Source organism: Kosakonia sp. YIM B13588, assembly GCF_042788165.1.
In the GTDB taxonomy this organism is placed as follows: Bacteria; Pseudomonadota; Gammaproteobacteria; order Enterobacterales; family Enterobacteriaceae; genus Kosakonia; species Kosakonia sacchari.
In genome coordinates this window covers 1-57,076 of record NZ_JBHZPO010000012.1, presented here as the reverse complement: position 1 = coordinate 57,076, position 57,076 = coordinate 1, and the positions used below count along the sequence as shown (strand labels likewise).

The 57,076-nt window shown below is 54.6% G+C and carries 54 protein-coding genes and 1 pseudogene (1 of these 55 cut by a window edge); 16 read left to right on the top strand and 39 right to left on the bottom strand.

The window, feature by feature from the left end:
* The 11 genes from sseB to trmJ form a co-directional block, all read right to left on the bottom strand.
* On the bottom strand, positions 1-61 hold the 5' end (the start) of the coding sequence (gene sseB, locus ACFX4U_RS18660) for an enhanced serine sensitivity protein SseB (protein WP_305735313.1). The gene continues 716 nt to the left of window position 1, outside the view; the window shows 61 of its 777 coding nt (coding positions 1-61); its start codon is at positions 59-61; its stop codon lies beyond the left edge, outside the window.
* Positions 62-107: 46 nt separating this feature from the next.
* Positions 108-1,394 (bottom strand): aminopeptidase PepB, encoded by a 1,287-nt coding sequence (pepB, locus tag ACFX4U_RS18655; RefSeq protein WP_313507625.1) that lies wholly within the window; start codon positions 1,392-1,394, stop codon positions 108-110.
* Positions 1,395-1,454: 60 nt separating this feature from the next.
* The gene (iscX, locus tag ACFX4U_RS18650) at positions 1,455-1,655 is read right to left on the bottom strand and encodes a Fe-S cluster assembly protein IscX (RefSeq protein ID WP_007370809.1); all 201 of its coding nucleotides are present in this window, start codon (positions 1,653-1,655) and stop codon (positions 1,455-1,457) included.
* 1 nt (position 1,656) lies between these two features.
* On the bottom strand, positions 1,657-1,992 hold the full coding sequence (gene fdx / locus ACFX4U_RS18645) for an ISC system 2Fe-2S type ferredoxin (protein WP_039079657.1): 336 nt from the start codon (positions 1,990-1,992) through the stop codon (positions 1,657-1,659).
* Position 1,993: 1 nt separating this feature from the next.
* A complete protein-coding gene (gene hscA, locus ACFX4U_RS18640) occupies positions 1,994-3,844 on the bottom strand; it encodes a Fe-S protein assembly chaperone HscA (RefSeq protein WP_313507626.1) in 1,851 nt (616 codons plus the stop codon).
* A gap of 18 nt (positions 3,845-3,862) precedes the next feature.
* Positions 3,863-4,378 carry a co-chaperone HscB gene (gene hscB, locus ACFX4U_RS18635; RefSeq protein ID WP_313507627.1) on the bottom strand — a complete coding sequence of 172 codons (516 nt, stop codon included), beginning with the start codon at positions 4,376-4,378 and terminating at the stop codon, positions 3,863-3,865.
* A 73-nt stretch (positions 4,379-4,451) separates the two neighbouring features.
* Complete coding sequence (gene iscA / locus ACFX4U_RS18630) at positions 4,452-4,775, bottom strand: iron-sulfur cluster assembly protein IscA (RefSeq protein WP_131406460.1); 324 nt, start codon at positions 4,773-4,775, stop codon at positions 4,452-4,454.
* 17 nt (positions 4,776-4,792) lie between these two features.
* Complete coding sequence (gene iscU / locus ACFX4U_RS18625) at positions 4,793-5,176, bottom strand: Fe-S cluster assembly scaffold IscU (RefSeq protein ID WP_017459010.1); 384 nt, start codon at positions 5,174-5,176, stop codon at positions 4,793-4,795.
* Positions 5,177-5,202: 26 nt separating this feature from the next.
* On the bottom strand, positions 5,203-6,417 hold the full coding sequence (gene iscS / locus ACFX4U_RS18620; protein ID WP_305735309.1) for a cysteine desulfurase: 1,215 nt from the start codon (positions 6,415-6,417) through the stop codon (positions 5,203-5,205).
* Between the two features lie 118 nt (positions 6,418-6,535).
* Complete coding sequence (iscR, locus tag ACFX4U_RS18615) at positions 6,536-7,027, bottom strand: Fe-S cluster assembly transcriptional regulator IscR (protein WP_017459012.1); 492 nt, start codon at positions 7,025-7,027, stop codon at positions 6,536-6,538.
* 189 nt (positions 7,028-7,216) lie between these two features.
* Positions 7,217-7,948, bottom strand: a complete 732-nt coding sequence (gene trmJ, locus ACFX4U_RS18610) for a tRNA (cytosine(32)/uridine(32)-2'-O)-methyltransferase TrmJ (RefSeq protein ID WP_200550142.1) — start codon at positions 7,946-7,948, stop codon at positions 7,217-7,219.
* A gap of 117 nt (positions 7,949-8,065) precedes the next feature.
* Between trmJ and suhB the strand changes: the two genes are divergently transcribed.
* A complete protein-coding gene (suhB, locus tag ACFX4U_RS18605; protein ID WP_305735308.1) occupies positions 8,066-8,869 on the top strand; it encodes an inositol-1-monophosphatase in 804 nt (267 codons plus the stop codon).
* 42 nt (positions 8,870-8,911) lie between these two features.
* Here suhB and ACFX4U_RS18600 read toward each other — a convergent pair whose 3' ends face one another.
* On the bottom strand, positions 8,912-9,892 hold the full coding sequence (locus tag ACFX4U_RS18600; protein ID WP_349350491.1) for a nickel/cobalt transporter: 981 nt from the start codon (positions 9,890-9,892) through the stop codon (positions 8,912-8,914).
* Positions 9,883-10,521 (bottom strand): DUF1007 family protein, encoded by a 639-nt coding sequence (locus ACFX4U_RS18595; protein WP_305735306.1) that lies wholly within the window; start codon positions 10,519-10,521, stop codon positions 9,883-9,885. Before ACFX4U_RS18595 ends, ACFX4U_RS18600 begins: the two co-directional genes overlap by 10 nt.
* A gap of 124 nt (positions 10,522-10,645) precedes the next feature.
* Between ACFX4U_RS18595 and csiE the strand changes: the two genes are divergently transcribed.
* On the top strand, positions 10,646-11,923 hold the full coding sequence (csiE, locus tag ACFX4U_RS18590) for a stationary phase inducible protein CsiE (RefSeq protein WP_305735305.1): 1,278 nt from the start codon (positions 10,646-10,648) through the stop codon (positions 11,921-11,923).
* Here csiE and ACFX4U_RS18585 read toward each other — a convergent pair.
* Both ACFX4U_RS18585 and rcnR read right to left on the bottom strand, forming a co-directional pair.
* A complete protein-coding gene (locus ACFX4U_RS18585) occupies positions 11,920-13,062 on the bottom strand; it encodes a 3-phenylpropionate MFS transporter (RefSeq protein ID WP_065370336.1) in 1,143 nt (380 codons plus the stop codon). The two genes, csiE and ACFX4U_RS18585, sit on opposite strands and share 4 nt — an antisense overlap.
* A gap of 127 nt (positions 13,063-13,189) precedes the next feature.
* Positions 13,190-13,462, bottom strand: a complete 273-nt coding sequence (gene rcnR / locus ACFX4U_RS18580; protein WP_065370335.1) for a Ni(II)/Co(II)-binding transcriptional repressor RcnR — start codon at positions 13,460-13,462, stop codon at positions 13,190-13,192.
* 143 nt (positions 13,463-13,605) lie between these two features.
* Here rcnR and ACFX4U_RS18575 point away from each other — a divergent pair, with 143 nt between their 5' ends.
* Positions 13,606-14,475 carry a nickel/cobalt efflux protein RcnA gene (locus tag ACFX4U_RS18575; RefSeq protein ID WP_313507629.1) on the top strand — a complete coding sequence of 290 codons (870 nt, stop codon included), beginning with the start codon at positions 13,606-13,608 and terminating at the stop codon, positions 14,473-14,475.
* A gap of 46 nt (positions 14,476-14,521) precedes the next feature.
* Here ACFX4U_RS18575 and glyA read toward each other — a convergent pair whose 3' ends face one another.
* Positions 14,522-15,775 (bottom strand): serine hydroxymethyltransferase, encoded by a 1,254-nt coding sequence (glyA, locus tag ACFX4U_RS18570; protein ID WP_131406444.1) that lies wholly within the window; start codon positions 15,773-15,775, stop codon positions 14,522-14,524.
* Positions 15,776-16,091: 316 nt separating this feature from the next.
* Here glyA and hmpA point away from each other — a divergent pair, with 316 nt between their 5' ends.
* Entirely contained in the window at positions 16,092-17,282 is a 1,191-nt protein-coding gene (hmpA, locus tag ACFX4U_RS18565; protein ID WP_313507630.1) for an NO-inducible flavohemoprotein, read from the top strand.
* A gap of 37 nt (positions 17,283-17,319) precedes the next feature.
* Here hmpA and glnB read toward each other — a convergent pair whose 3' ends face one another.
* From glnB to purL, 5 genes are all read right to left on the bottom strand, one after another.
* The gene (gene glnB, locus ACFX4U_RS18560) at positions 17,320-17,658 is read right to left on the bottom strand and encodes a nitrogen regulatory protein P-II (protein ID WP_002438074.1); all 339 of its coding nucleotides are present in this window, start codon (positions 17,656-17,658) and stop codon (positions 17,320-17,322) included.
* Between the two features lie 74 nt (positions 17,659-17,732).
* The gene (gene glrR / locus ACFX4U_RS18555) at positions 17,733-19,070 is read right to left on the bottom strand and encodes a two-component system response regulator GlrR (protein WP_017459023.1); all 1,338 of its coding nucleotides are present in this window, start codon (positions 19,068-19,070) and stop codon (positions 17,733-17,735) included.
* Positions 19,067-19,804 carry a two-component system QseEF-associated lipoprotein QseG gene (qseG, locus tag ACFX4U_RS18550; protein ID WP_313507631.1) on the bottom strand — a complete coding sequence of 246 codons (738 nt, stop codon included), beginning with the start codon at positions 19,802-19,804 and terminating at the stop codon, positions 19,067-19,069. Before qseG ends, glrR begins: the two co-directional genes overlap by 4 nt.
* Positions 19,801-21,237 carry a two component system sensor histidine kinase QseE/GlrK gene (qseE, locus tag ACFX4U_RS18545; protein ID WP_313507632.1) on the bottom strand — a complete coding sequence of 479 codons (1,437 nt, stop codon included), beginning with the start codon at positions 21,235-21,237 and terminating at the stop codon, positions 19,801-19,803. Before qseE ends, qseG begins: the two co-directional genes overlap by 4 nt.
* Before the next feature lie 536 nt (positions 21,238-21,773).
* On the bottom strand, positions 21,774-25,661 hold the full coding sequence (gene purL / locus ACFX4U_RS18540) for a phosphoribosylformylglycinamidine synthase (protein ID WP_313507633.1): 3,888 nt from the start codon (positions 25,659-25,661) through the stop codon (positions 21,774-21,776).
* 239 nt (positions 25,662-25,900) lie between these two features.
* On the opposite strand from purL, the gene mltF reads away from it, so the two are divergent.
* Positions 25,901-27,493: a membrane-bound lytic murein transglycosylase MltF gene (mltF, locus tag ACFX4U_RS18535; RefSeq protein ID WP_238593057.1), complete on the top strand. Its 1,593-nt coding sequence runs from the start codon at positions 25,901-25,903 to the stop codon at positions 27,491-27,493.
* Positions 27,494-27,512: 19 nt separating this feature from the next.
* Here mltF and tadA read toward each other — a convergent pair.
* Together tadA and yfhb are read right to left on the bottom strand one after the other, a co-directional pair.
* A pseudogene (gene tadA / locus ACFX4U_RS18530) lies at positions 27,513-28,041 on the bottom strand (tRNA adenosine(34) deaminase TadA).
* Between the two features lie 41 nt (positions 28,042-28,082).
* On the bottom strand, positions 28,083-28,718 hold the full coding sequence (gene yfhb / locus ACFX4U_RS18525; protein ID WP_065370330.1) for a phosphatidylglycerophosphatase C: 636 nt from the start codon (positions 28,716-28,718) through the stop codon (positions 28,083-28,085).
* Positions 28,719-28,911: 193 nt separating this feature from the next.
* Here yfhb and ACFX4U_RS18520 point away from each other — a divergent pair, with 193 nt between their 5' ends.
* Both ACFX4U_RS18520 and ACFX4U_RS18515 read left to right on the top strand, forming a co-directional pair.
* Positions 28,912-30,156, top strand: a complete 1,245-nt coding sequence (locus tag ACFX4U_RS18520) for an MFS transporter (RefSeq protein ID WP_200550124.1) — start codon at positions 28,912-28,914, stop codon at positions 30,154-30,156.
* A 130-nt stretch (positions 30,157-30,286) separates the two neighbouring features.
* Positions 30,287-31,135 carry a MurR/RpiR family transcriptional regulator gene (locus ACFX4U_RS18515; protein ID WP_305735298.1) on the top strand — a complete coding sequence of 283 codons (849 nt, stop codon included), beginning with the start codon at positions 30,287-30,289 and terminating at the stop codon, positions 31,133-31,135.
* Between the two features lie 35 nt (positions 31,136-31,170).
* Here the strand turns inward: ACFX4U_RS18515 and ACFX4U_RS18510 are convergent, their stop codons facing one another.
* The gene (locus tag ACFX4U_RS18510; RefSeq protein ID WP_313507635.1) at positions 31,171-32,466 is read right to left on the bottom strand and encodes an SGNH/GDSL hydrolase family protein; all 1,296 of its coding nucleotides are present in this window, start codon (positions 32,464-32,466) and stop codon (positions 31,171-31,173) included.
* A 350-nt stretch (positions 32,467-32,816) separates the two neighbouring features.
* Between ACFX4U_RS18510 and ACFX4U_RS18505 the strand changes: the two genes are divergently transcribed.
* A complete protein-coding gene (locus ACFX4U_RS18505) occupies positions 32,817-33,077 on the top strand; it encodes a YfhL family 4Fe-4S dicluster ferredoxin (RefSeq protein WP_017459033.1) in 261 nt (86 codons plus the stop codon).
* Here the strand turns inward: ACFX4U_RS18505 and acpS are convergent.
* The 11 genes from acpS to rpoE form a co-directional block, all read right to left on the bottom strand.
* Complete coding sequence (gene acpS, locus ACFX4U_RS18500) at positions 33,074-33,454, bottom strand: holo-ACP synthase (RefSeq protein ID WP_313507636.1); 381 nt, start codon at positions 33,452-33,454, stop codon at positions 33,074-33,076. The genes ACFX4U_RS18505 and acpS overlap by 4 nt on opposite strands.
* Entirely contained in the window at positions 33,454-34,185 is a 732-nt protein-coding gene (gene pdxJ / locus ACFX4U_RS18495; protein ID WP_017459035.1) for a pyridoxine 5'-phosphate synthase, read from the bottom strand. Before pdxJ ends, acpS begins: the two co-directional genes overlap by 1 nt.
* A gap of 66 nt (positions 34,186-34,251) precedes the next feature.
* Positions 34,252-34,959: a DNA repair protein RecO gene (gene recO / locus ACFX4U_RS18490; protein WP_017459036.1), complete on the bottom strand. Its 708-nt coding sequence runs from the start codon at positions 34,957-34,959 to the stop codon at positions 34,252-34,254.
* Positions 34,960-35,093: 134 nt separating this feature from the next.
* Complete coding sequence (gene era, locus ACFX4U_RS18485) at positions 35,094-35,999, bottom strand: GTPase Era (protein WP_305735295.1); 906 nt, start codon at positions 35,997-35,999, stop codon at positions 35,094-35,096.
* A complete protein-coding gene (gene rnc / locus ACFX4U_RS18480) occupies positions 35,996-36,676 on the bottom strand; it encodes a ribonuclease III (RefSeq protein ID WP_025263878.1) in 681 nt (226 codons plus the stop codon). The genes era and rnc overlap by 4 nt, the downstream gene beginning before the upstream one ends.
* A gap of 210 nt (positions 36,677-36,886) precedes the next feature.
* The gene (lepB, locus tag ACFX4U_RS18475; protein WP_017459039.1) at positions 36,887-37,861 is read right to left on the bottom strand and encodes a signal peptidase I; all 975 of its coding nucleotides are present in this window, start codon (positions 37,859-37,861) and stop codon (positions 36,887-36,889) included.
* Positions 37,862-37,876: 15 nt separating this feature from the next.
* Positions 37,877-39,676 (bottom strand): translation elongation factor 4, encoded by a 1,800-nt coding sequence (gene lepA / locus ACFX4U_RS18470; protein ID WP_017459040.1) that lies wholly within the window; start codon positions 39,674-39,676, stop codon positions 37,877-37,879.
* A gap of 156 nt (positions 39,677-39,832) precedes the next feature.
* Positions 39,833-40,312, bottom strand: coding sequence for a SoxR-reducing system protein RseC (gene rseC / locus ACFX4U_RS18465; RefSeq protein ID WP_017459041.1), 480 nt, complete (start codon positions 40,310-40,312; stop codon positions 39,833-39,835).
* Entirely contained in the window at positions 40,309-41,262 is a 954-nt protein-coding gene (gene rseB, locus ACFX4U_RS18460; RefSeq protein ID WP_200550116.1) for a sigma-E factor regulatory protein RseB, read from the bottom strand. The genes rseC and rseB overlap by 4 nt, the downstream gene beginning before the upstream one ends.
* Positions 41,262-41,912: an anti-sigma-E factor RseA gene (rseA, locus tag ACFX4U_RS18455; RefSeq protein WP_065370326.1), complete on the bottom strand. Its 651-nt coding sequence runs from the start codon at positions 41,910-41,912 to the stop codon at positions 41,262-41,264. Before rseA ends, rseB begins: the two co-directional genes overlap by 1 nt.
* Before the next feature lie 31 nt (positions 41,913-41,943).
* Positions 41,944-42,519 carry an RNA polymerase sigma factor RpoE gene (gene rpoE, locus ACFX4U_RS18450; protein WP_000003307.1) on the bottom strand — a complete coding sequence of 192 codons (576 nt, stop codon included), beginning with the start codon at positions 42,517-42,519 and terminating at the stop codon, positions 41,944-41,946.
* Between the two features lie 423 nt (positions 42,520-42,942).
* Between rpoE and nadB the strand changes: the two genes are divergently transcribed.
* A complete protein-coding gene (nadB, locus tag ACFX4U_RS18445) occupies positions 42,943-44,562 on the top strand; it encodes an L-aspartate oxidase (RefSeq protein ID WP_313510510.1) in 1,620 nt (539 codons plus the stop codon).
* On the opposite strand, the gene ACFX4U_RS18440 is transcribed toward nadB, so the two are convergent.
* Positions 44,547-45,386 (bottom strand): tRNA1(Val) (adenine(37)-N6)-methyltransferase, encoded by an 840-nt coding sequence (locus ACFX4U_RS18440; protein WP_380218644.1) that lies wholly within the window; start codon positions 45,384-45,386, stop codon positions 44,547-44,549. The two genes, nadB and ACFX4U_RS18440, sit on opposite strands and share 16 nt — an antisense overlap.
* A 27-nt stretch (positions 45,387-45,413) precedes the next feature.
* Between ACFX4U_RS18440 and srmB the strand changes: the two genes are divergently transcribed.
* Complete coding sequence (gene srmB / locus ACFX4U_RS18435; RefSeq protein WP_305735292.1) at positions 45,414-46,748, top strand: ATP-dependent RNA helicase SrmB; 1,335 nt, start codon at positions 45,414-45,416, stop codon at positions 46,746-46,748.
* A gap of 42 nt (positions 46,749-46,790) precedes the next feature.
* Here srmB and grcA read toward each other — a convergent pair whose 3' ends face one another.
* Complete coding sequence (gene grcA / locus ACFX4U_RS18430) at positions 46,791-47,174, bottom strand: autonomous glycyl radical cofactor GrcA (protein ID WP_065370323.1); 384 nt, start codon at positions 47,172-47,174, stop codon at positions 46,791-46,793.
* Between the two features lie 314 nt (positions 47,175-47,488).
* On the opposite strand from grcA, the gene ung reads away from it, so the two are divergent.
* Positions 47,489-48,178 (top strand): uracil-DNA glycosylase, encoded by a 690-nt coding sequence (ung, locus tag ACFX4U_RS18425; protein WP_305735291.1) that lies wholly within the window; start codon positions 47,489-47,491, stop codon positions 48,176-48,178.
* A 208-nt stretch (positions 48,179-48,386) separates the two neighbouring features.
* On the opposite strand, the gene ACFX4U_RS18420 is transcribed toward ung, so the two are convergent.
* Positions 48,387-49,505: a tRNA/rRNA methyltransferase gene (locus ACFX4U_RS18420; protein WP_313510507.1), complete on the bottom strand. Its 1,119-nt coding sequence runs from the start codon at positions 49,503-49,505 to the stop codon at positions 48,387-48,389.
* A gap of 204 nt (positions 49,506-49,709) precedes the next feature.
* On the opposite strand from ACFX4U_RS18420, the gene trxC reads away from it, so the two are divergent.
* The 5 genes from trxC to ACFX4U_RS18395 all read left to right on the top strand — a co-directional run bounded on the left by trxC (position 49,710) and on the right by ACFX4U_RS18395 (position 55,425).
* Positions 49,710-50,129, top strand: coding sequence for a thioredoxin TrxC (gene trxC / locus ACFX4U_RS18415; protein WP_020454759.1), 420 nt, complete (start codon positions 49,710-49,712; stop codon positions 50,127-50,129).
* Between the two features lie 69 nt (positions 50,130-50,198).
* The gene (locus ACFX4U_RS18410) at positions 50,199-50,897 is read left to right on the top strand and encodes a tRNA-uridine aminocarboxypropyltransferase (RefSeq protein WP_313510503.1); all 699 of its coding nucleotides are present in this window, start codon (positions 50,199-50,201) and stop codon (positions 50,895-50,897) included.
* A 32-nt stretch (positions 50,898-50,929) separates the two neighbouring features.
* Positions 50,930-53,584, top strand: a complete 2,655-nt coding sequence (gene pat, locus ACFX4U_RS18405; protein WP_313510501.1) for a protein lysine acetyltransferase — start codon at positions 50,930-50,932, stop codon at positions 53,582-53,584.
* Positions 53,585-53,703: 119 nt separating this feature from the next.
* A complete protein-coding gene (gene pssA / locus ACFX4U_RS18400; protein ID WP_313510500.1) occupies positions 53,704-55,059 on the top strand; it encodes a CDP-diacylglycerol--serine O-phosphatidyltransferase in 1,356 nt (451 codons plus the stop codon).
* Positions 55,060-55,104: 45 nt separating this feature from the next.
* Positions 55,105-55,425: a YfiM family lipoprotein gene (locus ACFX4U_RS18395; RefSeq protein WP_305735287.1), complete on the top strand. Its 321-nt coding sequence runs from the start codon at positions 55,105-55,107 to the stop codon at positions 55,423-55,425.
* Positions 55,426-55,428: 3 nt separating this feature from the next.
* Here the strand turns inward: ACFX4U_RS18395 and ACFX4U_RS18390 are convergent, their stop codons facing one another.
* Positions 55,429-56,727 (bottom strand): MFS family transporter, encoded by a 1,299-nt coding sequence (locus ACFX4U_RS18390; RefSeq protein ID WP_305735286.1) that lies wholly within the window; start codon positions 56,725-56,727, stop codon positions 55,429-55,431.
* Between the last annotated feature and the right edge of the window lie 349 nt (positions 56,728-57,076).

The following is a 57,076-nucleotide window of genomic DNA, read 5'->3' as shown; positions in this document are numbered from 1 at the left end:
AAGCAGGCTCAGTCGCGGCCTGTTCCAGCAGGGTTTCTAATTCGTTTTTGCTTTCTGACATAGTGGTTCCAGAGAGTTTCCTCTCCCTTACGGGAGAGGAAAAAAAATTACTTCGCGGTTAACAGATTCGCCAGGGTACGCACGCCAAGGCCGGTCGCTCCCGCCGCCCACTGCTCAACCGCCGCTTTACGATAGGTTGCTGAGCAGTCGATGTGCAGCCAGCCCTGCTGGTAGTTTTCGACAAAGTGCGACAGGAAACCGGCCGCCGTGCTCGCCCCCGCCGGGAATGAACCACCTGCGGTGTTGTTCAGTTCCGCAAAATTAGACGGCAGCTGATTGCGATGGAACTCGGCCAGCGGCAAACGCCAGAACGGCTCGTTTTCCGCGCTCGCGCTGCTGAGCAAACGCCCGGCAAGCGCATCGTCAAAGCTGAACAGCGCGTGGTAATCATTGCCGAGCGCGGTTTTCGCCGCACCGGTCAGCGTTGCCGCATCGATAATCAACTCAGGTTTCTGCGCTGAGGCGTCAATCAGGCCATCCGCCAGAACCAGGCGCCCTTCCGCATCGGTATTCATGATTTCAACGGTTTTACCGTTACGATAACGGATGATATCGCCCAGTTTGAAGGCGTTACCGCTAATCAGGTTATCCGCACAGCACAGGTACAGTTTGATGCGTTTATCAAGCCCGCGATGGATGGCAAACGCCAGCGCACCGGTCACCAGCGCCGCGCCGCCCATGTCGGATTTCATAGAATCCATTGAGGAAGTCGGCTTAATGCTGTAACCGCCGGAATCGAAGGTAATGCCTTTACCCACCAGCGCGGCATAAATCGGCGCGTCCGGATTACCGGTCGGGTTGTAGTCCAGCGCCAGCAGTACCGGCGGGCGCTCGGAACCACGGCCAACCGTATGCAGACCGAGATAGTTCTGCTCGCGCAGATCTTCCCCTTTGGTGATGCGATACGAGACGTTATCGCCACCGACTTTGTGCAACAGATCGACCGCGCGCTGCGCCAGTTGCTCCGGCCCCAGCTCTTCCGCAGGCGCGTTGATGGTGTCACGCACCCAGTCGATCACCAGCAGGCGACTATCCAGCTCTTTTTGTTCGGCATCATTAAGCGGCGCCCATTCCACTTTGCGCGTGCCTTTTGGCCCTTTATAACCGGCCCAGAACGCCCAGCTGCGATCCGCGTCCCAACCTTCACCGCTCAGGGCAACATGTTTGATGCCCATGCCGTCGATTTTACGCGCGGCACGTTGGATCAGGCCGACGTCATCTTTCCCGGTTAAATGCAGCGCGATACCGTCGTTATTAATGCTGTAAGCGGCTTTTTCACCCCAGCGCGCATCGGCGCTTTGCGTTGTCAGCGTAATTTTCATAGCTTCTGTCATTATTTTTATCCTTATGACTGTTCATGAAAACGGGCCGCCCGAAGGCAGCCCGTTTGATGATTACGATGCTTCGTCTAACCAGACTAGCAGAATCGCTTCGAGAATTTTTTCATTCGATGCATTCGGATCATCGTCAAACTCTTCCAGCTCGCAAATCCACTGGTGCATATCGGTGAAACGCACGGTTTTCGGATCCACGTCCGGGCGGCTGTCGTACAGCGCCTCGCCGATTTCGCGGCTATCGGTCCATTTCAGCCCCATATCAGTGCTCCCGCGCGTGGTTGATGGTGTAGCGAGGAATTTCAACCACCAGATCTTCATCGGTCACACGCGCCTGGCAGCCTAAGCGGCTTTCTGGCTCCAGACCCCACGCTTTATCCAGCATGTCGTCTTCGTCTTCGCTGCTTTCCGGCAGCGAGTCAAAACCTTCACGAACCACACAGTGGCAAGTGGTGCAGGCGCAGGATTTTTCGCAGGCATGCTCAATCTCAATCCCGCCGCGCAGGGCGACATCAAGAATGGTTTCACCGCTCTTAGCTTCCAGAACTGCGCCATCCGGACAGAGATCCTGATGAGGCAGAAAAACAATTTTAGGCATATTAAACCTCGTCGACGGAATGGCCTTTCAGCGCGGTACGTACGGATTGATCCATACGGCGTGCGGCGAATTCCTGGGTTTGTTTATCTACATTTTTAATGGCTTGTTCTATCGCGTCGGTGTCATCGCCGTCGGCAACCGCGCGCAATTGCGCGACTGCGTCGTCGATCTCCGCACGCTCTGCGGCGCTTAACAGCGCGGCGTCAGCGGCAAGCGCGCTGGCAAGGCTTTCCAGCACGCGCGCGGCTTCCACTTTCTGCTCCGCCAGCATGCGCGCTTTCACGTCCTGCTCGGCGAAACTCATGGAGTCTTTAATCATGTCGGCGATTTCGCCATCGGTCAGGCCGTAAGACGGTTTCACCTGAATGGAGGCTTCCACGCCGGTGGATTTTTCCATTGCGGTTACGCTGAGCAGACCGTCAGCATCCACCTGGAACGTGACGCGAATATGCGCCCCGCCGGCCGGCATCGCCGGGATACCGTGCAGTGCAAAACGCGCCAGTGAACGGCAGTCTGCCACCAGTTCACGCTCGCCCTGCATCACATGGATAGACATCGCTGTCTGACCATCTTTGAAGGTGGTGAACTCCTGCGCGCGCGCCACCGGAATGGTGGTGTTACGCGGGATCACTTTTTCTACCAGGCCGCCCATGGTTTCCAGCCCCAGCGAGAGCGGAATGACGTCCAGCAGCAGCATTTCGCTGTCCGGCTTGTTACCGACCAGAATATCCGCCTGGATTGCCGCGCCAATCGCCACTACTTTATCCGGGTCAATCGACGTCAGCGGCGTGCGGCCAAAGAACTCGCCTACCCGTTCGCGCACCAGCGGCACGCGCGTTGAGCCACCGACCATCACCACTTCCAGCACGTCTTGCGCTTCGACACCCGCATCTTTCAGCGCGCGACGACAAGAGAGTAAAGTGCGTTTGACCAGCGTTGAAATCAATTCTTCAAACTGGGTACGTGTGATCGTGCCCTGCCAGCCCGCCACATCAACGGTGACGCTGTCGGCATCGCTGAGGGCGATTTTTGCGGCAATCGCCGCATCCAGCAATTCGCGCTGTTGGCGCGCGTCACTGCGATCGGTAATGCCCGCCTGCTCACAAATGTAATCTGCCAGCAGATGGTCGAAATCGTCGCCGCCGAGCGCGGAATCACCGCCGGTCGCCAGCACTTCGAAAACGCCACGGCTCAGGCGCAAAATAGAGATATCAAAGGTGCCGCCGCCCAGGTCATAAACCGCAATCACACCTTCTTTGCCGGAATCCAGACCGTAAGCGATAGCCGCAGCGGTTGGTTCGTTCAGCAGACGCAATACATGCAAGCCCGCCAGACGCGCCGCATCTTTGGTGCCCTGGCGCTGTGCGTCATCAAAATAAGCAGGAACGGTGATCACCACGCCGTCAAGATCGCCGGAAAGCGTCTCTTGCGCGCGAGCGGCAAGGGCTTTGAGGATATCCGCAGAGACACGAATCGGGTTAACCAGACCGCCACGTGTGGTAATCATTGGCAGACCATTTTCGCTGGGCTGGAACTGCCACGGCAGGTGCGGGTAACGCGCCTGAATGTCGGCAAGGCTGCGCCCCATCAGGCGTTTGACTGAACTGATGGTGTTCACGGAATCCAGCGCGGCGTTGGTGCGGGCGTCATAACCGACAACGTGGCTGTCAGCCTGGTAGTTAACCACCGAAGGGAGCAGGTGGCGTCCGGCGCTGTCGGCCAGCGTTTCCGCCTGCCCGCTGCGCACGGTGGCAACCAATGAATTGGTGGTGCCGAGGTCGATACCCGCCGCCAGACGACGCTGGTGCGGCGCGGCACTCAGACCGGGCTCACTAATTTGTAATAAGGCCATGATGTGCTTCCAAAAAAATTAAAAACCGAGCAGTTTTTCTTCGAGTTGTTCTGTTGCGCTGCGCAGTTTATCGAGAAAACGCAGTTTACGCACGGTATCCGCCGCGGTATCCCACGTCTGGCTATCTAATTGCTCCACCATTTGCCGATGGCGCGTGTCATACATTTCTTTCAGACGCTGTTGAAATGCTTCCAGACGGGCCGCGTCTTGCGCTTTTTCAATCTCGTCCAGCTCTTCACGCAGCTCAAGTTGCTCCATTAAGAAGGCGGTATCGCGCACCGTGTGCTGCTCGGAGGCTAAATCAAAACCGTGCAGCGACAGCAAATATTCTGCGCGCGTTAGCGGGTTGCGCAGCGTTTGCCATGCCTGGTTAATGGTAGCGGATTGCTGGACGGCAGCCAGTTGCTCCGCCTGCGGGCGGTTTGCGAAGCGGTCCGGGTGGAACTGACGTTGCAGATCCTGGAAACGTGTCGCCAGCGCCTGAACATCGATCGGATAGTGGGCCGGCAACCCAAAGAGGGTGAAGTAATCCATAACAATTCCGGGTGTGCAATCGAAACAAACCCCACGCGCAGGACGCTGCGGTGGGGTCATCGGATGGTGGCGATCAAACGTTGAAGCTTTCGCCGCAACCGCACTCGTCTTTAACGTTCGGGTTGGTGAATTTAAACCCTTCGTTCAGGCCTTCTTTAACGAAGTCCAGTTGAGTGCCGTCGAGGAATTGCAGGCTTTTGCCGTCAACCACTACCTTCACGCCTTTGTCTTCAAACACCGTGTCTTCTTCGTTCGGCGCATCGACAAATTCAAGGACATAAGCCATACCAGAACAACCGGAGGTTCTCACCCCCAGACGCAGACCAAACCCTTTACCGCGGTTGGTCAGGAAGGTATTGACTCGCGCGGCAGCACTGTCGCTCAGGCTAATGGACATGACAACAACCTCCCGCCTTATTTCGCTTCTTGTTTACTTTTGTAATCCGCAATTGCGGCTTTGATCGCGTCTTCCGCCAGGATAGAACAGTGGATTTTCACCGGCGGCAGTTCCAGCTCTTCGGCGATATCGGTGTTTTTAATCGCCTGCGCTTCGTCCAGTGACTTGCCTTTCACCCACTCGGTGACCAGCGAGCTGGAAGCGATTGCAGAGCCGCAACCGTAAGTTTTAAAACGCGCGTCTTCGATAATGCCTTTATCGTTAACTTTGATCTGCAGTTTCATCACGTCGCCGCACGCCGGTGCGCCAACCATGCCGCTACCAACCGTGTCGTCGTTGTCGAACGAGCCAACGTTGCGCGGGTTTTCGTAGTGATCGATTACTTTTTCGCTATAAGCCATTTTTTCTTCTCCTGCTTGCGCAACAATTAATGATGAGCCCATTCGATGGTGGTCAAATCCACGCCCTGTTTGAACATTTCCCACAGCGGAGAGAGTTCACGCAAACGGCCGATGGATTTACGTACCAGCGCGATGGTGTAGTCAATTTCTTCTTCGGTGGTGAAACGACCTAAAGAGAAACGGATGGAGCTGTGCGCCAGCTCATCATTCATGCCCAGTGCGCGCAGCACGTAGGACGGTTCCAGGCTTGCGGAAGTACAGGCAGAGCCGGAGGATACAGCCAAATCTTTCAGCGCCATGATCAGCGACTCGCCTTCAACGTAGTTAAAGCTGACGTTGAGGATGTTCGGTGCGCCGTGCTCGAGATCGCCGTTCAGGTAAACTTCTTCGATATCGTTGATGCCGTTCCACAGACGGCTACGCAGGCCGCGCAGACGTTCCATTTCGCTCGCCATCTCTTCTTTCGCGATGCGGTACGCTTCGCCCATGCCAACGATCTGGTGGACAGGCAGCGTACCGGAACGCATACCGCGCTCGTGACCGCCGCCGTGCATCTGCGCTTCGATACGCACGCGCGGTTTACGCTGAACATACAGTGCGCCAATGCCTTTCGGTCCATAAATTTTATGAGCGGAGAAGGACATCAGATCCACTTTAAGCTGGCTCAGGTCGATAGGCAGTTTGCCCACGCTCTGGGTGGCGTCAACGTGGTAGATAATGCCGCGCGCACGGCACATTTCGCCGATTGCCGCGATATCCTGCACCACGCCGATTTCGTTGTTCACGTGCATGATGGAAACGAGGATGGTGTCTTCACGCATCGCCGCTTCCAGCTCTTTCAGATCGATAATGCCGTTGCTCTGCGGAGCGAGATAGGTCACTTCGAAGCCTTCGCGCTCCAGTTGACGGCAGGTGTCCAGCACGGCTTTGTGTTCGGTTTTGCTGGTGATAATGTGCTTGCCTTTTTTCTGATAAAAGTTGGCTGCACCTTTGATCGCCAGGTTATCGGATTCGGTTGCGCCGGAAGTGAAGACGATTTCACGCGGGTCCGCACCAACCAGTTCTGCAATCTGGTTACGGGCGATATCAACCGCTTCTTCAGCTTGCCAGCCAAAACGGTGAGAACGGGAAGCAGGGTTACCAAAGGTCCCGTCCAGGGTCAGAAACTGCATCATTTTCTCGGCAACACGCGGATCCACCGGCGTGGTTGCGGAGTAATCGAGATAAATCGGTAATTTCATTGCTCTTTAAACTCCGTACATCGCTCTAATGCAAGGAATCAGGCAACCGGCTGGATGTACGACCGCGTTAACAGGGCACTGTTGTGTGCCCTGGCCCGATTCTGAATTCTGTTTTTTATTATGCGCGCAGCTTGACGTCGATAGCGTCCTGGCCACGGGTGTTGCGATGGGATTCGTTATTATGCTGACGGTCGGACACATCAAGGATTTCCTGGTTGTTCACCAGTTCACCCAGCGTGATGTTGTTTAAGAAACCGGTCAGACGATCGCTCAGATCGCGCCACAGCGCATGGGTCAGGCACTTATCGCCACCCTGGCAGCCGCTTTTACCCTGGCAGCGGGTTGCGTCTACGGATTCGTCAACCGCGCTAATGACTTCGCCAACGGCAATGGTATTTGCGTCTTTACCCAGCAGGTAACCGCCGCCCGGACCACGTACGCTGGCGACTAAGCCATTTTTACGCAGACGGGAAAACAGCTGCTCCAGGTAGGAGAGGGAAATTCCCTGACGCTCGGAAATATCAGCCAACGGAACCGGGCCCGCTTCGGAGTTGAGTGCAACGTCCAGCATTGCGGTCACGGCATAACGCCCTTTAGATGTCAGTCTCATGTCTTACAAGCCTCAAACTCGCCCCTGCCCGGGGTGTATTATTAATATGTTAATGTTGCATAGCAGACGCAAGTCTGACATTCCCGACTAAATTGGTCAACTATTTAGTTGACTGTTTTAGTCAGGTATTTGTCGTTTAGTGCTTTCATATATTTAGGCCGAAAACGGGACATTTCCCGGCCTTGCACATTACTCTTTATGCTTCTGTTCGATAGAAGCCAGAATGCCGCGCAGGATATTAAGCTCCTGGCTTTCCGGGCGCGCGCGGGTAAACAGACGGCGCAGTTTGTTCATCACCTGGCCGGGGTGATTTTCACGAATAAAACCTGTCGCCAGCAGGGTTTGCTCCAGATGCCCGTAAAAACGCTCCAGATCGTCCACCAGCGGGTACGGCGTCTCTTCATGCTCAACCGCCGGGGCAGTGCTCTCTTGCGCTGCCAGCCAGGCCATGCGCACTTCATAAGCAATAACCTGAACCGCCATCGCCAGGTTCAGCGAGCTGTATTCCGGGTTGGCGGCAATCGCCACGTGATAATGGCACTTTTGCAGTTCATCGTTGGTCAGGCCAACGCGTTCGCGACCAAACACCAGCGCGACCGGCGCGTGTTGCGCTTCGGCAACGCTTTTCAGACCACATTCACGCGGATCGAGCATCGGCCACGGCAGCGTGCGGGAACGCGCGCTGGTGCCAACAACCAGGCTGCAACCGGCGAGCGCTTCATCCAGCGTGTCGACGATTTGCGCATTGCCAATCACATCGCTGGCACCTGCGGCCAGCGCGATAGCTTGTGAATCCGGTTTTACCAGCGGGTTCACCAGCCAGAGATTCGTCAAACCCATTGTTTTCATTGCACGAGCAACAGAGCCCATGTTGCCGGTGTGGGAGGTTTCCACCAGTACGATTCGAATATTTTGCAGCATAGATTTTCAACGGCTAAAGAATATTCGCGCATATTATCATAAAGCAAAGACATAATCCGAATTCGCTGCTATGATATGCGCCGTTTTCCGTTCTTTAACATCCAGTGAGAGAGACCGATGCATCCGATGCTGAACATCGCCGTGCGTGCTGCGCGCAAGGCGGGTAATTTAATTGCCAAAAACTACGAAACTCCGGACACCGTAGAAACCAGCCAGAAAGGCAGCAATGATTTCGTGACCAACATTGATAAAGCAGCCGAAGCGCTGATTATCGAAACGATCCGCAAATCTTACCCGCAACACACCATCATCACCGAAGAGAGTGGTGAGCACGAAGGCGCTGACCAGGATGTACAATGGGTTATCGATCCCCTGGATGGCACCACCAACTTTATCAAACGCCTGCCGCACTTCGCGGTATCCATCGCCGTACGAATCAAAGGCCGCACAGAAGTCGCTGTGGTTTACGATCCTATGCGTAACGAACTGTTCACCGCTACTCGCGGTCAGGGCGCACAGCTGAACGGCTACCGTCTGCGCGGCAGCACGGCTCGCGATCTGGATGGCACCATTCTGGCGACCGGTTTCCCGTTCAAAGCCAAACAACACGCCACCACCTACATCAACATCGTGGGCAAACTTTTCACTGAATGCGCGGATTTCCGCCGCACCGGTTCCGCTGCGCTGGATCTGGCCTACGTTGCCGCTGGCCGCGTGGATGGTTTCTTCGAAATTGCGCTGAAACCGTGGGATTTCGCTGCCGGTGAACTGCTGGTGCGTGAAGCTGGTGGCCTGGTGTGCGATTTCACCGGCGGTCACAACTATATGATGACCGGCAACATCGTGGCGGGTAACCCGCGCGTGGTTAAAGCGATGCTGGCGAATATGCGTGAAGAGCTGAGCGACGCGCTGAAACGCTAAGTCAGGCTGTGCCCGGTGGGGGCTCGCCGCCACCGGGCGCTATCAAAACGGTCGTAATCCGCCGCCCGGCGGTAACGCACTGACCCACATCACTACCGACGCGCTAATTAACAACACGCCACCGGCCAGAGCCAGCGTGGTCCAGCCAACCTGTCGCCACAATACCGGCGCACGATCCCCACTTAATTTCACCGCCAGCTGTCGAAAACCATGAACCAGCAACGCCAGCGAACTGATGGTCAGCGACGTTCCGACCGCCATTGCCAGCGCGGATGCCACACCCCAGCTAAACACGCCAATCACTTTACTGAACAGCAGCACCATGATCGCACCGGAACAGGGGCGCATCCCCATCGACAAAATAATCATCAGCCGTGCGCGCCAGTCATCTCCACTCTGTAACTGTGAGGCCGTGGGTAAATGCTGATGACCGCAACCGCATCCTTCGTGATGCACATGGTGCGGCGTAAAGGCGCGGAATTTCGGCGTTTGTACAAGCGCGCGCAGCTTTTTCAACGCTCGCCAGCACAAAAGCCCTCCCAGCACACCCACCAGTAAATAACTGCCCTTCTCCAGCCAGTAACCGCTTAAATGCAGCTGTCGCGCCGGCAGCGCCAGGATACTCAGCACAACCACCACCAGCGCAATGGCCACCAGCCCCTGCAACAAAGAAGAGGCCAGCGTTAACCCAATCGCAGGTTTCAGTTTCGACGGATGCGTGGCAAGCCAGGTGGTGATCACCACTTTGCCGTGCCCCGGACCAAGCGCATGTAGCACACCATAGACAAAACTGAACAGCAGCAGCGCCCCGCCGGCCTGGTGCGGGTTCTCTGCCACCGCTTTCAGTAGGCTGCTCATTTTCATATTCACATCGCGCTGCCAGATAACGCTTTTCAACATAACTTGCGGCCAGATCTGCCATAACCACAATGCGGCGACCAGCGCGCATACTATAAAAAGCACCAGCGGCCACCAGTGCAATAAGCGTCGTTTTCGCGCCGCCGCGCTCACTATCACGGACATGTCAGCGTCACCGTCTGGGCAAATTGTTTACCGAGTTCCATATCTTCTGCCGGCGCATCGGCTTTATCCAGCGACTGGGCATAATTCAGCACTTCCTCGCCGGGTTTGGGCGTTTGTACCGCCAGTTTACAGCCCTGAGGAGCAGTAGCAGGCAATGCCGCGTCGCTCGCTTTTGCGTAGCTCATATCGACAAAATAGGTGGGATCGAAAGTGGAAAAAATATACTGCTGACCGCCGAGCGGCTGTGGTTCGGCGAGCGGCAAAATAAACGTCAGCACCGCCTGGTGCGCGACCTGTTCCATGCCATATTCCGTGGGCCGATTAAGAAACTTCACTTTCTGCCCGTGGTGCCAGACTTCGGTGAAATAGTGTTGACCCAGCACGTTTGCCATCACTTCTGCCGCCAGTTTTTTCCAGATCTCATCGCCGGGTTTTGCATTGCCTGCGTCATACAGCAGGTCTGCTGAGGTGATCTCATCCATCGTCCAGCGCATTTTCAGCCCGGTGAACTGCCCGTTGTCGATCACCACTTGCGTTTTCATGCGGATAAAACTGTGCGGATGCGCCACTACTGAAAATGATAAAAGCGCGAGAAACAGGCCACTGACGCATTGTTTAACTGCTTGCATGTATTCCTCACGAGAAAAATTCTGTGATGCTCCCCGGCAATCCTGAATGAAAGAGCTGCCGCTGCGCTATCGCTGAGCATACCTTTAACTACGCTTATCAAAAACCCCAACTGGAATCTGACAGATGACAATTGTAATGACACCGCCATCTGCGCTCTCCAGTCCGCAGCGCCGCTGCCAGGTGCTTTTGATGCTCGCCTTGCCGGGGCAGCACGTCACCATGGAACATATCAGCGCTATGAATGGAGTGGACGACGCCGTGGCTCGCCGGGATATCGCTGAAACGGAAAGTGAAATTCAGCGCTACCACCGGCTCTCAATCGTTCCCCACCCTAACGGCGGCTTTCGGATTGAGGGCGCTCCGCTCGATCAACGTTTATGCCTGTTGCACTGGCTTCGCCGTGCGCTGCGGCTGTGCCCGCAATTTATCACGCAACAGTTTACTCCGGCGTTAAAAACCGCGCTTAAACAGCAAGGTATTGCCCGAACGTTATACGACGACACAAACCTGCTGGCGTTGATTAATCTCTGTTCGCGTCGCCTGGAGCGCGTCTTTGAATGCCGGGATATGCAATTTCTGCGTCTCTATTTGCAATATTGTTTACTGCAACATCACCAAGGACATACCCCGGAATTTAACCCGGTTCAGCAAGAGTGGGCGCGAATGCGCGCCGAGTATCATGTAGCACAGGAGATTGTTCGTCACTGGCAGCGCCGCGTTGTCGACTCTCCGCAGCAGAATGAGCACCTGTTTTTGTCGCTGCTGTTTATGCTGGTGCGCACGCCCGATCCGCTGCGTGACCGGCAACACCAGGATCGCCGTCTGCAAAAAGCCATCCACCGGATGATCGCCCGCTTTCACGCTCTGGCGGGGCTGCGTTTCAGCGACGAGCAGGGTTTAAGTGCCCAGCTCTATATTCACATTGCCCAGGCGCTGGATCGCAGCTTGTTCGGCATTGGCATTGATAACAGCCTGCCTGACGAGATCAACCAGCTTTACCCGCGCCTGATGCGAACCACCCGCGATGCGTTGCAGGAGCTGGAAGACGAGTACGATTTGCGCTTTAGCGATGAAGAGGCCGGGCTGGTGGCGGTGATTTTCGGCGCCTGGCTGATGCAGGACAGCGATCTGCATGAGAAACAGGTGGTGTTGATTACAGGCGAAGACAGTACGCGCGAACAACAGATTGAGCAGCAACTGCGCGAATTAACGCTGCTGCCGCTCAGTATTAAATATTTGCCGCTGGCGGAATTTCGTAAGGCTGGCGCACCGAAAGACGTGACGTTGATTATCACGCCTTACACTACGCCGCTGCCGTTGTTTTCACCGCCGTTGATTCACACCGACGGGCCGCTGAGCGGGCAACAACAGCGGCATATCCGCGACATGCTGGAAAGCTAGCGGGCCTGTACAGCGACGTTCGGGCGCAGGAACAGGGCCGGAATGGCCAGCACGGCCATGACAAAAAACAGCCCCTGATGCAGATGTTCAAACAGGAAACCGGCGATCATGGTCATCAGCGCAATGCTGCCGCCCATCGCGACCGCTGAATACACCGCTTGCAGGCGAATCACCTCACTGCCCTGCCGCGCCGAGATATAGCGCATCGCGGCCAGATGGCAAACGGTGAACGTGCCGCAGTGCAGGATCTGAGCAATAATCAGCCACGGAAGCTCGGTCGTCCAGCCCATCAGGCTCCAGCGCACCAGCCCGCAAACGGCGGAAAGCAGCAGCAGATCGCGCGCGCTGAAGCGGCGGAACAGTCGGTTACTGAGCGCGAAAATCACCACTTCTGCCACCACGCCTAACGACCACAAATACCCCACGGTTGACGCAGAATACCCCGCGGATTGCCAGTAAATGGCGCTGAAGCCGTAGTAAGCCGCATGTGCGCCCTGCAGCAGCGACACGCAGGCGAGAAAACGCCAGTTCTGCACAATCAGTGCCCGCCAGGCCTGCCAGCCTGCGCCGTCCTGCTGGCGATTTTCACCCTGCGGCAAAATGGAAGGACGCAGCAGCATACCCAACAACATGGATGCCGCGCCCAGCGTCAGCAGCGCCAGAATCGCCTGGTAATCAAACAAGCTCACCAGTTTGCCGGTGAGCGCCGAACCAATCACAAAAGCAATCGATCCCCACAGCCGCACGCGACCATAATCCATCGGGAACTGTTTTTGCCAGGTGCCCGCCAGCGCATCGGTGAGCGGCACCAGTGGTGAAAAGAAGAGGTTGAAACCAATGATAATGACCGCCAGCCACGCCACATGCGTTCCTGCATAAAACGCCAGCGCAAACAGCAACGTTGCCAGCGCCAGCACGCGCAAAGCTGTAATCAAGCGGGAAGGATCGCTCACGCGCGGAGCGATGAAAAGGCTGCCAAGAAAGCGGGCGACAAGACCTGCGCCGAGCAACATACCGATGATTTCGGGGGTCAGCCCTACGCCTTTGAGCCAGACGCTCCAGAAAGGTAAAAAGATGCCGTAGCTAAAAAAGTAGGTGAAATAAGCGAGCGCCAGCCAGCGCGTGGACTGCAAAACCATGATTTCCTCCTGAATGGAGGCGATAGTCTGGCGATAAATAACAGGGCTGGCAAGTAACAATCAGGCAACACATGCGTTTGCCCAACGTTTGCAGGCGAATATCTGCACCCAGGTTGCTCGTCGTTGCTTAGCGAATATAAGAATCCAGCACGCTCAGCACCACATCCAGATCCGCTTCACGCTTAATTTCGTCGTTCTCATGCACGATATGATCGGTCAGATGGCCTTTGATCACCTCGCGCATTAACCCGTTTACTGCGCCACGGATCGCCGCGATTTGCTGCAAAACCTGGGCGCACTCATGAGGTTCATCGAGCATTTTTTTCAGCGCGCCAACCTGTCCTTCGATTTTGCTCGCCCGCGCTTTCAGCTTTTTCTTGTCCCGGATGGTATGCGACATACAGACCTCAAATAGACCGTGCTTAAACGACCCTTAGCATACCATGCATCAACTGGGGGGGAGTTTATTTCTACTGGGGGATAGTATTTTCTACTGGGGGGGAGTAGATTTGAGCGCACAAATTTTTACCGAGAATTATTCTCATGAATGACTTCACCCCCCTTTTTCAGCAAGGGAACGCCTGGTTTTTTATTCCGAGCGCCATCCTGCTAGGCGCGCTGCATGGCCTCGAACCGGGGCACTCTAAAACAATGATGGCGGCATTTATCATTGCCATTAAAGGCACGGTTAAACAGGCCGTGATGCTGGGTCTCGCCGCCACGCTATCGCACACGGTGGTGGTGTGGCTGATTGCGCTCGGAGGCATGTATCTCAGCAACCAGTTCACCGCGCAAACCGTTGAACCCTGGCTGCAAATGGTGTCTGCGGTGATCATTTTTGGTACGGCGGTGTGGATGTTCCTGCGCACCTGGCAAGGTCAACGTTCGTGGCTCGCCGGGCATCATCACCACCACGATCATGACCACAGCCATGCGCATCGCGCGCCCAGCATGGTGCTTCAACCCGTTACACACGCCCGAGTTACCGCACAGCCAACAATTCTGTCGCTGCGTAAAGTGACCAAAGAGGAGGAGTATCAGGATGCGCACGAGCGGGCGCACGCGCGGGATATTGAGCGGCGTTTTACCGGCGGCGAGGTGACTAACGGACAGATCCTGCTATTCGGTTTAACCGGCGGGCTTATCCCCTGCCCGGCAGCGATCACCATTTTGCTGATCTGCATTCAGTTAAAAGCCATCACGTTGGGCGCAACATTAGTGGTCTCTTTCAGTATCGGGCTTGCACTCACACTGGTTGCGGTTGGCGTTGGCGCGGCAATCAGCGTACAGCAAGCGGCAAAACGCTGGTCCGGCTTTAACACGTTGGCGCGTAAGGCCCCCTATTTTTCCAGTGCGCTTATCGCACTTGTCGGGATTTATATGGGTATTCACGGTTATAGCGCACTGCAATAAGGCATAAAAAAACCCGCCGAAGCGGGTTTTTCAAAGCTGAATAAACTTAGGCGTAAACCGGGAAGCGGGCGCAAATATCCAGAACTTTCTGTTTAGTGCGCTCAATAACGGCTTCGTCATTGATGCTATCCAGCACGTCACACATCCAGCCAGCCAGTTCCTTCACTTCCGCTTCTTTGAAGCCGCGGCGAGTCACAGCCGGGGAACCGATACGGATACCGGAAGTGACAAACGGGCTCTTCGGATCGTTCGGCACGCTGTTTTTGTTCACCGTAATGTTCGCACGGCCCAGCGCGGCATCAGCTTCTTTACCGGTCAGGTTTTTGTCCACCAGATCCAGCAGGAACAGGTGGTTTTCAGTACCGCCAGACACTACTTTGTAGCCACGGTTCAGAAACACTTCCACCATCGCTTTGGCGTTTTTGGCAACCTGCTGCTGGTAAACTTTAAACTCTGGCTCCATCGCTTCTTTCAGTGCCACCGCTTTTGCCGCGATAACGTGCATCAGCGGGCCGCCCTGTGCGCTTGGGAAAACAGCGGAGTTCAGTTTTTTATACAGCTCTTCGTCACCGCCTTTCGCCAGGATCAGACCACCGCGCGGGCCCGCCAGGGTTTTGTGAGTGGTGGTGGTCACAACGTGCGCATGCGGAACCGGGTTCGGGTAAACGCCAGCAGCAATCAGACCCGCAACGTGTGCCATGTCAACGAACAGGTAAGCCCCGATGCTGTCGGCGATTTCACGCATTTTTGCCCAGTCAACGATGCCGGAGTAAGCAGAGAAACCACCGATAATCATCTTCGGTTTGTGCTCTTTCGCCTGCTTCGCCATGTCTTCGTAGTCAATTTTACCGGACTCATCAATACCGTAAGGGATGATGTTGTACAGTTTGCCAGAGAAGTTAACCGGGGAGCCGTGAGTCAGGTGACCGCCCTGCGCCAGGTTCATACCCAGAACGGTATCGCCCGGTTGCAGCAGCGCAGTGTAGACCGCGAAGTTCGCCTGTGAACCGGAGTGCGGCTGCACGTTAGCGTAATCCGCGCCAAACAGCTCTTTTGCACGATCAATTGCCAGTTGCTCAACGATATCCACATACTCGCAACCGCCGTAGTAACGTTTACCCGGGTAACCTTCGGCGTATTTGTTCGTCAGCTGAGAACCCTGAGCCTGCATTACACGCGGGCTGGTGTAGTTTTCGGAGGCGATCAGTTCAATGTGTTCTTCCTGACGTACTTTTTCCTGCTCCATAGCCTGCCACAGTTCGGCATCATAATCGGCAATGTTCATTTCACGCTTTAACATCCGCATCTCCTGACTCAGCTAACAAAACAACTCTAAATGAGGGCCCAAATTTGGGGAACGGCCCACAGTATAACTGATTAATATTCTGATAACAGGTCTTGACAAAGGTTTTTACGCAAACGATTGGCTCCGCGTCAGACAAGGGTTTGAGCGATAACACACTTCCCTTTTAAAGCGGATTTCTTTTCAGGTTTGTGATGCAACTTATTCACGATGTAAATCCCTTTACATTGTCCGCTCTTTACAAGTCTGGTCGCTGCGCTATAAGATGCATTTAAAATACAACTTTAAATAATCTGCAAAAAAGGAAGCAATCATGCTCGACGCCCAAACCATCGCTACGGTCAAAGCCACCCTTCCCCTGCTGGCGGCAACCGGACCAAAACTCACTGCCCATTTTTACGACCGAATGTTCACTCACAACCCGGAACTGAAAGAGATTTTCAATATGAGCAACCAGCGCAACGGCGATCAGCGTGAAGCGCTGTTCAACGCCATTGCCGCTTACGCCAGCAATATTGATAATCTTGCCGCGCTGCTGCCGGCGGTTGAAAAAATCGCCCAGAAGCACACCAGCTTCCAGATCCAGCCGGAACAGTACAACATCGTTGGCACACACCTGCTGGCGACGCTGGATGAGATGTTCAGCCCAGGGCAAGAAGTGTTGGACGCCTGGGGAAAAGCCTACGGCGTACTGGCGGGCGTGTTTATCAACCGTGAAGCGCAGATTTACAGCGAACACGCGGAAAAAACCGGCGGCTGGCAAGGCACACGCGCATTCCGCCTGGTAGAGAAAAAACCGCAGAGCACGCTGATTACCAGCTTTGAATTCGAACCGGTCGACGGTCAGCCGGTCGCCGCATATCAGCCCGGGCAATATCTTGGTGTCTGGCTGAAGCCTGAGGGTTTCGCCAATCAGGAGATCCGCCAGTATTCACTGACCCGCAAGCCTGACGGCAAAAGCTACCGTATCGCGGTAAAACGCGAAGCGGGCGGGCAGGTTTCTAACTGGCTGCATAACAGTGCGAAAGTGGGCGATATTGTGCATCTTGCCGCGCCTGCCGGGGATTTCTTTATTGATGTGCAAAGCGACACGCCGGTCACGCTGATCTCTGCGGGTGTCGGTCAAACACCGATGCTGGCGATGCTCGACAGCCTTTCCAAATCGCAGCATGCCGCGCAGGTAAACTGGTTCCACGCCGCGATGAATGGCGAGGTGCATGCTTTTGCCGATGAAGTGAGCAGACTGGGCGCGTCGCTGAACCATTTTTATCAACATATATGGTATCAACAGCCTGCGGCGGCTGAGGCGAATAGCGGTCGCTATCACAGTGAAGGGTTGATGGATTTACACACGCTGGAAGGGAAGTTCAGCGATCCGGCGATGCAGTTTTACCTCTGCGGCCCGGTCGGTTTTATGCAGTTTGTCGCGAAACAGCTGGTCGCGCTTGGCGTGAACAAAGACAGCATTCATTACGAATGCTTTGGCCCGCATAAAGTGTTGTAAAACAGGCACCCTCACCCTACGGGGTGAGGGAAAAAAATCAGATTGCGGCGTCGTCTTCTTCGCCGGTACGAATACGTACAACGCGCGCGACGTCAAAGACGAAGATCTTACCGTCGCCGATCTTACCGGTCTGGGCAGTGCGGATAATGGTGTCCACGCAGGTATCAACGATGTCGTCAGTCACGACAATTTCAATCTTCACCTTCGGCAGAAAATCCACCATATACTCCGCGCCACGGTAAAGTTCAGTGTGGCCTTTCTGACGACCAAAACCTTTCACTTCCGTTACCGTCATCCCGGTGATGCCGACTTCAGCCAGCGCTTCACGTACGTCATCCAGTTTGAAAGGTTTAATAATCGCATCAATCTTTTTCATGGTCGTTCCTTACACGCTCTTGCCAGTCTGCTGCATCGTAATCGGTTGCTCACAGTACCATAATCATTTCGCCATTACTCTTTAAAGTCGTTGGCGTCCAGCTCATGGCGGGAGAGTAATTTGTAAAACTCGGTGCGGTTGCGCCCCGCCATGCGCGCGGCATGCGTGACATTACCCTTGGTGATTTGCAGCAGCTTGCGCAGGTAGTTCAGTTCAAACTGATTACGCGCCTCAACAAAGGTCGGCAGCGCGGTGTTTTCCCCTTCCAGCGCCTGCTCCACCAGCGCATCGCTGATAACCGGCGACGAAGTGAGTGCCACGCACTGCTCAATAACGTTAACCAACTGGCGCACGTTGCCCGGCCAGCCGGCGGTCATCAACCGCTTCATGGCATCAGTGGAAAATGCGCGAACAAACGGTTTATGCCTCTCCGCCGACTGTTTCAGCAAATGATTGGCCAGCAGCGGAATATCTTCCGCGCGCTCAGCCAGCGCCGGGATCTTCAGGCTCACCACATTCAGCCGATAGTAGAGATCTTCGCGAAACTCGCCGCGCGCCATCGCTTTCGGTAAATCACGGTGCGTGGCTGAAATGATGCGCACATTAATATCGATATCGCGGTTACTGCCAAGCGGGCGCACTTTGCGCTCCTGCAATACGCGTAGCAGTTTGACCTGCAACGGAATCGGCATATCACCAATTTCATCCAGAAACAGCGTGCCGCCTTCTGCTGCCTGAAACAGCCCCTCGCGGCTGCTGACTGCGCCGGTAAACGCACCGCGCGCGTGACCGAACAGCTCAGATTCCAGCAACTGTTCCGGCAACGCGCCGCAGTTAATGGCAATAAACGCACTTTTGCTGCGCGGACTGGCGTTATGAATCGCCTGTGCGAGCACCTCTTTCCCGGTGCCGCTCTGGCCGTTAATCAGCACGCTCACGTCAGATTGCGCCACCATCCGCGCCTGCTCCAGCAGACGCAGCATCACCGGGCTACGGGTGACAATGGTTTCACGCCACTGGTCGTCCATTGCCGAACCGCTGTGCTCCAGCGCATCGTCAATCGCTTTATACAGCGCGTCTTTGTCCACCGGTTTGGTCAGAAAGCTGAACACGCCCTGCTGTGTAGCGGCCACCGCATCGGGAATCGAGCCGTGCGCCGTCAGGATAATCACCGGCATGCCCGGCTGTACGCGCTGGATTTCGGCAAACAGCTGCATGCCGTCCATCTCATCCATGCGCAGATCGCTTATCACCAGATCGACCTTTTCCCGCGCGAGAATGCGTAACCCTTCCTGCCCACTTTCTGCCGTAACGATGCTATAGCCTTCGCTGGTGAGGCGTAGCCCGAGCAGTTTCAACAGCCCCGGATCGTCATCCACCAGCAACAGATGGGCAGGTTTACGGCTGGTCATGGTTTCACATCCTCCTGAGTGCCGTCGCTTTTAGACGGGTGAGAACTGTCCGGCAGGTCGGTAGCGGCGGGTTTATTACGCGTGGAGAGGCGCCGTTCAATATCGGTGAGGTTTTCCAGTTTACGTGTAGTCGTTTCCAGTTGTTCACGCAGAAATTGTTGCTGCTGGCGCAGACTATCCAGCTCGCTGTCTGCAGATTGCTGCAATTTCGCGTAACGGGCGCGCTCTTCCGCCAGTTGCAACTGGGCTTTTTCACCATCGCGCCACAGCTCAAACAGTGGGCGAACCTGCGCAGGGATTGTGGGGCTTAATGCGGCCAGTCGCTCGGTGTATTCACGACGCTCAAGCGGCGAAATTTTGGCGTTAGAGAGCAAAATGCCGCGCCTGAACGTGGCCTGCCAGTTATCGTCAGACCAGGTACGTGCTTCGGCACGCGCGGCGGCGGGCGATAAACGTTGCGCACAGTCCATACCGCGCAGCCAGAAAAGCGGGTTGGTGTCGACGTTTTGCCCGGACAGCGACCAGATATCGTCGCAATCTGTGGACAAGAAATCGGCCAGTTGATGTTCAGGGAGCCGTTCTTCCTGGGGGTCATGAATCGCGCTTTGCGGCTTTTGCGCAACACAGCCTGCCAGCAGCAGACAGGGAAATACGCGAAGCCAGGCGTTTTGCTGTGTAACCGCGTTAACCACGCGGGAAAAAACATGCGACATACTCACCAGATTTAGATTCATTGAGTGGATTTTTCCGGCGCACTGAGGGGTAGCTCAATACGGAAACAGACATCAGCTTTGCTGCTCGCCACCAGATGCAGTTCGCCTTGCATGCGGCGAATGCAGTCTCTGGCAATACTTAGCCCTAACCCGCTGCCTTTCACCGCTCCTTTTCGCTGGTGGCTGCCCTGAAAGAACGGTTCAAAGATCATTTCACGCTCCGTTTCAGGGATCGGCGTACCGGTATTTGCCACTTCGATACAGAGCCGTGCGTTGGCAGTATAGCTGTGCAGAGAAATGTTACCGGATTCAGCACCATAGTGCACCGCGTTGGAGTAAAGATTATCCAGCACGCTCATCAGCAACATCGGTTCGGCCTTGCAGGTCGCCACATCAAGGGTGACATCGGTATGCATCATTTTAGCTCGCGCCGGCAAACTGTGGGCAGAGATCACCATTTCTACCAGTGGCGCGAGTTCAACGGTTTCCAGTTCCACCGAACCTTCGGCCAGCTTGCGGTTATAATCCAGCAACTGCTCAATCAGTTTTTGCAGATTGCGGCTACTGGCATCAAGGATCTCCACCACCTCTTTCTGTTCCACCGTCAGCGGTCCGACAACCTGATCGGCAAGCAACTCGGTGCCTTCGCGCATGCTGGCAAGCGGCGTTTTTAGCTCGTGGGAAAGATGGCGTAAGAATTGATGGCGCTGTGATTCAAGCCAGGCCAGCCTTTCGCTCAGCCAGAGGATCCGTTCGCCGACATAGCGCAACTCGCGCGGGCCTTTAAAGACAACGCTGCGGCCCAGGGTTCTCCCCTCGCCTAAGCGATTAATCATCCGCTCGATGCCCTTCACCGGGCCGATGATCATGCGGGTAAACAACAGCATTAACGCCAGGCTCACCAGGAATAACACCAACGCCTGCCAGCCGAAAAACTGGCCGCGTTCGGCTATTTCCAGCTGAAGCTGTTGCCCCCGGGAAAAGACCACCGCACGCGTCGATTGCACCATCTCGGTATTGGCGGCGGCAAACGCTTCAAGCTGCAAAGACGCCTCGGCTGTCGGGCCGCTATTTTTGCATTGTAACTGGGCGAGCGCGTTTAAATCCTGGCGCAGCGCCTGGTAAAGTTTATCGTCAGGGAGCACGCCCGCGTGGGCATCAAGCATCTCGCTATAGCGCTTACGCTGATTCTGGTACACGCGCGCCAGGGTGGCGTCATCCAGCACGCAGTACTGCCGGTAGCTACGCTCCATTTCCAGTGCGGCATTGGTCATTGCTTCACTGCGGCGCGCATCAATCAACGTTGTGCGGTTAGTCTGCAACGCCTGCGCACTGAGTGCGTTCAGGCTTTGCCATGCCTGCCAGGCTAACACCAGCAGCGGCAACAGGATTAACAAAAACGCCATCATGACCAGTTGGCGAAGCGAGCGGGGGAAAACAGGCCAGCGTTTCAATGCAGTTCTCTCGCAAAAAAAGGTAGGGAGATGCTAACTGATTTACCAAAAGCCAGAAACAACAAAGCCGGGTATTAACCCGGCTTTGTTATGAAATTAGGCGGTGCCTAACTCGACGTTTCGCCCGATGTCTGATAAAGCATTGCAATAATCAGCAGTTGGACGGCAGGCACCTTTACGTGCGTCATTCGAAGTTTATGTAGCGCGTCCCGAAGGGGCTGACATAAGAAGGTGAATGAGCCACTGCTTCATATTATGCAGATATTGTGCCAACATACCAATAAATATTTTAACAAATTGATTATAATGGATTTTATATTTTAAAAATGAAAATGTGATGTGCTTATCATTTCAACAACCTGTCGCTATTTAGCAACACACTGATAGCATCAAAAATAAACCATTTATAATCAATTAATTAAATGTCTCTGTTTGGAGACACTACTCAATACCCGATGTCGGGAAATGCCGACACTTTTGCTCAGGCGAAAAAAAAGCCCTCTTATAAAGAAGAGGGCTTACTGATTATGGCGAAATTAACCCAGTTGTTTACGGGCGTTGCGGAAGATACGCATCCACGGGCTGTCTTCACCCCAGTTTTCCGGGTGCCAGGAGTTAGAAACGGTGCGGAACACGCGCTCCGGGTGCGGCATCATAATGGTTACGCGCCCGCTTTCGCTGGTCACAGCCGTAATGCCGTTCGGTGAGCCGTTCGGGTTCGCCGGGTAAGTTTCCGTCACGGCCCCGGTGTTATCCACGTAACGCAACGCCACCAGCCCTTTGCCTTCCAGCTGCGCCAGATGCGCGCCATCACGCACTTCCACGCGACCTTCGCCATGAGAAACAGCGATCGGCATCTGCGAGCCAACCATACCGCTCAGCAGTAGCGACGGGCTTTGCGTCACTTCCACCAGGCTGAAGCGCGCTTCAAAGCGGTCAGAGTGGTTACGCACAAAACGCGGCCACAGCTCGCTGCCAGGAATAAGTTCACGCAGGTTAGACATCATCTGGCAACCGTTACACACGCCCAGCGCCAGTGTTTGCGGACGGTGAAAGAAGGTTTCGAATTCGTCACGAACGCGCTCGTTGAACAGAATCGATTTCGCCCAGCCCTCGCCTGCACCCAGCACATCTCCATACGAGAAGCCGCCGCAGGCAACCAGCGCCTGGAAGTGCTCAAGGCCAGTGCGCCCTGCCAGTAGATCGCTCATATGCACGTCAATGGCATCAAAACCGGCGCGATGGAATGCAGCCGCCATTTCAACGTGCGAGTTAACGCCTTGTTCACGCAGCACAGCCACTTTCGGGCGCGCGCCGGTAGCAATAAACGGCGCGGCGATATCTTCATTGATATCAAAAGAGAGCTTCACGTTGAGGCCCGGATCGTTGTCATTGGCTTTCGCCTGATGCTCCTGATCCGCACACTCCGGGTTATCACGCAGGCGCTGCATCTGCCAGGTGGTTTCCGCCCACCACATGCGCAGCTGAGTGCGGCTTTCGCTGAACACCGCCTGACCATCAGCCTCAATGACAAAGCGATCGCCAGCGACAGCATTACCAAGATAGTGAACGCAATTACCCAGGCCGTAAGCCGCCAGCACGCTTTCTACCGCTTCACGATCGGCCGCGCGCACCTGAATCACCGCGCCCAGTTCTTCATTAAACAACGCCGCCAGACGATCCTGGCCCAGAGACGCGATATCAACGTTGATGCCGCAGTGACCGGTAAAGGCCATCTCCGCCAGCGTAACCAGCAAGCCGCCATCGGAGCGATCGTGGTAGGCCAGCAGTTTGCGGTCCGCCACCAGCGCCTGGATAGCATCAAAGAAGCCTTTGAGTTGTCCGACGTTACGCACATCAGCCGGTTTGTCGCCAAGCTGGCGGTAAACCTGTGCCAGCGCGGTGGCACCCAGTGCGTTGTTGCCATTACCCAGGTCAATCAGCAGCAGGGCGTTATCTTCCGTGGAAAGCTGCGGAGTAACCGTGCCGCGGACATCTTCAACACGGGCAAACGCGGTGATCACCAGTGACAGCGGCGAGGTCATTTCGCGCTGCTCGCTGCCTTCCTGCCAGCGGGTTTTCATCGACATGGAGTCTTTACCCACCGGAATGGTTAAACCGAGCGCCGGACAAAGCTCTTCGCCCACCGCTTTCACCGCCGCATACAGCCCGGCGTCTTCGCCAGGGTGCCCGGCGGCAGCCATCCAGTTCGCCGACAGCTTAATGCGTTTGATATCGCCAATCTGCGTCGCGGCAATGTTAGTGAGCGCTTCCCCCACCGCCAGGCGGGCAGAGGCGGCGAAGTCCAGCAGCGCAACCGGCGCACGTTCGCCCAGCGCCATCGCTTCACCGTAGTAGCTATCGAGGCTGGCGGTGGTTACCGCGCAGTTCGCCACCGGGATCTGCCACGGGCCAACCATCTGATCGCGCGCAACCATGCCGGTCACCGTGCGGTCGCCGATGGTCACAAGGAAGGTTTTTTCTGCCACGGTTGGCAGGTGCAGCACGCGGTTAACCGCATCGGCAATGGAAATGCCCTGCACGTTCAGCGCCTCGCCAGCCGCCTGACGAGACGCGACATCGCGGGTCATCTTCGGCGTTTTACCCAGCAGCACATCCAGCGGCATGTCGATCGGCTGATCGTTAAAGTGATTATCGTTGAGCGTCAGGTGCTGCGCTTGCGTCGCTTCACCAATCACCGCGTACGGCGCGCGCTCGCGGCGGCACAACTCGTCAAACAGTGCCAGTTGATCGGCGGCAACTGCCAGCACGTAGCGCTCCTGCGATTCGTTACACCAGATTTCCAGCGGGCTCATTCCCGGCTCATCGCTCAGAATATCGCGCAGCTCAAAACGACCACCGCGGCCGCCGTCGCTCACCAGCTCCGGCATGGCGTTAGAAAGACCACCCGCGCCAACGTCGTGAATAAAGAGGATTGGGTTGGCATCGCCCAGCTGCCAGCAGCGGTCGATAACCTCCTGGCAACGACGCTCCATCTCCGGGTTGTCGCGCTGTACGGAGGCAAAATCAAGATCGGCGTCGGACTGACCAGAGGCCATCGAAGAAGCCGCGCCGCCGCCCAGACCGATATTCATCGCCGGGCCACCCAGCACGATCAGTTTAGCGCCAACGGTGATTTCACCTTTCTGCACGTGATCGGCGCGAATGTTGCCGATGCCGCCCGCCAGCATGATCGGTTTGTGGTAGCCGCGCAGCTCCTCGCCGTTATGGCTATTCACTTTCTCTTCATAAGTACGGAAGTAGCCGTTCAGCGCCGGACGACCAAATTCATTGTTGAACGCCGCGCCGCCCAGCGGGCCGTCGGTCATGATATCCAGCGCGGTGACGATACGATCCGGTTTGCCGAAATCCTCTTCCCACGGCTGTTCAAAGCCAGGAATGCGCAGGTTAGAAACGGAAAAGCCCACCAGCCCCGCTTTTGGCTTCGCGCCACGGCCAGTTGCGCCTTCGTCGCGGATCTCGCCACCGGAGCCTGTCGCCGCACCCGGCCACGGCGAAATCGCCGTCGGGTGGTTGTGGGTTTCCACTTTCATCAGAATATGCGCCGGTTCCTGATGGTAGTCGTAACGCCCTTCCCCGCGATCGGCGAAGAAACGCCCCACTTCGGAACCTTCCATCACCGCAGCGTTATCTTTATAGGCCGACAGCACGAAATCCGGCGTTTGCTCGAAGGTGTTTTTGATCATTTTGAACAGCGACTTCGGCTGCTGCTTGCCATCAATCACCCAGTCGGCGTTGAAAATTTTGTGGCGGCAGTGTTCAGAGTTCGCCTGCGCGAACATATAAAGCTCGATGTCGTTCGGATTGCGCCCGAGGCAGGTAAACGCCTCTTGCAGGTAGTCGATTTCGTCTTCCGCCAGCGCAAGCCCCAGACGCAGGTTGGCGTCAATCAGTGCCTGACGACCTTCACCGAGCAGGTCCACGCGCTGTACCGGCGCAGGCTGATGGTGCTCAAACAGGCGTTCGGCGTCTGCTTGTGAAGTGAAGACGCTCTCCATCATGCGGTCATGCAGCTCTGCGGCAACGTCGTTCCACTGCGCGTCAGTCAGCCCGGCTGCGTCAACGTAATAAGCGACGCCGCGCTCAAGGCGATTGATTTTGTTGAGGCCGCAGTTGTGAGCGATATCGGTGGCTTTAGAAGACCAGGGAGAGATGGTGCCGGGACGAGGAGTGACGAGCAGTAATTTTCCGGTCGGGGTATGGCTGCTAAGGCTTGGGCCGTATTTCAGCAGACGCTGGAGCCGCGCGTATTCATCTTCTGTCAGCCCATCATTCAGATCGGCGAAGTGAGCGTATTCGGCGTAAATGTTGCTTACCGGGAGGTTGGCAGCCTGAAAACGTGCCAGCAGTTTGTTGATACGGAAAGCGGACAATGCAGGCGAACCACGCAGAATTTCCATCATAAGTCTCTCGTCTTCGATTACGAAGCGTCGGGGACGCTTTAAGTGTGCACCAGGGGAAAACGGGCGTCATTATAGAGAATCCTGCGCGCCGACGAAACCGTTTGCGTCGAAATAAAATCGCCGTCAATTTTTAACAATAGCTGTCGCCGAATGCTCTAATTAGTTGCCAACTGGCGTTTTGTTGCGCAGAATGCCGCTCAATCACCGACAAACCTTACTGTTATCATCACGAGAACCTTCTGAGGCAAAGCACGGCGCAGAGAATTAACTCCTTGAAAAAATTTAAGATTAATTATCTGCTCATCGGCATTGTCACCCTGCTGCTGGCAGCGGCCCTGTGGCCTTCTATCCCCTGGTTCGGCAAAGCCGACAATCGCATCGCGGCGATCAAAGCTCGTGGGGAGCTGCGCGTCAGTACGGTCGCCACACCACTGACTTACAATACCATTGATGGCAAAACGTACGGGCTGGATTACGATCTTGCGCAGCACTTCGCCGATTACCTTGGCGTTAAACTGAAAGTCACGGTACGGCAGAATATCAGCCAACTGTTTGACGACCTTGATAATGACGACGCCGATATGCTCGCCGCCGGGTTGGTCTACAACAGCGAGCGGGTGAAAAATTACCAAACCGGGCCGGTTTACTACTCCGTTTCTCAGCAACTGGTGTACCGCGTGGGCAGCTATCGACCGCGCACGCTGGAATCCGTGAATGCCAGCCAGTTAACCATCGCTCCCGGCCATGTCGCGCTGGACGATCTGCGCGAAATAAAAGAGAAGAAGTACCCGGAGTTAAGCTGGACGGTGGATGAAAAGCTCGGCACCACCGCGCTGCTGCAACAAGTGGTCGACGGGAAACTGAGTTACACCGTCGCCGATTCGGTCGCCATTAGCCTGTTCCAGCGCGTGCATCCCGAGCTGGCGGTGGCGCTGGATATTACCGATGAGCAACCCGTCACCTGGTTTAGCAAGCGCGATGACGACAATACGCTGTCGGCTGCGATGCTCGATTTTTTTAATAATATGAATGAAGACGGTACGCTTGCGCGGCTGGAGGAGAAGTACCTCGGCCACGGCGAGGATTTTGACTATGTCGACACGCGTACCTTCTTACGCGCCGTCGATAGCGTACTGCCGGATCTGCAACCGCTGTTTGAAAAATACGCCCAGGCGATCGACTGGCGATTGTTAGCGGCCATCTCCTATCAGGAGTCACACTGGGATTCCCAGGCCACCTCACCCACCGGCGTTCGCGGCTTGATGATGTTGACGCGTAATACGGCGCAGAGCTTAGGTTTAAGCGATCGCACTGACGCCGAGCAAAGCATCAGCGGCGGCGCGCGTTACCTGGTGGACATGATGAGCAAAGTGCCGGACACCGTTCCGCAGGATGAAAAAATCTGGTTCGCGCTGGCGGCTTACAATATGGGCTACGCACATATGCTGGATGCCCGTGCATTAACGGCAAAGACGAAAGGCAATCCGGACAGTTGGGCCGATGTGAAACAGCGTCTGCCGTTATTAAGCCAGAAACAGTACTACAGCAAGCTGACGTACGGTTACGCGCGCGGGCATGAAGCCTATGCCTATGTAGAAAATATTCGTAAGTATGAAATTAGCCTGGTCGGTTATTTGCTGGAAAAAGAGAAAGAAGCCGCAAAAGCGCTGAAGCTGGCGAAAAGTTACCCGGCGGTATCGACCGAGGAGTTAAATCGCCCGGCTTATGGCGTGCTGCCCTTTAGTGCGTTAACCGCTAATGAAGCTTTCCCGCGTAACCCGCTGCTGGTATCCGACGCGCTGGTGCAAAATCCGCTGAAAGTGAATCGCTAGCGCTTCACGCCACCAGGCGCTAGAAAACCGTGGGATCGCCAGCCGATTTTTTCAGGGCTTTTTTCTCCAGCCGACGCTGGCGGAAAAAATCGCTCAGCATCGCGGCGCATTCGTCGCGTAACACGCCTTCGGTTATCTCCACCCGATGGTTCATGCCCGGATGGTGCAACACATCAATCAGCGATCCCGCCGCGCCGGTCTTCGCATCCCGCGCACCAAAGACCAGTTGTCCGATACGGCTGTGCACCATGGCACCCGCGCACATGACGCATGGCTCCAGCGTGACATATAAAGTGGTATCAATAAGACGGTAGTTTTGCAGCACCAGTCCGCCCTGGCGCAACGCCATAATTTCCGCATGCGCGGTAGGATCGTGGCGGCCAATTGGCCGGTTCCAGCCTTCGCCGATCACCTGACCGTTATGCACCAGCACCGCGCCTACCGGCACTTCACCCTCTTCCCAGGCGCGTTTCGCCAGGGTGAGCGCATGACGCATCCAGACGTCGTGATTCAGTTCAGGAATGGACAAAGCGAGTTACTCCAGTAATTCAGGCGGAGCGCATTATACACAGCCGTTATCGGTTCGACACTACTCCAGCTGTTGCAAGTCGCCACGTGGCGTCACGCGCCAGCGGTGCTGGCAAAAATAGAGCAACGGGTTATCTTGCTTGCTGTCGCTGTAGCCGCTGTAGAGACGCAACGGTGTACCGATTTTGCGTTCAAGCTGGGCGACTTTTTCATGCCCGAGGCAGCGCATAGTCAGCACCCAGCCACCGTAGCGGCGGCTGATTTGGCTGGCTATCAGGTTAACGCGCGGGAGCCAGGGAGTATCAAAATAGACCTGCTCCACCAGCGGCTGCGGCGAGCCGGTAATTAACCAGATATCCGCATCCGACGCCGCCAGGTAGTTGGTTAACCGCGTTTGCACGACCGGGAAGGCGGTAACATGCTCACGAAACCAGCTGACAAATTTCTGCTGCAACGCGTTCAGATGGCGTTCGCTATGGCCAAACGTGCAGCCCCACAGCAGCAAGCTCATTGGCCAGCGCGCGGCGCGTCCTTTGAGTAATAATCCGCCCGCAATCACCGGCAACAAAGGCAGCACCAGCAACGCATTTAACGGCTGATGACGCAAAACGTAACGCAGAAACGTGCCAAACATATCCTGCTGATGCAGGGTTCCATCAAGATCAAAAAAGACGACGCGGCGCTCGCTGTTAGCCAAATGGGAGTCCTCTGTTGGTTAACCTTCGACCGCCGGGCCTCTCCTTCTGGCGATCGCTCTTTCAATAGCCTAACAGATAGACCTTCACTTTTCCGGTAACAATCGGTCACCGATACCTGTAATAATCAGCGGCTATGTTAGCCAGCCAGGGATGATTTACACTGGCCAGAACCTTTAATTCACCGCGATCCTGATGACAACACAACATACACGCGCCTTTCACTTTGCCCCGTTTCGCCATCTGTTTTTTGCCCGTCTGCTGACGGTACTCGGTAACGGCATTGCCCCCATTGCGCTGGCTTTTGCGGTACTGGACATTGGCGGTTCCGCCACCGAGCTCGGTATTGTGGTGGCTGCACGTTCGCTGTTTAACGTGGCGTTTTTACTGGTCGGCGGCGTGCTGGCCGATCGCTATTCACGCAGCCGGGTTCTGGTATTGTCGTCGCTGGTCGCAGCCTGTTCGCAAGGCGTTGTCGCCTGGCTGGTGCTGGACGGTTCAGCGACGGTGATGCTCCTGGCGATCCTCGGCACGATTAACGGCGCAGCGGCGGGGATCGCGCTACCAGCGTCGTCCGCGCTGGTGCCGCAAACGGTGCCAGCGCATAACCTGCGCGAAGCCAATGCGTTTATCCAGCTTGGTATTTATAGCGGAACGGTCGTCGGCGCGTCGCTCGGTGGCATCCTCACCAGCGCCGTCGGGCCTGGCTGGGGGCTGGCGATTGACGCGCTGGGCTTTGCCGCCTCGGCTCCGCTTTATCTGGCCATTCGCATGGGTGCTATTCAGGAGACAGCGGCGCAAAGCAATATCCTGCAAGATCTGCGCGATGGCTGGAAAGAGTTCATCAGCCGCGCCTGGGTGTGGGCCATTGTCGTGCAGTTCACCATTATTAATGCCGCGTTCAGCGGGGTGGTGATGGTGCTCGGCCCGATCATTGCCGATGCCTCGTTTGGCCGTACGCGTTGGGGAGTGATTGTCGCCGCACAGAGCGTTGGCTTGATTGTCGGTTCCTTCCTCGCGCTGCGCTGGCGTCCGCGACGCGACCTGTTTATCGGTGTGATGCTGGTTGCCGTATGCGCAGTGCCGATCTATCTCCTGAGCCAAAGTGTCTCTACCGCATGGTTGCTGGCCGCGTTTTTTCTTGCGGGTGTCAGTTTCGGCCTGTTCGGCGTAGCGTGGGCGCAGTCATTACAAACCCATATTCCACCGGAGAAGCTGGCGCGAGTTTATGCCTACGACGCAATGGGGTCATTTATCGCCATTCCGGTTGGTGAGCTGGCCGCCGGGCCACTGGCGACGCACTTCGGTAGCAGTAACGTGCTGATCGCCTCGGCAATCGCGGTGGTCATTGCCTGCGCAGGTGCCAGTTTTATTCCGGCAATTCGCCTGCTCGATAATTCCCCGAAGGTTAAACAACACAGCCTCAGCGGATCCTCTTGATCGCTGTCAAAACCCATTCAGGGATATTTTGTGCTAAAAGAATTTTTAATTCATAATCGCAATCTATTACTGGAATATAAAATTCGTTCATCGGCAAAATATCGCGGATGGGTTTGCTCCCGGAGATCTTATGAATTGTCTAATCCGCATTCGCCAGCGCTACCCAGGCCTTGCGCAGAGCGATAAAAAGCTGGCGGAATTTCTGCTGGAAAACCCCGATCGCGCCCGCCATTTGAGTTCGCAACAACTGGCCGCCGAAGCAGGTGTCAGCCAGTCAAGCGTCGTGAAATTTGCCCAGAAGATGGATTTTAAAGGCTTTCCGGCGATGAAGCTGGCGATCAGCGAAGCGTTAGCCAGCAATAGCAACCCGTGGTCTGTGCCGGTGCATAACCAGATCCGTGGCGATGATCCGCTGCGGGTGGTGGGCGAAAAGCTGATTAAAGAGTACCAGAGCGCCATGCATGCCTCGCTGGATGTCAACAGCGAGGAGAAACTGCTGGAGAGCGTGCGGCTGCTGCGCGAAGCACGGCGCATTATCCTGACGGGTATCGGCGCTTCCGGGCTGGTCGCACGTAATTTTGGCTGGAAACTGATGAAAATCGGCGTTAACGCCGTAGTCGAGCAGGATATGCACGCGCTGCTGGCAACCGTGCAGGCGATGGAGTCGGGCGATCTGTTGCTGCCGGTCTCTTATAGCGGCGAACGCCGCGAAATCAACATGGCGGCCGATGAGACACTGCGCGTTGGCGGCAAGATCCTCGCCATAACCGGCTTCACGCCAAACGCATTACAACAGCGGGCCACGCACTGCCTGTACACCATCGCCGAAGAGCAAACTACACGCAGCGCGGCGATTTCTTCCACCAGCGCGCAAATGATGCTTACGGATTTGCTGTTTATGGCGCTGGTGCAACAGGATCTTGAGCATGCGCCGGAGCGTATTCGCCATAGCGAAGAGCTGGTGAAAAAACTGGTGTAGCCTCCCCGCCCTGGCGGACGAGGAGCTTTAGCGCGTTACTCGCCGCCGTTGGTCAGATGTTGCACTATCTCCTCCCGCATCATTTCCGCGAGCAGAGCATGGGTTTTGGTGGTCGGGTGCATATTATCCCAGAAAACAAACGCCCCGTTCGCCGCTTTACATGCCTGCTTCACCGCAACGCCTGTGGCGTAAGAGATGCCCGAAGCGGAGATATCCAGGCAAGTTTCGCTGGTATTAACAAAGCCATATTTACCGCTTTCACTGAGCAGATCATTAAATGCGCTATCCAGTTTGACGGTGAAAAAATTTGCTTTCGGGTATGCGGTGCGTAATTCGCCGAGTAGCTGGTCCAACTGCTGGTTAAAATTCTCTGATTTGTTTTTTAGCGCCTCTTTTTCCGCTGGTGTCCACGTAGCGACATTGGGAATGACAGAAAAATCAGGCAGCCTGAATATCGCAATATGCTGCGCGCCCAATGCCGCCAGACGCGCCAGCTGTACGCGATACGTAGCGATGATATCGTCCGGCATTTTTGCACCAGTGATAAAATCATTACCGCCAAACAGCACCGTAAACAGTGTCTGCGCAATGTCATAGTTCTCTGTTTTACCCAGATAAGCGCTGAAAGAATCCAGTTGCTTGTCAAAACCGTTAAACAACGGTTTCTCGCCGCTTTCCGCATTGGCGGTCGCCCAAACGTAGCCCGGCAAATTCAGCGAACCGCCCAGATATTCGTGCCAGACTTTGCCATTAGAAAAATGGCCAAGAAACCACGATGCGTGATTTGGAACCGTGCCATACGAGCCATTATAAACATTAATCGTATCGCTAAGGCTGTCGCCAAATATGACCATGCGATCAATTTTATTATTGCCGAACATTATCGCCGATTGTGCCTGCCCCTGATGCCAAATCATATAATACCAGGACAGCGTGTAATCGGATGCATAAGGAATAACGGTTTCTGCATTAATATTGCTGGCCTTTAACGTACTCCGACAGATATTCACCAGGCTTGCGTAGGATGATTCGCTATAAAACATATTTGCCAGCGGCGTGGCGCTATACCAATACCCGCGCAGCTTTAGATAGTTACTCCCGTCGCGTGCCCATGTCCATGACGAAGCCGGATTGCTTTGGTCCTGATTATCGATGTTATACACACATTTGATATAGGTTGAGGTCTCTTCGTTTGTCCGCAACGCACGCTGGTTTGCGGAGGATTCATACGCAGGCGGTACCGGCGTTGTATAGATATACTCATTCGCCGCATTCGCCAGCCCGCTTGTGATACTGGAAATCAATGCGAGATATAATTTCGCTCTTTTCATCATAGTCCCTTATTAATTATCCCTGTCAGGTCGCGCTAAATGTAGGCAATATTTGTATATCACAGGTGGGGTAATTATTCTTAATCAATAAAAACCCACCACACTCTATTCGCGCGAGTGTCATTTCTATTTTCAGCGCAGAAATATTATCCGGTCAATGGTGCTTTTCTTATGCTTAATTAAGAACATTCGCCGACATGTCGCAGGAAGGAGTAGGAATGTTGCCCCGCGCCGCTTTTGTGCGCAAAAGCATCATCGTGATTGGGGCTATCCGGTTTCTGTGGTAAAGTGCGCCGGTTAATATTCAGTAGTTTCCAGATAGCATCCAGATTTGACGGTAATTCTTTGAAATGGCTTTACTAATTACAAAACGCTGCATCAATTGCGACATGTGCGAACCGGAGTGTCCGAACGAAGCCATTTCGATGGGCGACAGCATTTATGAGATCAACAGCGATCGGTGTACCGAGTGCGTCGGCCACTACGAAACCCCGACTTGCCAGAAGGTGTGCCCGATACCCAATACCATCCTCAAAGATCCGGCACATGTGGAAACTGAAGAACAGCTGTGGGACAAGTTTGTTCTGATGCACCACGCAGACAAGATTTAGCTCTCGATAATCACCGTCGCGCAGGCGTAATGGCGTTCATCCGCCAGCGTCACATGCATGGCGCGCACGCCCATCTGTTCCGCCATTCGCTTTGCTTCATCCCAAAGACGCAGGCTCGGTTTGCCCAGCGCGTCGTTGAACACTTCGAACTGATTAAACGCCAGCCCATTACGGATCCCTGTGCCTAAAGCTTTTGCCGCCGCCTCTTTGACCGCAAAGCGTTTCGCCAGAAAGCGAACCGGCTGCTGATGCGCCTGATACAGCGCCCACTCGTTGTCGCTCAGCACCCGTTTAGCCAGGCGATCGCCACTACGGGCGACCACCGCTTCGATGCGGGCTATCTCGACGATATCCGTACCTAATCCCAGAATCGCCATTACGCGCGCGCTTCCAGCATCAACCGTTTCATCTCTGCTACCGCCTCTTTCAGGCCGCTCATCACCGCGCGACCAATAATGGCGTGGCCAATGTTCAGCTCGTGCATTTCCGGCAGCGCGGCAATGGCTTTGACGTTGTGATAGGTCAGTCCGTGCCCGGCGTTGACTTTCAGGCCAAGGCTTGCCGCGTAGGTCGCCGCTTTTGCAATGCGTTCCAGCTCTTTTGCCTGATCGGCATCGCTTTTCGCATCCGCGTAGCAACCGGTATGAATTTCGATGTACGGTGCACCAACCTCTGCCGCCGCTTTGATCTGCTCAGCATCAGCATCGATAAACAGCGACACCAGGATGCCCGCCTGCGCCAGGCGTTGGCAGGCATCGCGCATTTTCTCGCGCTGGCCAGCAACATCCAGCCCGCCTTCGGTGGTCACTTCCTGGCGTTTTTCCGGCACCAGGCAGCAAAAATGCGGTTTGGTTTCGCAGGCAATCGCCAGCATCTCTTCGGTCACCGCCATTTCCAGATTCATTCGGGTATGCAAGGTCTGGCGCAGAATGCGCACGTCGCGGTCGGTGATATGACGACGATCTTCACGCAAATGCACAGTGATACCATCAGCGCCTGCTTGCTCAGCGATAAAAGCGGCCTGAACCGGATCCGGATAGGCCGTCCCGCGCGCGTTACGCAGTGTGGCGATGTGATCGATGTTGACGCCCAACAGTAATTCAGCCATGACAATCCTCAATGTTCTCAAAGGTACTGACGCGTGCTTCGCCGCGCCAGCCCGGTTGTTATTCTGCTATCTTTTTGGCACGAACTGCCGGAACAGCTCCCGGCTTTTCAGCGGTTTGCCACCAAGATACGGCTTTAACGCGATACGGGTAAAGCGCTTTGCGGCGCGTAGTGTGTCGGCATCCGGGAACTCTCGCTCCGCCAGTGCGCGTAAATGCCGCCCGGTAAAAGTGCTGTTATCTATCACGACGCTGGCAATAAAGCCCTTCTCTTCCCGGTAACGATAAGTCATGACATCATCGACCGGCTCGCCGCTGCCAGCGCAGTGGAGAAAATCGACGCCATAACCCAGATGGCCGAGCAGCGCCAGCTCAAAACGGCGCAGCACCGGTTCCGGCGTGCTGGTGACGCCTGCCAGGGCCTGGATACAGTGCAGATAATCAAAAAAGAGTTCAGAAAAGCGCGTCTCGTGTTCAAGCACGCGGGAGATAAGTTCGTTAACGTAGAGACCGCTGTAGAGCGTGATGCCGCTCAGCGGCAGTGCCAGCGATACCGCTTCCGCGCTGCGCAGCGTTTTGACTTCGCCACGCCCGCCAAAGCGCACCAGCAGAGGAGTGAAAGGCTGTAATGCGCCCTTAAGATTAGAGCGTTTGGAACGTGCGCCTTTGGCAACAAGGCGCACACGGCCAGACTCTTCCGTGAAGACGTCCAGCATCAGGCTGGTTTCGCTCCACGGGCGACTATGCAGAACAAAAGCGCGCTGCCAGCCTTCCATATTATTCTCGTCGTCTTTCAGGCTGCAGGAGCGCTGGCTTTATCCGCTTATCCAGAGCGCTTATTCGAGCAAGCGCCTGAACACTCACGGCCTGGCCGTCTGCCTGCAACCCGGGAGCCATAGAGAGCAGGCTCTTAGAGATCGTCTACGTAACCGAGACTACGCAGCGCGCGTTCGTCGTCGGCCCAGCCGGATTTCACTTTCACCCACAGCTCAAGATGAACTTTAGCTTCGAACATCTCTTCCATATCTTTACGGGCTTCAATACCGATGGTTTTGATTTTGGAACCTTTGTTGCCAATCACCATCTTCTTCTGCCCTTCGCGCTCAACAAGGATCAACCCGTTGATGTCATAACCACCGCGTTCGTTGGTCACGAACTGTTCGATCTCCACGGTGACCGAGTACGGCAGTTCCGCACCGAGAAAACGCATCAGTTTTTCACGGATGATTTCCGAGGCCATAAAGCGCTGTGAGCGGTCGGTCACATAATCTTCCGGGAAGTGATGCACCGCTTCCGGCAGATGCTTACGCACGATGCCGGCGATGGTATCAACGTTCAGACCGGTCTCTGCAGACAGCGGAACGATATCGAGGAAGTTCATCTGGCTGCCCAGCCACTGCAGGTGCGGTAGCAGATCGGCCTTCTCCTGCACGTTGTCCACTTTGTTGACCGCGAGGATCACCGGCGTTTTGCCGTCACGCAACTTGTTCAGCACCATTTCGTCGTCCGGCGTCCAGCGGGTACCTTCGACAACGAAAATGATCAGTTCAACGTCACCGATGGAGCTGCTGGCAGCTTTGTTCATCAGACGGTTGATGGCGCGTTTCTCTTCCATGTGCAGGCCTGGGGTATCGACGTAAATCGCCTGATACGCGCCCTCAGTATGGATACCGACGATGCGGTGGCGCGTGGTTTGCGCCTTACGAGAGGTGATAGAAATCTTCTGCCCAAGCAGATTATTCAACAGGGTGGATTTGCCAACGTTGGGACGTCCGACGATGGCAATAAATCCGCAATAGGTTTTTTCTTCGCTCATTCCAGCTCCAGTTTTTTCAGCGCCTGTTCGGCGGCAGCCTGCTCCGCCTTGCGACGGCTGGAACCCGTGCCAACCACCGGTTCACTCAGGCCGCTGACCTGGCAGTGGATAGTAAATTCCTGATCGTGCGCTTCGCCGCGCACCTGCACCACCAGATAAGACGGCAGCGGCAAATGACGGCCCTGCAAAAACTCCTGCAGGCGCGTTTTCGGATCTTTTTGTTTATCGCCAGGACTGATTTCATCAAGGCGCGTTTGATACCAGCTCAGAATTAATTTTTCGACGGTCTGAATATCGCTATCAAGGAACACCCCGCCAATTAACGCCTCAACGGTGTCTGCCAGAATGGATTCACGGCGAAAACCGCCGCTTTTCAGTTCGCCCGGCCCTAAGCGCAGACACTCACCCAGCTCGAATTCGCGGGCAATTTCCGCCAGCGTATTTCCACGCACCAGCGTCGCGCGCATGCGGCTCATATCACCTTCGTCCACGCGCGGGAAACGATGATAGAGCGCGTTAGCAATCACATAACTTAAAATAGAGTCGCCGAGAAATTCGAGACGCTCGTTATGTTTGCTACTGGCGCTGCGGTGGGTTAATGCCTGCTGCAACAGATCATGATGTTGAAAAGTGTAGCCCAGCTTCCGTTGAAGCCGATTAATTACGATGGGGTTCATGCGATACCAATAAATAAATGCGTCAACAATGCAGCACACGAAACCGACCTGAGAAAACCAACGCGGTTTCGTGTGCTGTGGCGCCCGGGGGAACCAGCCTTAAACTTCGGGGGAATATTCTATACGCAACGACCGGGGTTGTCGTTAGTCTGGTAGGAATAATATTGGAAATAATTCAGGGCGCAATCGCAGTGATTGCGCCCTGGTTAATTAATGAATTCCGCCGATACGATTCAGGCGCACGCCTGTCGGCCATTCACCTTCTTGTTTTTCGAAACTCATCCAAATTGCCGTGGCGCGACCAACCAGGTTCGCTTCCGGCACAAAGCCCCAGTAGCGGCTGTCTGCGCTGTTATCGCGGTTGTCGCCCATCATGAAGTAATGGCCGGGCGGCACAATCCAGGTGGCCAGCGGCTGGCTCTGCTGACGGTAGTAGATCCCCAGTTGATCCTGCGCGATAGGCACGGTCAGAATGCGGTGCGTCACATCCCCCAGCGTCTCTTTACGCTCGGTTAAACGTACGCCATCCGGCAGGGACTGGCCTTTCGGTAACTGGAAGAAACCGCTGCTTGCTTCACCACCGGAGCGACGTCCGAAGGTCTGCACAAAATCGCTCTCTTCAACGTTACTGTAAGTGATAGGCAGAGCACTACCGCAAGCCTGACCCGAGCTACAGTTCGGCTGCACGGTCACTTGTTTGGTCACCGGATCGTAGGTCACTTTATCGCCCGGTACGCCAACCACACGCTTGATGTAATCCAGACGCGGATCGTCCGGGTATTTAAATACCGCAATGTCACCGCGTTTCGGATGACCGGTTTCAATCAGCGTTTTCTGGTAGATCGGATCTTTAATTCCGTAGGCAAACTTCTCCACCAGAATGAAATCACCGATAAGCAGCGTTGGCATCATTGAACCAGATGGGATCTGGAACGGTTCGTAAATAAACGAACGCACCACCAGCACAATGGCCAGCACCGGGAATACGGAAGCACCGGTCTCCAGCCAGCCAGGCTTCGGACCGATCTTTTTCAGCGTTTTTGCATCGAGCGCATCGCCTGTCGCAACTTGCGCAGCGGCCTGACGATCCCGGCGTTTTGGTGCAAAAATAAACTTATCAAGGCACCATAAAAAACCCGTCACCAGGGTCGCGATCACCAGGATCAGGGCAAACATGTTCGCCATGCCAACTCCTTAGAATTATTTGCTATCTTTGCCCACATGCAGAATGGCAAGGAACGCTTCCTGCGGCAGTTCGACGTTGCCGACCTGCTTCATGCGTTTCTTACCTTCTTTCTGTTTCTGCAGCAGTTTTTTCTTGCGGCTCACGTCACCGCCGTAGCATTTCGCCAGCACGTTTTTACGCAGCTGTTTCACTGTCGAACGGGCAATAATGTGGTTACCGATCGCCGCCTGAATCGCGATATCAAACTGCTGACGCGGGATCAGTTCTTTCATTTTCTCGACCAGTTCACGACCACGGTACGGTGCGTTATCGTTATGAGTGATCAGCGCCAGCGCATCCACACGCTCACCGTTGATCAGCACGTCCACACGCACCATGTTAGAAGCCTGGAAGCGTTTGAAGTTGTAATCGAGCGACGCATAACCGCGCGACGTTGACTTCAGACGATCGAAGAAGTCCAGCACCACTTCCGCCATCGGGATTTCATAAGTCAGCGCAACCTGGTTGCCGTGGTAAACCATGTTGGTCTGCACACCACGTTTCTCTACGCACAGCGTGATAACGTTGCCCAGGTATTCCTGCGGCAGCAGCATGTGACACTCGGCGATAGGCTCGCGCAGCTCGTCAATGTTGTTCAGCGGCGGCAGCTTAGACGGGCTATCGACGTAAACCACTTCTTTATTGGTGGTCTGCACTTCGTAGACTACGGTCGGTGCGGTAGTGATCAGATCCAGATCGTATTCGCGCTCAAGGCGCTCCTGGATGATCTCCATGTGCAGCAGACCGAGGAAGCCGCAGCGGAAACCAAAGCCCAGCGCGGTGGAGCTTTCTGGCTCGTAGAACAACGAGGCATCATTGAGGCTCAATTTGCCAAGCGCATCGCGGAAGTTTTCGTAATCGTCAGAACTGACCGGGAACAAACCGGCGTAAACCTGCGGTTTTACCTTCTTAAAGCCTGGCAGCGCTTTATCTGCCGGATTGCGGGAAGTCGTCAGGGTATCGCCCACTGGCGCGCCGAGAATGTCTTTAATCGCGCAAACCAGCCAGCCTACTTCGCCGCACTTCAGTTCGGTGCGATCAACCTGTTTCGGCGTGAAAATCCCCAGGCGGTCAGCGTTATAAACCTGCCCGGTGCTCATTACTTTAATTTTGTCGCCTTTGCGCATAGTGCCATTTTTGATACGCACCAGAGAAACCACGCCAAGGTAGTTATCGAACCAGGAGTCGATAATCAGTGCCTGCAACGGCGCATCCGGATCGCCTTCCGGCGGCGGAATGTCACGCACCAGGCGCTCCAGCACGTCAGGCACGCCCACGCCGGTTTTCGCCGAGCAGCGCACCGCATCGGTGGCGTCGATGCCAACAATGTCTTCAATTTCTTCTGCTACACGTTCAGGATCGGCGGCTGGCAGGTCGATTTTATTCAGCACCGGTACGACTTCCAGATCCATCTCGATGGCGGTATAGCAGTTTGCCAGCGTCTGCGCTTCCACGCCCTGACCTGCATCCACCACCAGCAGAGCACCTTCGCAAGCGGCGAGCGAACGGGAAACCTCGTAGGAGAAGTCAACGTGACCGGGGGTATCGATAAAGTTCAGTTGGTAGGTTTCGCCATTGTTGGCTTTGTAATCCAGCGTGACACTTTGCGCTTTGATGGTAATGCCGCGCTCACGTTCAAGATCCATGGAATCAAGAACCTGGGCTTCCATTTCGCGATCGGAAAGACCACCGCAAATCTGGATGATACGGTCAGACAGCGTCGACTTACCGTGGTCGATGTGAGCGATGATCGAAAAGTTACGAATATTCTTCATATAGTGAGTTTTTATGCCTTACGAGTAACTAAGAGGCCTGTACGCGCCTGACGTCAATGTACTGAAACGCCGCATTCTACACTACAACAACAATGCGGGGAAATGCTGATACCAGGCAGAAAAGTATCGCTATTATCGTAAGACTTAAAGAGGATATTACGGCTGGCTTTCCGCAGATGCGTTGTCGACGCGGATAAGATCCGGAGGCAGACCGACGCTGAGAATAACCGGCTGCCATTCGCTGCGTGTGGCTAGCTTTGGCGATAAACCGCGGGCGAGTAAAAAGCCGCCAACGCCGCCAAGCACCGCGCCGCAAAGCGCTGCGAGATCCTGGCCGAAGAGCGCCTGGAAAATAGCCCCCATGACAAACAGGCCTACCAGCGGCGACATATAGACCAACACCGCTGAGCCCAGCAGGCTGCTCTCGGCGATGCCTAATTCAACCTTCTGCCCGGCAACCAACGGTTCTGCGCTCGGTACCGCAATAGTGTGCGTGGTTTGCGGACCGAGTTTATTCAGCACACGGCTGCCGCAACCGGCACGCGAAGCGCAGCTGCTACAGGAAGCTTTGACATCACATTCAACCAGCGCGCTACCATTTTGCCAGGAAACGACGGTCGCCCACTCTTTTATCATTGTGCGGCCTTAAATTTGAGACTGTCCGCAATACGTTTTGCGGTTTGCGGCGGCAATTCACCGACGACAGTAATTTCGGCGTTATCGCGAACCGTTGTGCTAACGGTACGACGACCGGTACGCAACATCTGATCGGCGCTATTCTGATTCGCACGGTTAACGTTAACGGAGAAGCTGAACAAACCATCGGAATAGAGGCGAGACTCAACGGGCATATCCATGGTCGGCAGTTGGCGACGGCTGCTGGATACTTCGCTAAACCCCTGTGGCAACCAGGCCGGTTCCCAGTTAAATACCACTTTATCGCCAGCCGGAAGTGAAAGCAGCGGTGGCAAACTGGCTTTCGCCAGTGTTTGCATGCTGTTAGTCACCTGACCGTTAACGGTAACCGCAATAACGCGGAACTGTTCAAGGGTTTCGCCATCACGATCAAGCAAATCAACGCGCATCGGCAGGCGGGTTTCTTCATCCATCCACACGATATAGCTATAACGGGTGCCATCACGCGCCACAACGCGGATCACTTCGCACAACCGGTCAGCAATGCGCGTGCGGCCGACTGAGATGAAATCGTAATAGGGAGAAAGACGTTTGAAGTCGGTATAAACCAGCGACGGCAGTGAATCGACGATGAAGTTGCCGTTAAGCGTGAAAGGTTCAAGACCCGGTTCGAAGTAGCTGATCTCATTGCCACGCTGCACCACTTCGCGGCGGGGGCCGTCCATTTGCAACAACTGCGCAAGCGGCTGATCGTTAAGACGCACATGGCGGTAACGTAACGATTCAACACCCTGCTTATTGATGCTGACGAAAGAGAGTTCGTAGTTGAGCGACTGGCTCGCCACGTTCATTTGCTGCAGCAACGCCCCGGACGAAACATCAGCCGAGGCGTTGACAGAGAAGAACAAGCCAGTAGCCACAAAAGACATGGCACACCAAAGTTGCTTCATTACTGCGATTGCGTTCCTAAAGTTTGATTTCCTGGCACTTGAACAGCGGCTTGCTGTGTTTGCGCCTGCTCAAACTGAAGCTGTTCGGAGTGCAGACGGCGTTGCAGTTCGTAATCCTGCAGCATCGCATTAATGCGACGACGTTGTTCCTGCACCTGCTGTTGCTGACCGGCATTTGCCGTCGCATCAGACGGAACACCCAAACTCACCGGACTGGCTTTACCCATCATCGGCAGCGTATTAAACACTGGCGCTTCGGGCTGTTGGGTTGATTCAGCCGAGCCATTATAGTGCTGGACGCCAACAATTACAGCAAGCGATACGCATGCCGCGACGCCCATCTGAGTAAGCTGGCTGGCCCATGGTCGAACTTTGTGCCAGAACGGCATTTTCTGCCATTGGTGAGGAGCGGGCTGAGCTTCAGGAATCAACGGCGCCGGCGCCTGAACAGCGTCTTTCTCAATCGCAGCCATTACTTGGGCTGAGATATCGAAATGGAGGAGATCGGCGGTATCACCACGCATGGAATCGCGGATGAGATGGTAGCTCTCCCAGGTTTTCTGCATTTCCGGATCCTGAGACAACTCAACGAGCAGCTCACTATCCAGCGTTTCACCATCCATTAAAGCGGAAAGTTGTTCTTTCTGCATGCCTAATACCTTTTTCAGTATCCCGCTATCGTCAACGCCTGATAAGCGGTTGAACTTTATTATCAATAGCTTCCCGCGCACGGAAGATACGCGAACGAACGGTACCTACCGGACAATCCATTATGGCCGCAATCTCTTCATAACTCAGGCCATCCAGCTCCCGCAACGTTATTGCCATGCGTAAATCTTCCGGGAGCGACTCAATGGTACGGAAAACTATTTGTCGCAGTTCTTCTGACAACATTAAGTTCTCAGGGTTCGAAATTTCTTTCAGTGCACCGCCACTTTCGAAGTTTTCTGCTTCAATTGCGTCTACATCACTGGATGGCGGTCTGCGCCCTTGGGCAACCAGGTAATTTTTCGCTGTATTAACCGCAATTCGGTACAGCCAGGTATAAAAAGCACTATCCCCCCTGAATGAATCAAGCGCGCGATAGGCTTTTATAAATGACTCTTGTACGACATCAGGCACATCGCCCGAAGGGACATAACGGGAAACCAGACTCGCCACTTTATGCTGGTAGCGCACCACCAGTAAGTTGAACGCTTTCTGATCTCCTTTCTGGACCCTTTCGACCAGGACCTGATCCGTTAACTGCTCGCTCATCCGAGGTAAAGTCTCCCCAAAACCAATTTCCACGCGTATCCAGAAACGCCACTCCAATACTGCACAATATGAGCAAGCAGCCAATTAGAGGACCGGTCTGTAATAAAGTTCCGTTACGCCTTTGTTTTTGTGCATCGTTCTACAGACTTTTCATTCTGACTCATTATAAGTCTGCAAACTTTGAACAATGTGTTTTCTCAAAGAAAAGACCTTAAGATCGCCAGAGAGTAACGCAATACCGCTTTTTTTTCACCTCTAATACACCTTAGCTAACAAACTGCTTCTTAATATCTTTTTCCCGGATGGATATTTCCGACCCGCTCATCATGTTTAGTCATTAGTACAAAAAGCGCAAAAAACAGTGATCATCTCCAACTTACGGTGCTATGCTGCGCAAACACTGTTTAGTAAATTAAACAAACCATGAAAACGACTCCTGAACTCTCCTGTGATGTACTGGTCATCGGCAGCGGCGCGGCCGGTCTTTCGGTGGCTTTGCGGCTTGCAGACAAACATAAGGTCATTGTTTTAAGCAAAGGGCCCATTAGCGAAGGTTCGACATTTTATGCTCAGGGCGGTATCGCTGCGGTATTTGATGAAACCGACAGCATCGAATCGCATGTGGAAGATACGCTCATTGCCGGCGCCGGAATTGTTGAGCGCCACGCAGCGGAGTTTGTCGCCAGCAACGCGCGCCAGTGTGTCCAGTGGCTGATTGATCAAGGCGTGTTGTTTGATACCGAAGTCGCTGCCAACGGCGAAGCCAGTTACCACCTCACGCGTGAAGGCGGCCATAGCCACCGCCGCATTCTGCATAGCGCCGACGCGACCGGCAAAGAGGTCGAAAACACGCTGGTCACCCAGGCGATTAACCATCCGAACATTCGCGTGCTTGAGCGCTGCAATGCGGTGGATCTGATTATCTCCGACAAAATTGGCCTGGCCGGAACGCGCCGCGTAGTGGGCGCGTGGGTGTGGAACCGTAATAAAGAACAGGTGGAAACCTGTCAGGCAAAAGCCGTGGTGCTGGCAACCGGCGGTGCCTCGAAGGTCTATCAGTACACCACCAATCCGGATATCGCCTCCGGTGACGGCATTGCAATGGCCTGGCGTGCGGGCTGCCGGGTGGCGAATCTGGAGTTTAATCAATTTCACCCTACTGCACTGTTCCACCCGCAAGCACGCAATTTCCTGCTCACGGAAGCATTACGCGGTGAAGGCGCTCATCTGAAACGCCCGGACGGCACGCGTTTCATGCCCGATTTTGACGCGCGAGGTGAATTAGCGCCACGCGATGTGGTCGCCCGCGCGATCGATCATGAAATGAAACGTCTCGGCGTCGATTGCATGTATCTCGATATTAGCCATAAACCGGCTGAATTTATTCGTCACCATTTCCCGATGATTTATGAAAAGTTGCTCGGGCTTGGCATTGATTTAACCAAAGAACCCGTTCCGATTGTACCTGCAGCACATTACACCTGCGGCGGCGTCATGATTGACGATCGCGGGCGTACCGATGTCGACGGGCTGTATGCGATTGGGGAAGTGAGCTATAGCGGTTTACACGGCGCGAACCGCATGGCGTCGAATTCGCTGCTGGAGTGCCTGGTCTATGGCTGGTCGGCGGCGGAAGATATCGCCCACCGGATACCGCATGCCCAGGCGGCTACGACGCTTCCAGCATGGGATGAAAGCCGCGTGGACGATGCCGATGAACGGGTGATTCTGCAACACAACTGGCACGAATTACGGCTGTTTATGTGGGATTACGTCGGCATTGTGCGCACCACTAAACGCCTTGAACGGGCGCAGCGCCGTATTACGTTGTTGCAGCAGGAAATCGATGAGTACTACGCGAACTTCCGTGTTTCGAATAACCTGCTGGAGTTGCGCAACCTGGTGCAAGTCGCGGAGTTAATTGTCCGCTGTGCAATGGCGCGCAAAGAGAGCCGTGGGTTACATTTCACGCTGGATTACCCCGATTTACTGCCGGAATCCGGCCCGACAGTGCTCTCGCCACAAAACTACATAAACAGATAAAACGCCTGGGTCAGCGCGGTGTAACTCTCTGAGTAACGCTGATCTGACCCACGGATCACCAGACGATCGGCAAACAATTCGCCGTCTCGCGGAGAGAATGCCAACAGGACGCGATGAGGCAAACGGCTTTCTGTTTCAGTAACATCCGTACGCAAACGCAGATGCCAGCCCAGTGTCTGCGCTTTGCTGACAAAGGCTTCGCTGATTTCAATCGGCAGAACGACGCAGAAAAAACCCTCTTCCGTAATCAGCGTTGCGCCAATTTCCAGCAAGGACTGATGATCGAGCGTTGTGGTATAGCGCGCTTTTTCGCGCTCCGGCGTGGCGCATTGTACCCCTTCATCAAAATAGGGCGGGTTGCTGACAATCAGATCGTAGCGCGCGGTGTTTTCTATGCTCCACTGGCAGATATCCGCCTGATGCACGGTAATGCGCTCAGCCCACGGCGAAGCCTGAACGTTTTCCTGCGCCTGCTCCGCTGCTTGCTCATCCAGCTCGACAGCATCAATTTTTACTTCTGGCGATGTGCGTTGCGCCAGCATCAGCGCGAGCAGCCCACTACCGGTACCAATGTCCAGCACATGCCGCGCTTTGGAAACTGGCGCCCATGCGCCTAACATCACCCCATCGGTGCCCACTTTCATGGCACAGCGATCGTGAGCAACAAAGAATTCTTTAAACGTGAAGCCGTCACGGCGCAACTGAGCCTTTGACTGGGACATCTTTACAACCTCAATTCGGAAACCGGTGTAGCATAGGGGAAAGCAAAGCGCTGGAAAAGCGATAAGCAGACAACAGATGAAGATTGCAGCCGTAACGTCTATAATCGGCGCCCCACACAGAGGTAGATCATGACTGTAACGACTTTTTCCGAACTCGAACTTGACGACAGCCTGCTGGACGCGCTCCAGAGTAAAGGCTTTACACGCCCGACCGCCATCCAGGCCGCCGCCATTCCGCCTGCGCTTGAAGGGCGTGATGTCCTCGGTTCCGCCCCTACCGGCACCGGTAAAACAGCGGCATATCTGCTGCCTGCGTTGCAGCACCTTCTGGACTTTCCGCGTAAAAAATCCGGCCCGCCGCGCATCCTGATCCTGACGCCGACCCGCGAGCTGGCGATGCAAGTGGCCGATCACGCGCGTGAGCTTGCCGCTAACACGCATCTGGATATCGCCACCATTACCGGCGGTGTAGCGTATATGAACCACGCGGAAGTGTTCAGCGAAAACCAGGATATCGTGGTCGCGACCACTGGCCGCCTGCTGCAATATATTAAAGAAGAAAACTTCGACTGCCGCGCGGTAGAGACGCTGATCCTTGATGAAGCAGACCGCATGCTGGACATGGGCTTCGCGCAAGATATCGAACATATTGCCGGTGAAACCCGCTGGCGCAAGCAGACCATGCTGTTCTCCGCAACACTGGAAGGCGAGGCGATTAAAAATTTTGCCGAGCGCCTGCTGGAAGATCCTGTCGAAGTTTCTGCCACACCATCAACGCGTGAGCGCAAGAAAATTCACCAGTGGTACTACCGTGCCGACGACGTCGCACATAAGACAGCGCTGCTGGTGCATCTGCTCAAGCAACCTGAAGTTAGCCGCTCTATCGTGTTTGTGCGTAAACGCGAGCGCGTGCATGAGCTGGCAAACTGGCTGCGTGAAGCGGGCATTAACAACTGCTATCTCGAAGGTGAGATGGTACAGGCGAAGCGTAACGAAGCGATTAAACGCCTGACGGAAGGCCGTGTGAATGTACTGGTCGCCACCGATGTCGCCGCTCGCGGCATTGATATCGACGATGTCAGCCACGTCTTTAACTTCGATCTGCCGCGCAGCGGCGATACCTACCTGCACCGCATCGGTCGTACGGGTCGCGCAGGCCGTAAAGGCACCGCGATTTCTCTGGTCGAAGCGCACGATCATCTGCTGCTGGGTAAAATTGGCCGTTATGTTGAAGAACCGCTTAAGCCGCGCGTGATAGACGAATTGCGAGCAAAAACGCGAGCGCCCAGTGAAAAGCTGACAGGCAAACCGTCGAAGAAAGTGCTGGCGAAGCGCGAAGAGAAGAAAAAAGAGAAAGAAAAAGAGAAGCCGCGTGTGAAGCAACGCCATCGTGACACCAAAAACATTGGCAAACGACGTAAGCCGAGCGCTGCAAGTACCGCGCCGCAAAATACAGAAGAGTAAAAAAACGCCGGGATATCCCGGCGTTTTTATGTGTGCCTGAAATTACAGGCTTTCAGTAAAGGTACGAGCAATCACGTCGCGCTGCTGTTCTGGAGTCAGAGAGTTAAAACGCACAGCATAACCGGATACACGAATCGTCAGCTGTGGGTATTTTTCCGGGTGTTCAACGGCATCAAGCAGTGTTTCACGACGCAGCACGTTAACGTTCAGGTGCTGGCCGCCTTCAACGCGCACTTCCGGCTTCACTTCCATCGGAATTTCACGGTATTCGATATCACCGAGTTTGCTAACCGCAACAACTTCATCTTCTGCATAACCCGCTTTGGCACACACGCAACGTGCTTCGCCTTTTTCGTTATCGAGCAGCCAGAACGAATTCAGCAGGTTGTCATTGGCAGCTTTAGTAATCTGGATACCAGTAATCATGAATAGCCTCCCTTAGGCACATTATTTGATTCGCCGGAGTCTTTCCGGCCAATTGGTAAAACCATTGTTGTCTGATTGTTTATATACCAGTCCGACATGCGGCATTCTTTGATTTAAATCAATAAAAACCACACAGCAAAAAAGGCTATTGGGGAATACACTTGTTTTATATCAAGTTATGCCAATCGCGCTGACTTAAAATTTTTGTAAATTTTAAAAATATTTTTAGATTTATCGTTCACGTATGACAGTGAATTTTGTTCCGGGGAAATAAGCAGTTAAGCTACGGGGAACGAAATTCGCAGGAGAGCGGGATGACCACTTCATTAACATGGCATGATGTGCTGGCAGAAGAAAAACAGCAGCCGTACTTTATTAACACCCTTAGCACGGTGGCCGCTGAGCGCCAGTCCGGGATAACCATCTATCCGCCGCAGAAAGATGTATTTAACGCCTTTCGCTTCACTGAGCTTGGCGATGTCAAAGTTGTAATCCTCGGTCAGGATCCTTACCACGGCCCGGGACAAGCCCACGGTTTGGCATTTTCTGTTCTTCCGGGCATTGCGCCTCCCCCTTCTCTGCTGAATATGTATAAAGAGCTGGAAGCCAGCATTCCGGGTTTCGTCCGCCCGCAACATGGTTATCTCGAAAGCTGGGCGCGTCAGGGCGTGCTGCTACTTAATACCGTGCTCACTGTGCGCGCCGGTCAGGCGCACTCGCATGCAAGCCTCGGCTGGGAAACCTTCACCGATAAAGTGATTAGCCTGATTAACGAGCATCGCGAAGGTGTGGTATTTCTGCTTTGGGGTTCGCACGCGCAGAAGAAAGGGGCGATTATCGACACAAAACGCCATCATGTTCTGAAAGCACCGCATCCATCACCGCTCTCCGCGCACCGTGGATTTTTTGGCTGTAACCATTTCGTCCTGGCGAATCAATGGCTGGAAAAACAGGGCGAAGCGCCAATCGACTGGATGCCGACACTCCCGGCAGAAAGTGAGTAAAAATCCGCCCTTATAAGAGACGGCAATGATTACGCTCAGGAAGGACGCACTAAAGCCTCTGCCTGGCTCGTGAGATTGAAATCCAAAGGCAATAAAACAGAGCCAAAGCATGTTGATAACCACGCCCGCAAGATGTGGTTTTCAGTGAGTGGAATAAAAAAATGCCAGCATTACGCTGGCATTTTTTAATACACCTGACGTTGCGTTATCAGGCTTTATTTTGACGCCACCACTCTGCCAGCAACACGCCGGTTGCGACAGAAACGTTGAGGCTTTCAACGTTGCCGGTGCCTTCAATTGAGACGCTTAAACCTGCACGAGACAGCGTCACATCAGACAAACCATCACGCTCCTGGCCCAGCACCAGTACCATCTTTTTCGGCAACTCGGCTTTAAACAGCGGCGTCCCGTTATGGCTGGAAGTCGTCACCAGCGCGTAACCCGCCTGACGGAACTCTTCCAGCGCATCGACAAAGCTATCGCCGGTGATCGGCTGAACATGTTCCGCGCCGCCTTCTGCGGTACGGACTGCCGCGCCAGATTCAACCACTGCCGCATCCTGCAGCACCACGCCTTTCACACCGAAATGCGCGCAGCTACGCATAATTGCACCGAGGTTGTGCGGGTTGCCCACATCTTCCAGCGCCAGCACGCAATCTTCTTCTGCAGCATTCGCCACCCATTTCTGGACGCTCAGACCATTACGCTTTTTGATCAGGAAACACACGCCGCCGTGGTGTTCCGTGCCGGAGGCTTTCGCCAGTTCGTCTTCATCAACCACGTGATACGCTTTACGGTTCGCGGCCATCCAGCGCAGGGCTTCTTTAAAACGTGGGGTCACGCTCTGCACAAACCAGGCGCGAACAATCGATTCAGGACGGCTGCTGAACAGTGCCTGGCAGGCATTTTCGCCGTAGACGCGCGTCTCTTCCGCGCGCTGGCGGCGCAGCACTTCCGGATCGATAAAACTTTTACCGCTAATACCACCGTGATCCGGTTTTTCCGGCGTTTCGTCGCCCGGCGCGCGGGAAACGGTACGCCACGGCGAATCACTCTGATTGCTGAAATTGTCTCGCTGCGGGCGGCTTCTGTCATCACGCGCAGGGCGGCCCCGGTCATCGCGGGCAGAACGACTTCTGTCGTCACGGCCAGCACGACCTTTATCATCGCGGGAGGTGCGACGGTCATCGCCACCGCGCGAAGACGTTCCGCTACGCGCTGGCCCTTTCCCGGTGCGCGGGTTGTAGCCACGTTTATCGGAATCATCATCACTGCGGACATACATCACTTTGACCTTGCCGCTTTTATTCTTTAATTCATCGTTCATGCTTTTCTCCACCAGCGCTGCGCGAAGCGCGCAGATTACCTGATGTGCTGGCGCTTAGCCATTAATTCGTTCAAAAGTTATCGGCTATTGTACTCATTGAATAAAACGCGTTGTCGTTTAAAACCTTCTTATCAATAATATGTAACATTGAAGAAACATACCGGCGAAACGCCGCTTTGTACCATCGCTTCCCTGAGGTTAGTTATGAATACCGTATGTGCAAGCTGTCAGGCGCTGAACCGCATTCCTGAAGAAAGAATGAACGACGGCGCGAAATGTGGGCGCTGTGGACATGAGCTGTTCGATGGAGATGTGATCAATGCGACTGGCGAAACCCTGGATAAACTGCTGAAAGATGACCTCCCTGTGGTTGTCGATTTCTGGGCGCCATGGTGCGGCCCGTGCCGCAACTTCGCACCGATTTTCGAAGATGTCGCGGAAGAGCGCAGCGGTAAAGTCCGCTTTGTAAAAGTTAACACCGAAGCCGAACGCGAGCTTAGCGCCCGTTTCCGCATTCGCAGTATTCCAACCATTATGTTGTTCAAAAATGGCGAAGTGGTGGACATGCTAAGCGGCGCGATGCCCAAAGCGCCGTTCGACAGCTGGCTTAACGAATCACTGTAATCCCTTCGGGGCGCATCTTGTGCCCCGTTTTCAGCTCTGCGACAATGGCGTTTTTCTTGCGCGACCTTCATGACCAATAACGCTGTTCTCCAACTCCGTGCTGAGCGCCTTGCCCGCTCGACGCGCCCGTTTCTGGCGCGTGGCAACCGTATTCGCCGCTGCCAGCGCTGCCTGCTGCCGCTGAAAAACTGTCTGTGTGATACCTTAAAACCGGCTTGTGCCAACAGCCGTTTTTGCCTGGTCATGTTCGACACCGAGCCAATGAAACCCAGTAACACGGGGCGTTTGATTGCCGATATCCTGCCTGACACGCAGGCTTTTCAATGGTCGCGTACCGAGCCACCGCAAGCGCTAATCGATTTATGCGCCAGCGAAGCGTACCAACCGATGGTCGTCTTCCCTGCTTCGTATGCAGGTAGCGAACGTCAGGTGTTGAGCACCCCGGCCGCCGGCAAACCGCCACTGTTTATTATGCTGGATGGCACCTGGACCGAAGCGCGGAAAATGTTTCGCAAAAGCCCCTATCTGGATGCATTACCAGTTATCTCCGTCGATCTGTCACGCGTGTCTGCTTATCGCTTACGGGAAGCGCACGCAGACGATCAATACTGCACGGCGGAAGTGGCCATTGCTCTGTTGGATCTGGCTGGCGATAACACCGCCGCGCAAGCGCTCGGCGATCACTTCACTCTGTTTCGTGAACGTTACCTGGCAGGGAAACCGCATCATTCGCCCGCCATCACAGCAAACACCGCAGAAAACGTTTAATATCATCGGGTCACTCTTTTGCGGAGGCCGGTATGAGCCAACGAGGACTGGAAGCGTTATTACGTCCCCGATCGATTGCGGTGGTGGGTGCATCTATGAAGCCGGATCGCGCGGGTTTTTTAATGATGCGCAATTTGCTGGCAGGCGGTTTCGCAGGTCCTGTCTTACCGGTGACGCCCGCCTATAAAGCGGTACAGGGCGTGCTGGCATGGCCGGATGTCGCCAGCCTGCCTTTCACGCCCGATCTTGCGGTGTTGTGTACCCACGCAAAACGTAATTTGACGCTGCTTGAGGCGCTCGGCCAAAAGGGGTGTAAAACCTGCATTATCCTTTCCGCTCCACCAGAGCAACATGCCGATTTGCTCGCCTGCGCAGGCCGCTACCAGATGCGGTTGCTTGGCCCGAACAGCCTGGGCTTACTCGCTCCCTGGCAAGGGCTGAACGCCAGTTTCTCGCCGGTGCCGATTACACGCGGCAAACTGGCGTTTATTTCCCAGTCTGCCGCCGTCTCTAATACCATACTCGACTGGGCGCAGCAGCGGGAAATGGGGTTTTCTTATTTCATCGCACTCGGCGATAGCCTCGATATTGATGTTGATGAACTGCTCGATTTCCTGGCGCGCGACAGTAAAACCAGCGCCATTCTGCTCTATCTGGAACAGCTAAGTGATGCCCGCCGCTTTGTTTCCGCCGCACGTAGTGCATCGCGTAATAAACCGATTCTGGTCATAAAAAGCGGGCGCAGCCCGGAAGCGCAGCGTCTGCTGCATTCCCATGCGGGGCTCGATCCGGCCTGGGATGCGGCTATTCAGCGCGCCGGTTTATTGCGGGTACAGGATACCCATGAGCTTTTTTCCGCCGTCGAAACGCTCAGCCATATGCGCCCGTTGCGCGGCGAACGGTTGATGATCATCAGTAATGGCGCGGCACCCGCCGCATTGGCACTCGACGAACTGTGGTCACGCAACGGCAAGCTGGCCACGCTGAGTGAAGAGACGATCACGCAGCTGCGCGCCGTACTGCCGGAGTATGTGGAACCCGCTAACCCGCTGGACTTACGCGATGACGCCAGCAGCGAGCGTTACATCGCAGCGTTGAATATTCTGCTCGACAGCCAGGATTACGATGCGCTGATGGTGATCCACGCACCCAGCGCCGCAGCGCCTGGCAGCGAAAGCGCGGTGGCGTTAATTGACGCGCTGAAAAAACACCCGCGCGGGAAATACGTCACCGTATTGACCAACTGGTGCGGTGAGTTTTCCTCGCAGGAAGCACGGCGTCTGTTCAGCGAAGCCGGGTTGCCGACTTATCGAACCCCGGAAGGCACCATTACGGCCTTTATGCATATGGTGGAATATCGGCGAAACCAGAAGCAACTGCGTGAAACACCGGCGATCTCCGTGAGCCTGACAGCTGATACTGCCGCAGCGCACAACCTTCTGCAGCAGGCGCTGGCCGATGGCGCATCAACGCTGGATACCCACGAAGTACAACCGATCCTGCGCGCCTGGGGGCTACAAACGCTGCCAACATGGATTGCCAGCGACAGTGCGGAAGCCGTGCATATCGCCGAACAGATTGGCTACCCGGTCGCGCTGAAATTGCGCTCTCCGGATATCCCGCATAAGTCGGAAGTCCAGGGGGTAATGCTTTATCTGCGCACCGCAAAAGAGGTGCAGCAGGCTGCTGATGCGATTATCGATCGCGTCAAAATGAACTGGCCGCAGGCGCGCATCCATGGCTTGCAAGTGCAGAGCATGGCGAACCGTGCTGGCGCGCAGGAACTGCGTGTCGTGGTCGAACACGATCCGGTTTTCGGCCCGCTGATCATGTTAGGTGAAGGCGGCGTTGAGTGGCGGGCAGAGGATCAAGCCGCAGTGGCGCTTCCGCCACTGAACATGAACCTGGCGCGCTACCTGGTCATTCAGGCGATCAAAAGTAAAAAGATCCGTGGGCGCAGCGCATTACGCACGCTGGATATCGCTGGTCTGAGCCAGTTTTTAGTTCAGGTCTCAAATTTGATTGTCGATTGCCCGGAAATCGAACGACTCGATATTCACCCTTTGCTGGCTTCCGGCAGCGAATTCACGGCGCTGGATGTCACAATGTCTATTGCGCCCAGCGCCGGGAACGGTGAGACGCGTCTTGCGATTCGCCCCTATCCGCAGCATCTGGAAGAACATGTTGAGATGAGAAATGGCGAACAGTGCCTGTTCCGACCGATTCTTCCCGAAGACGAACCCCAGTTGCAGGCGTTTATCGCCATGGTGACCAAAGAAGATCTCTACTATCGCTACTTTAGCGAGATCAACGAATTTACCCACGATGATTTAGCGAATATGACGCAGATCGACTACGATCGGGAAATGGCCTTCGTGGCCGTGCGCAGCACCGATCAGGGCGAAGAGATTTTGGGCGTAACCCGCGCTATTTCCGATCCGGATAATATCGACGCTGAATTTGCCGTGCTGGTGCGATCCGATTTGAAAGGGCTCGGGCTCGGACGACGTTTACTTGAAAAGCTCATCAGTTATACCCGGGATCACGGACTTAAGCGCTTGAATGGTATTACTATGCCCAATAATCGCGGCATGGTGACGCTGGCGCGTAAACTGGGATTCGATGTCGATATCCAACTGGAAGATGGCATAGTCGGTTTGTCGCTCCATCTGACCCAGACAGAGTAATCCCGAGTAAGGTACTGGAAATGTTGACCACTTTAGCAGGCTCGGTGTTATTATTGCCCGCTTATGTCGTCTGCATGCTACAGAAGACCCTTCAATAAACAGAGAAGAAACGCACTGTGATGTTGTCAAAATTTAAGCGTAATAAACATCAACAACACCTTGCCCAATTACCCAAGATTTCTCAGTCAGCTGATGACATAGAGTTCTTCTATGCGCCTGCTGATTTCAGGGCGACGCTGCTTGCGAAGATAGCCAACGCGACGCGCCGGATCTATATCATTGCCCTGTATCTTGAGCAGGATGATGGCGGGAAAGGAATTCTGAACGCGCTGTATGAAGCAAAACGCCAGCGCCCGGAGCTGGATGTTCGCGTCCTCGTAGACTGGCATCGCGCTCAGCGCGGACGTATTGGCGCAGCAGCGTCAAATACCAATGCGGACTGGTACTGCCGTCTGGCGCAGGAAAACCCGGGCGTTGTCGTTCCCGTTTACGGCGTGCCGGTTAATACCCGCGAAGCGCTTGGCGTGCTCCACTTCAAAGGCTTTATTATTGATGACTGCGTGCTGTATAGCGGCGCGAGCCTTAACGATGTTTACCTGCATCAGCACGATAAATACCGCTATGACCGTTATCAGCTGATCCGCAATCCGCAGATGGCGGACGTAATGCAAGGCTGGGTTGAGCAGAATCTGATCCAGGGCCGCGGCGTGAATCGCCTTGACGATCTGCAGCGTCCGAAAAGCCCGGAAATCAAAAATGATATTCGCCTGTTCCGCCAGGAATTGCGCGATGCGTCGTACCATTTCCAGGGCGATGCGGATAACGAACAACTGGCAGTGACTCCGCTGGTTGGTCTGGGTAAATCCAGCCTGCTGAATAAGACGATTTTCCATCTGATGCCGTGCGCAGAGCACAAGCTGACGATTTGTACGCCCTATTTCAACCTGCCTGCGGTACTGGTTCGCAATATTATTCAGTTGCTGCGCGAGGGGAAAAAAGTCGAAATAATCGTTGGCGATAAGACGGCGAATGACTTTTTCATTCCTGAAGATGAGCCGTTTAAGATTATCGGCGCGTTACCTTATCTGTATGAGATCAACCTGCGTCGTTTCTTAAGCCGCCTGCAATATTACGTGAATACCGATCAGCTCGTCGTTCGCCTGTGGAAAGATGATGATAACAGCTACCACCTGAAAGGGATGTGGGTTGACGATGAGTGGATCTTGCTCACCGGGAACAACCTGAACCCACGCGCCTGGCGTCTGGATCTGGAAAACGCAGTGCTTATCCACGATCCAAAACATGAGCTGGCCGCACAGCGTGATAAAGAGCTGGAACTTATTCGCACGCACACCACCGTGGTAAATCATTACCGCGATTTGCAGAGCATTGCGGATTACCCGGTTAAAGTGCGTAAGCTGATACGCCGCCTGCGCCGTATCCGAATTGATAAGCTGATTAGCCGCATTCTTTAACATTAAGCCCTGTCTCTGTGACGGGGCTTTTTTTCAGGTCTTTCAATGAAATACACCTTGCTGGCAACAACGTTGCTGCTGACAGGCTGTAGCCATATGGCGAACGATAGCTGGAGCGGTCAAGATAAAGCGCAACATTTTCTTGCTTCGGCCATGCTTTCGGCAGCCGGGAACGAATACGCGCAACATCAGGGCACCAGCCGTGACCGCAGTGCGATATATGGTCTGATGTTTTCTGTTAGCCTTGGCGCATCGAAAGAGTTATGGGATAGCCGCCCGGCAGGGAGCGGCTGGAGCTGGAAAGATTTCGCATGGGATGTTGCCGGCGCCACAACTGGTTTTGCCGTGTGGCAACTGGCAAGATAGACACTAAAGCCGGATGCCTTTCCCTTTGCGATGCAGCATCAGTGAAACCAGAAATGCCAATGCGCCCATCACGGTAACGTACCAGAAAAAAGTGCTTTCAAAACCGACCGATTTCAGCGACAGCGCAACATACTCAGCCGAACCACCAAACAGCGCATTCGCTACGGCATAAGATAACCCGACACCTAACGCACGAACCTGCGCCGGGAACATTTCGGCTTTCAGGATCCCACTGATCGAGGTATAGAAACTGACGATCACTAACGCCAGCATAACCAACGCGAACGCGGCATAAGGTGAAGTAACACTATGGAGAGCACTGAGAATCGGGACAGTGCAAAATGTGGCAAGACCGCCGAACAGCAACATTGAATTACGACGGCCTATCTTATCCGACAGCGCGCCAATAACGGGTTGAATCAGCATAAAGACAAATAACGCAACTGTCATAATGACGCTGGCAACGTTGGCATGCATTCCGGCGGTATTAACCAGATATTTTTGCATATAGGTGGTAAAGGTGTAGAACGCCAGTGAGCCGCCAGCCGTAAAACCAAGCACCATAATGAAAGCCTTGCGGTTACGCCACAGCCCTTTTAGCGATCCCGCCTCTTTCAAGGTCCGTACCTCTTGCCGCGAGGTTTCATCAAGTTGTCGGCGTAGCCACAGCGCAACGATAGCCAGTGCAGCACCGAGCGCAAACGGAATACGCCAACCCCAGGCACGTAAATCCTCGTCGCTCAGAACCTGTTGCAATACCACAACAACCAGTAAAGCCAGCAACTGCCCGCCGATCAGCGTGACATACTGGAATGATGCGTAAAACCCTTTACGCCCTTCCACTGCAACTTCGCTCATATAAGTCGCGCTTGTACCGTATTCACCGCCTACTGATAGCCCCTGGAACAGGCGCGCCAGCAATAATAATGCTGGCGCCCAGGTACCAATGGACTCATAACCGGGTAAGCAGGCGATGACCAGCGATCCCAGGCACATCATACACACCGAGATAAGCATTGATGCCTTACGTCCGCGCCTGTCAGCGATACGGCCAAATAACCAGCCGCCGATCGGTCGCATCAGAAAGCCTGCGGCAAAAACCCCCGCCGTTTGTAATAGCTGAGTCGTTGCGTTGCCGGCGGGGAAAAAGATATGCGCGAAATAGAGGGAGCAAAAGGAGTAGACATAGAAATCAAACCATTCAACCAGGTTACCTGATGAAGCGCCAATGATCGCCCATACTCTGCGTCGGGTATCGCTGCTGGTGAGCGAGTCTCGTGTTGTCACACTGCTTTCTGCCATTCTATTGATACTCCTGCTAGATATTTGGGAGATATGAACCTCGTGAATATCCATATCCACTCAGCGCAAAAAATCAAAATGTTACACATTTGTTATATCTCAGGAGTGATTTACATCACATTTCAACTTAGCAAGGTAAGTAATTCAGAATAGGGGCATATGTGGACTTATACAAAAAGCCCAAACTTTCGCATGAGGCTTTGTTCTGAGCAGGCAGTCACGCCTGTTGTGCGCTGGCTCAGGCAAGTGGATTAATTTGCGGGTGCTTACTACCTGTTTCACATGAAGCGTTCTGTCGGGCAGATGAAAGGTTAAAACCGCTATCACAGACATGTTTTACCGCATCCGA

What these genes read in the sequence shown, in the direction of transcription:
- pepB (WP_313507625.1), bottom strand. Translation starts at nt 1,394, where the DNA reads ATGACAGAAGCTATGAAAATTACGCTGACAACGCAAAGCGCCGATGCG.
- iscX (WP_007370809.1), bottom strand. Translation starts at nt 1,655, where the DNA reads ATGGGGCTGAAATGGACCGATAGCCGCGAAATCGGCGAGGCGCTGTAC.
- fdx (WP_039079657.1), bottom strand. Translation starts at nt 1,992, where the DNA reads ATGCCTAAAATTGTTTTTCTGCCTCATCAGGATCTCTGTCCGGATGGC.
- hscA (WP_313507626.1), bottom strand. Translation starts at nt 3,844, where the DNA reads ATGGCCTTATTACAAATTAGTGAGCCCGGTCTGAGTGCCGCGCCGCAC.
- hscB (WP_313507627.1), bottom strand. Translation starts at nt 4,378, where the DNA reads ATGGATTACTTCACCCTCTTTGGGTTGCCGGCCCACTATCCGATCGAT.
- iscA (WP_131406460.1), bottom strand. Translation starts at nt 4,775, where the DNA reads ATGTCCATTAGCCTGAGCGACAGTGCTGCCGCGCGAGTCAATACCTTC.
- iscU (WP_017459010.1), bottom strand. Translation starts at nt 5,176, where the DNA reads ATGGCTTATAGCGAAAAAGTAATCGATCACTACGAAAACCCGCGCAAC.
- iscS (WP_305735309.1), bottom strand. Translation starts at nt 6,417, where the DNA reads ATGAAATTACCGATTTATCTCGATTACTCCGCAACCACGCCGGTGGAT.
- iscR (WP_017459012.1), bottom strand. Translation starts at nt 7,027, where the DNA reads ATGAGACTGACATCTAAAGGGCGTTATGCCGTGACCGCAATGCTGGAC.
- trmJ (WP_200550142.1), bottom strand. Translation starts at nt 7,948, where the DNA reads ATGCTGCAAAATATTCGAATCGTACTGGTGGAAACCTCCCACACCGGC.
- suhB (WP_305735308.1), top strand. Translation starts at nt 8,066, where the DNA reads ATGCATCCGATGCTGAACATCGCCGTGCGTGCTGCGCGCAAGGCGGGT.
- ACFX4U_RS18600 (WP_349350491.1), bottom strand. Translation starts at nt 9,892, where the DNA reads ATGTCCGTGATAGTGAGCGCGGCGGCGCGAAAACGACGCTTATTGCAC.
- ACFX4U_RS18595 (WP_305735306.1), bottom strand. Translation starts at nt 10,521, where the DNA reads ATGCAAGCAGTTAAACAATGCGTCAGTGGCCTGTTTCTCGCGCTTTTA.
- csiE (WP_305735305.1), top strand. Translation starts at nt 10,646, where the DNA reads ATGACAATTGTAATGACACCGCCATCTGCGCTCTCCAGTCCGCAGCGC.
- ACFX4U_RS18585 (WP_065370336.1), bottom strand. Translation starts at nt 13,062, where the DNA reads ATGGTTTTGCAGTCCACGCGCTGGCTGGCGCTCGCTTATTTCACCTAC.
- rcnR (WP_065370335.1), bottom strand. Translation starts at nt 13,462, where the DNA reads ATGTCGCATACCATCCGGGACAAGAAAAAGCTGAAAGCGCGGGCGAGC.
- ACFX4U_RS18575 (WP_313507629.1), top strand. Translation starts at nt 13,606, where the DNA reads ATGAATGACTTCACCCCCCTTTTTCAGCAAGGGAACGCCTGGTTTTTT.
- glyA (WP_131406444.1), bottom strand. Translation starts at nt 15,775, where the DNA reads ATGTTAAAGCGTGAAATGAACATTGCCGATTATGATGCCGAACTGTGG.
- hmpA (WP_313507630.1), top strand. Translation starts at nt 16,092, where the DNA reads ATGCTCGACGCCCAAACCATCGCTACGGTCAAAGCCACCCTTCCCCTG.
- glnB (WP_002438074.1), bottom strand. Translation starts at nt 17,658, where the DNA reads ATGAAAAAGATTGATGCGATTATTAAACCTTTCAAACTGGATGACGTA.
- glrR (WP_017459023.1), bottom strand. Translation starts at nt 19,070, where the DNA reads ATGACCAGCCGTAAACCTGCCCATCTGTTGCTGGTGGATGACGATCCG.
- qseG (WP_313507631.1), bottom strand. Translation starts at nt 19,804, where the DNA reads ATGAATCTAAATCTGGTGAGTATGTCGCATGTTTTTTCCCGCGTGGTT.
- purL (WP_313507633.1), bottom strand. Translation starts at nt 25,661, where the DNA reads ATGATGGAAATTCTGCGTGGTTCGCCTGCATTGTCCGCTTTCCGTATC.
- ACFX4U_RS18520 (WP_200550124.1), top strand. Translation starts at nt 28,912, where the DNA reads ATGACAACACAACATACACGCGCCTTTCACTTTGCCCCGTTTCGCCAT.
- ACFX4U_RS18515 (WP_305735298.1), top strand. Translation starts at nt 30,287, where the DNA reads ATGAATTGTCTAATCCGCATTCGCCAGCGCTACCCAGGCCTTGCGCAG.
- ACFX4U_RS18510 (WP_313507635.1), bottom strand. Translation starts at nt 32,466, where the DNA reads ATGAAAAGAGCGAAATTATATCTCGCATTGATTTCCAGTATCACAAGC.
- ACFX4U_RS18505 (WP_017459033.1), top strand. Translation starts at nt 32,817, where the DNA reads ATGGCTTTACTAATTACAAAACGCTGCATCAATTGCGACATGTGCGAA.
- acpS (WP_313507636.1), bottom strand. Translation starts at nt 33,454, where the DNA reads ATGGCGATTCTGGGATTAGGTACGGATATCGTCGAGATAGCCCGCATC.
- pdxJ (WP_017459035.1), bottom strand. Translation starts at nt 34,185, where the DNA reads ATGGCTGAATTACTGTTGGGCGTCAACATCGATCACATCGCCACACTG.
- recO (WP_017459036.1), bottom strand. Translation starts at nt 34,959, where the DNA reads ATGGAAGGCTGGCAGCGCGCTTTTGTTCTGCATAGTCGCCCGTGGAGC.
- era (WP_305735295.1), bottom strand. Translation starts at nt 35,999, where the DNA reads ATGAGCGAAGAAAAAACCTATTGCGGATTTATTGCCATCGTCGGACGT.
- rnc (WP_025263878.1), bottom strand. Translation starts at nt 36,676, where the DNA reads ATGAACCCCATCGTAATTAATCGGCTTCAACGGAAGCTGGGCTACACT.
- lepB (WP_017459039.1), bottom strand. Translation starts at nt 37,861, where the DNA reads ATGGCGAACATGTTTGCCCTGATCCTGGTGATCGCGACCCTGGTGACG.
- lepA (WP_017459040.1), bottom strand. Translation starts at nt 39,676, where the DNA reads ATGAAGAATATTCGTAACTTTTCGATCATCGCTCACATCGACCACGGT.
- rseC (WP_017459041.1), bottom strand. Translation starts at nt 40,312, where the DNA reads ATGATAAAAGAGTGGGCGACCGTCGTTTCCTGGCAAAATGGTAGCGCG.
- rseB (WP_200550116.1), bottom strand. Translation starts at nt 41,262, where the DNA reads ATGAAGCAACTTTGGTGTGCCATGTCTTTTGTGGCTACTGGCTTGTTC.
- rseA (WP_065370326.1), bottom strand. Translation starts at nt 41,912, where the DNA reads ATGCAGAAAGAACAACTTTCCGCTTTAATGGATGGTGAAACGCTGGAT.
- rpoE (WP_000003307.1), bottom strand. Translation starts at nt 42,519, where the DNA reads ATGAGCGAGCAGTTAACGGATCAGGTCCTGGTCGAAAGGGTCCAGAAA.
- nadB (WP_313510510.1), top strand. Translation starts at nt 42,943, where the DNA reads ATGAAAACGACTCCTGAACTCTCCTGTGATGTACTGGTCATCGGCAGC.
- srmB (WP_305735292.1), top strand. Translation starts at nt 45,414, where the DNA reads ATGACTGTAACGACTTTTTCCGAACTCGAACTTGACGACAGCCTGCTG.
- grcA (WP_065370323.1), bottom strand. Translation starts at nt 47,174, where the DNA reads ATGATTACTGGTATCCAGATTACTAAAGCTGCCAATGACAACCTGCTG.
- ung (WP_305735291.1), top strand. Translation starts at nt 47,489, where the DNA reads ATGACCACTTCATTAACATGGCATGATGTGCTGGCAGAAGAAAAACAG.
- ACFX4U_RS18420 (WP_313510507.1), bottom strand. Translation starts at nt 49,505, where the DNA reads ATGAACGATGAATTAAAGAATAAAAGCGGCAAGGTCAAAGTGATGTAT.
- trxC (WP_020454759.1), top strand. Translation starts at nt 49,710, where the DNA reads ATGAATACCGTATGTGCAAGCTGTCAGGCGCTGAACCGCATTCCTGAA.
- ACFX4U_RS18410 (WP_313510503.1), top strand. Translation starts at nt 50,199, where the DNA reads ATGACCAATAACGCTGTTCTCCAACTCCGTGCTGAGCGCCTTGCCCGC.
- pat (WP_313510501.1), top strand. Translation starts at nt 50,930, where the DNA reads ATGAGCCAACGAGGACTGGAAGCGTTATTACGTCCCCGATCGATTGCG.
- pssA (WP_313510500.1), top strand. Translation starts at nt 53,704, where the DNA reads ATGTTGTCAAAATTTAAGCGTAATAAACATCAACAACACCTTGCCCAA.
- ACFX4U_RS18395 (WP_305735287.1), top strand. Translation starts at nt 55,105, where the DNA reads ATGAAATACACCTTGCTGGCAACAACGTTGCTGCTGACAGGCTGTAGC.
- ACFX4U_RS18390 (WP_305735286.1), bottom strand. Translation starts at nt 56,727, where the DNA reads ATGGCAGAAAGCAGTGTGACAACACGAGACTCGCTCACCAGCAGCGAT.